Below are 57,411 nucleotides of genomic sequence, written 5' to 3'. Positions count from 1 at the left end.
CGCGACAGCATGCGCGGCTGCGTGCTGCTTGATGTGCGCATGAACGGCATGACAGGGCAGGAGTGCCACGACCTTCTGCTGCAGCGTGGCTGCACGATGCCGGTGATTTTCCTCACCGGTCACGGTGACGTGCCGATGGCTGTAGAAGCCCTGCGCGCAGGCGCCAGCCACTTCATCGAGAAACCGCCGCAGGAAGCACAACTGCTCGCCGCCGTGCGCGAAGCCCTGCAGCGCGACGCCGCGCAACAGCGCCTGATTGACGGCCAGCGCGCCATGCAGTCGCGCATCGACCAGCTGAGCCCGCGCGAGCGCGAAGTGATGCAGTTGATCCTCGATGGCCGCCTCAACAAGCAGATCGCCGACGAGCTGGATATCAGCATGCGCACCGTCGAAGTTCACCGTGCCAACATCTTCGACAAGATGGGCGTGCGCTCGGCCGTCGAGCTCGCCGGCATGCTGGCACGCGCACTGCCGGCCTGAGCAGTACAGCCGGCTTGCCGGACAAGGTCGCTACCACTTAGGATGTAGGTCAACCGTCCGGTAGCAGGAGCCACGATGTCCGCGCAGCACCCCATCATCGCTGTCACTGGCTCCTCCGGCTCCGGCACCTCGACGGTCGGAAAATCCTTCGACTGGATTTTCCGCCGCGAGAAGCTCAAAGCGGCCAAGGTTGAAGGCGACGCCTTCCATCGTTACGACCGTGCCGAAATGCGCCGCTTCATCGACGACGCTGAACGTGCGGGGCGCCGCGGCCCCAGCCATTTCGGGCTGGAGGCCAACCACATGGACCGCCTCGAAGCCCTGTTCGCCGGTTACGGCCAGCACGGCACCGGCGCCCGGCGACGCTATCTGCACGACGAAGCCGATGCGCAGAAGGCAGGCTTACCCCCCGGCAGCTTCACGCCTTGGGAGCCACTGCCCGAAGACACCGACCTGTTGTTCTACGAAGGCCTGCACGGTGGCGTGGTGGTGGATGGGATCGACATCGCGCGCCATGTGGATCTGCTGGTGGGTGTAGTGCCCATCATCAACCTCGAATGGATACAGAAGCTGCATCGCGATACGAATGTGCGCGGCTACTCGACGGAAGCCGTACAGGACACCATCCTGCGGCGCATGGATGACTATGTGAAAGTCATCGTGCCGCAGTTCTCGCGAACCCACATCAACTTCCAGCGCGTCCCAGTGGTGGACACATCCAATCCGTTCATCGCACGTGAAGTACCCAGCGCTGACGAGACCATGGTGGTGATCCGATTCCGCGATCCGCGCGGCGTAGATTTCCCGTACCTGCTCAACATGCTGCACGGCTCATTCATGAGTCGCATCAACACGCTGGTAGTTCCCGGCGGAAAACTGGATATCGCGCTACAACTGATCATGACGCCGCACATCCTGCGGCTGACCGGACGCGACTAGAACAAACACAAGGGGCAAACCAAGCCCCGTACCAGGAGGCAACCTTGCAGACGGATTCGTCAGCGGCAGCGCCATCCATCCCGGGCGCCGACCCGGGAGTCATCTTCGTGACGCGCCTCTGGCGCTTCATCCTCTTTGTCGTGGTGCCCGTGACCATCATGGTCTGGCTCTACGCACCGCCCGCATGGCCGCAGCTGTTCGTCCTGCCGGCGCTGGTTGCGACCTCGCTCGGCATGCGCGAAGCCTTGCGTCGCAACCGCTTGCGACTGTCTGTAGGCCTGCTGCAATGGGGCATGCTGGCAACCCTGACCATGCAGTGCTGCCTCGTCAACGGCATACGCACGCCAACCGTCATGGGTTACCCGGTCCTGCTGTCCCTGTCAGGCTGGCTGCTGGACCGGCGCTCGACGATACGCGCCCTGCTGGCAACGCTGGTCATTCTCACCGTGCTGGCCGCGCTCGATGGCACCTTCTGGACCGAGCAGGTGCCACGCCTCGCCGTGCATTACTGGGTGACAGTGGCGCTGATCTGCTGCGTGACGGCCATGCTGACCCTGCACATCTCCGAAAGCCAGCAACAGACGCAGACCATCATCCGCGACAACCGCGATGCCATGGCGCGCCAGATCCGCGACCTGCAACGCACGCGAGACCGGCTGGCCACGCTGTCGAACGTCAATCCCGTACCGGTCAGTGTCACGCTTGTGAGTGACGGCACCTACCTCGAAGCCAACCCCGCCTGGCTACGCCTGTCCGGCTGGTCTCGCGAAGAAATGGTCGGCAGGCGCTCCACCGATCTCAACATCTGGCGATCCCAGGAAGAGCGCGACACCTTTGCCAACCTGATGCGCGCACAAGGCTACGTCAGTAGTCTGCCCGCGACGTTCCGCATGCGTGACGGGCAGGAACGGCACTTCCTGCTGAGCGCCGAACTGGTCGACTACGACGAACAGAAAGCCATCTTCTCTGCTTTCGTCGATGTCACCGTGCTGCGCCACACCGAAGAGGCTCTGGCCACCCTCAACCACGAACTGGAGCAGCGCGTCAGAGAGCGCACGGCCAGCCTCACGCAAGCCATGGACATCCTGCGCCGTGCGCAGGACGAGCTCGTGCAGTCCGACAAGCTGGCTTCGCTGGGCTCGGTAGTCGCCGGCGTGGCGCACGAGCTCAACACGCCGATCGGCAACTCGGTGCTGATCACCTCGACGCTGGCGCAGGGCCTGCGCAGCGTACGCGAGGCCTTCGAACAGGATGCCCTGCGCAAATCAGCCCTCGCCAGTCACCTCGAAGAATCCGCGCGTGCCGTATCCCTGCTGGAGAGCTCACTGAGTCGGGCCAGTCACATGGTGGCGAGCTTCAAGCAGGTTGCCATCGATCAGAGCTCGGAACGCCGCCGCAGCTTCAACCTGCATGAGCTGGTGCGCGACATCTGCGAAACCCTGCGCCCCGGCATGCGCCATCAGGCCTGGCGGCTCGAAGCCGACCTCGTCGAAGGCCTGCAACTCGACAGCTACCCCGGACCGCTGGGGCAGGTCATCAGCAACCTCGTGCAGAACGCTTTCTTCCATGGCCTGCAGGAGAACGCGCCGGGCATGGTGCGCATCAGGATGTGGCGCGACGACGCGGAGCACGTCTCGCTGAGCGTTGAAGACAACGGGCGCGGCATCGACCCCGCCGTGATCGGCCGCATCTTCGACCCCTTCTTCACGACCCGGCTGGGCCAGGGCGGCTCCGGCCTTGGTCTTTCCATCGTTTACAGACTGGTGACCACCGTGCTGGGTGGTCGCATCCAGGTCGAATCCCGCCTCGGCGAAGGCACGTGCTTCACGGTCAGCCTGCCGATCACGGCGCCCTGAGCCGGAGCCCGGCGCCAGCCTTGCGACAGGTCAACGCCGGGCTGGCGGCGCGTGCTAGGGTAAACACTTAGTCAGGCTGATCTGGGCGCAGGCGAGCTCCACAAATTTGCATCTTGCAGATTTCGCAATGCAGCACGCGCGCCCAATGGCCCGGAAATTCGCGGATAATTGCGGGTTCTCAGCCCATCCGGGCCGCCATCCCCCGCAGGCTCCGCGCCGTCACAGCAATGCAGAAGACCCATACCCCGATCGCCTTCAATCCCGTTACCGGCGCCATCCGTGCGCTGGCGATGGATGCCGTCCAGCAAGCCAATTCCGGCCACCCCGGCATGCCCATGGGCATGGCCGAAATCGCCGAAGTCGTGTGGCGCCACAACCTGCGCCACAACCCGGCCAACCCGGCCTGGGCCAATCGCGACCGCTTCGTGGTGTCGAACGGCCACGGTTCCATGCTGCATTACGCCCTGCTGCACCTGACGGGCTATGACCTGCCGATCGACGAACTGAAGAAATTCCGCCAGCTGGGCTCGCTGACCCCGGGGCACCCCGAAGTGCACCACACGCCGGGCGTCGAGACCACCACCGGCCCGCTGGGTCAGGGCATCACCAATGCTGTCGGTTTCGCGCTGGCCGAGAAGATGCTGGCCGCCAACTTCAACCGTCCCGGCCACACCATCGTCGATCACCACACCTACGTCTTCCTCGGTGACGGCTGCCTGATGGAAGGCATCAGCCACGAAGCCGCTTCGCTGGCCGGTACCTGGGGCTTGGGCAAGCTGATCGCCTACTACGACGACAACGGTATCTCCATCGACGGTGAAGTCGAAGGCTGGTTCACCGACGATACGCGTAAGCGTTTTGAGTCTTATGGCTGGCAAGTCATCGGCCAGATCGACGGCCACGATGCTGCCGCACTCGCCAAGGCCACGGCTGAAGCAAAGGCCGACACGCAGCGCCCGACCCTGATCATCTGCCGCACCACCATCGGCGCCGGTTCGCCGAACAAGGCGGGCACGGCGGATTCGCACGGTGCGCCGCTGGGCGCTGCCGAGATCGCGCTGGTACGCGAAGCCATCGGCTGGTCGCACGCGCCCTTCGAAATCCCCGCCGAGGTGTACGCCGCCTGGGACGCCAAGGCCGCTGGCGCCAAGGCTGAAGCCGAGTGGAACGAGCGCTTCGCCGCCTACGCCGCCGCCTTCCCTGAACTGGCCGCCGAGTTCAAGCGTCGCCTCGCGGGCGAGCTGCCAGCCGGCTTCAAGGCTGCTGCCGACGCGCTGATCGAAAAGGTGCAGGCCAAGGCCGAGACCATCGCCACGCGCAAGGCCTCGTTCAACGCCCTCGAAGCGCTGGGCCCCGTGATCCCCGAACTGCTGGGCGGCTCGGCCGACCTGGCGGGTTCCAACCTGACCATCTGGTCGGGCAGCAAGGAACTCCCACCGGGCTCGAACGCTGATGCGGCCGGTGTGAATTACGTGAATTACGGCGTGCGCGAATTCGCCGAAGTGGCGATTGCCAACGGCATTGCGCTCCACGGCGGCTACATCCCCTACACCGCCACCTTCCTCGTCTTCTCGGACTACTGCCGCAGCGCCATTCGCATGGCCGCGCTGATGAAGATCCGTCAGGTCATGGTGTTCACGCACGACTCCATCGGCGTCGGCGAAGACGGCCCGACGCACCAGCCGGTCGAGCACACCGCCTCGCTGCGCCTGATTCCCAACCTCAATGTCTGGCGTCCGGCCGACACGACCGAGACCGCCGTCGCGTGGATCCACGGCATCGAGAACGCCGACGGCCCCACGCTGCTGGCCCTGACGCGCCAGAACCTGCCTTTCACCGCACGCTCGGCGCAACAGATCGCCGACATCCGCAAGGGCGGCTACGTGCTGAGCGATGCCGCGGACGCCAAGGCTGTCCTGATCGCCACCGGCTCCGAAGTCGGCGTAGCGCTGGGCGCGCAGAAGCTGCTCGCCGAGAAGGGTGTGGCAGTGCGCGTGGTGTCGATGCCCTGCAACCGTCTGTTCGACGCGCAGGACAAGGCTTACCGCGACGCCGTGCTCGGCAAGGGGCTGCCCCGCGTGGCCATCGAAGCAGGCGTGTCGGACGGCTGGTACAAGTACGTCGGTCTCGATGGCGCCGTCATCGGACTGGACCGTTTCGGCGAGTCCGCACCCGGCGGCACGCTGTTCAAGCATTTCGGCTTCACCCCCGAGCGCGTGACGGAAACCGTCATGTCCTTGCTGTAATAAACTACGTGGTTCGTCGGGCGCCCCCTATGCCCGGCAGCGATAGCGAGAAACTGGAGAACATCAAATGACGATCAAGGTAGGTATCAACGGTTTTGGCCGCATCGGCCGCATGGTCTTCCGCGCAGCGGTGCAGAACTTCAAGGACATCGAGATCGTGGGTATCAACGACCTGCTCGAACCCGACTACCTCGCCTACATGCTCAAGCACGACTCCGTGCATGGCCACTTCAAGGGCGAAGTCGCCGTCGATGGCAACACCCTGATCGTCAATGGCAAGAAGATCCGCCTCTCCGCCGTCAAGAACCCCGCTGAACTGAAGTGGGACGAAGTCGGCGCTGACGTGGTCGTCGAATCGACCGGTCTGTTCCTCGACAACGCCACCGCCTCGGCTCACCTGACCGCCGGCGCAAAGAAGGTCGTGCTGTCCGCCCCGTCGAAGGACGACACCCCGATGTTCGTGTATGGCGTGAACCACGACAAGTACGCCGGCGAAGCGATCATCTCCAACGCTTCCTGCACCACCAACTGTCTGGCCCCGATCGCCAAGGTGCTCAACGACAACTTCGGCATCAAGCGCGGCCTGATGACCACGGTGCACGCTGCCACCGCCACGCAGAAGACTGTTGATGGCCCGTCGAACAAGGACTGGCGCGGTGGCCGCGGCATTCTCGAAAACATCATCCCGTCCAGCACGGGCGCAGCCAAGGCCGTTGGCAAGGTCATCCCCGAGCTGAACAAGAAGCTCACCGGCATGTCCTTCCGCGTGCCGACCTCTGACGTTTCGGTGGTCGACCTGACTGTCGAGCTGAACAAGGACGCGAGCTACGAAGAAATCTGCGCCGCCATGAAGGCTGCGTCGGAAGGCCCGATGAAGGGCGTGCTCGGCTACACCACCGAGAAGGTCGTCTCGACCGACTTCCGTGGCGAAGCCCGCACCTCGGTGTTCGACGCCGACGCCGGCATCGCACTGGATTCGACCTTCGTGAAGATCGTCTCCTGGTACGACAACGAATGGGGCTACTCCAACAAGGTGCTGGAGATGGTCCAGGTGGTCGCCAGCAAGTAAGACCCCTGAAAGACAGCGCAAGCATGCTTGCGCTGTCTTTCTTTCTGCCCTTGCCTTCCTCCTCCATGCCCCGTTTCCTCTCTTTCTGCCTCCCCGCCTTGCTGGCGGCCGCACTGGCGGCCTGCGCCTCGAAAGGTGACGCCCCGGCCGAAGCAGCCCCTGCACCGGCTACCGCATCCAGCAGCACCGCCTCGACCCGCACCGCCGCGAGCAGCGCCTCGCCCGGCAAGGCAGCGTCGAGCAGCAGCTCCAGCGCGCGCAGTGCGCCCGGAGGCGTACCGCCCGGCATGAATGCGCAGGGCGAGGTTGTCGATTCAAGCAAGGTGGAATCGGGCTACGGCACCAAGGTGAAGGTCGGCGAGGTCGAAGGCGAGATCACTGGCAAACCGGCAAAGACCAGCAAGTTCACGCGCCTCAAGATCGGCATGACGATGAACGAGGTGACCAAGGCCATTGGCCAACCCTCCGATCAGGGCACCTACATCACGGGCAAAGCCTTTGTGCCGTTCTACTTTGGCAGCGACCGCTATCGCTACGAGCTGGTCTACAAAGGTCAGGGGCGACTGATTTTTGCCGGTGAAGGCGGTTTCGGCTGGAGCTGGGGCAATGGCACCCTGATCTGGATCATCCACAACGCGAATGAAGCCGGCAAGCGCTGAGACTTGCAGGAAAATCCAGACCATGAAATTCCGCCAGCTCAGCGAACAGGACCTCCGCGGCAAGCGTGTGTTCATCCGCGCCGACCTGAATGTGCCGCTCACCGAACGCGGCACGATCAGCAGCGATGCGCGTATCAAGAGCGCACTCGCCGCCATCCGCATGGCACTCGACGGCGGTGCGGCCGTGATGGTTACCTCGCATCTTGGCCGTCCCAAAGAGGGCGACCCCTCGCCCGAAGACTCGCTGGCCCCGGTTGCTGCGCGGATGAGCGAACTGCTCGGCCTGAGCGTGCGCCTCGCGACCAACTGGATCGATGGTGGCTTCGAGATCAAACCCGGCGAAGTCGTGCTGCTCGAAAACTGCCGCCTCAACCGTGGCGAGAGCGCCAACAGCGAAGCGCTTGCCGCACGCATCGCTCGCCTGTGCGATGTCTATGTGTATGACGCCTTCTCGACCGCACACCGCAACGAAGCCACCATCCACGCGCTGGCTCTGGCCGCGCCCGCAGCGTGCGCCGGCCCGACCATGGCGGCCGAGATGCAGGCCTTCAACCGCGCACTGGTGGAAGCCGACCGCCCGCTGACCGCCATCGTCGGCGGCGCCAAGGTGTCCACCAAACTGGCCATCCTCAACAACCTCGCCGACAACGTCGACCAGCTCATCGTCGGTGGCGGTATCGCCAATACCTTCCTGCTTGCCGCCGGTTTCCCGGTCGGCAAATCGCTGGTCGAGACGGAAATGGTCGAGGATGTCAAACGCATCATCATCCGCATCGCCACGCGCGGTGCGACCGTGCCTATCCCGACTGACGTGGTGGTCGCCAAATCCTTCTTCGCCTCAGCCGAAGCCGCCGTCAAATCCGTGCGCGACGTGCAGCCCGACGAGATGATCCTCGACATCGGTCCCGCGACTGCCGCGCGCTATGCCGCCCTGCTTGGTCAGGCTCGCAGCATCATCTGGAACGGCCCGCTGGGCGTTTTCGAGTTCGAAACTTTCGCCCACGGTACACGCACAGTCGGCGAAGCCATCGCAGCGGCCCCGGCCTATTCGCTGGCCGGCGGCGACGACACCATCGCAGCGATCTCCCGTTTCGGTCTCGGAGATCGCATCGACCACATTTCCCACGCTGGCGGCGCTTTCCTGGAGTTCCTGGGCGGCAAGAGCCTGCCTGCCATCGACGCGCTCACGCGGCGCGCCGAAATCTGACGCTAAGATTCGCCACCTGAAATCCATCCCATGAAAAAGCCGACCGCGGCAAAAGCCGGAGCCAGACGCAAGATCACGAGCCCCGACACCTCTCCCTCTCTCCCTGCCAACATTACTTCCTATGAAGGGGTAAGCATGCAACGCCATACCAAGATCGTCGCCACCCTCGGCCCGGCATCCAACGACGCCGAAGTGCTCGAACGCCTCATCCGCGCCGGGGTCGACGTCGTGCGCCTGAACTTCTCGCACGGCAAGGCCGAAGACCACATCAACCGCGCCAACATCGTGCGCGAGGCTGCCCGTCGCGTTGGCAAGCCGGTCGCCATTCTCGCCGACCTGCAGGGTCCGAAGATCCGCGTCGGCAAGTTCGCCAACGGCAAGACCTTCCTCGACAAAGGCCAGAAATTCATCCTCGACGCAGCCTGCGAGCTGGGTAACGACGAGCGCGTGGGCCTCGACTACAAGGACCTGCCGAACGACGTGAAGGTCGGCACCATCCTGCTGCTCAACGACGGCGCCATCGTGCTGGAAGTCGAGAAAGTCATCGGCACCGAGATCCACACCGTCGTGCACTACGGCGGCGAGCTGTCGAACAACAAAGGCATCAACCAGAAGGGCGGCGGCCTCACCGCCCCGGCGCTGACTGCCAAGGACATGGAGGACCTCAAGACGGCTGCCCAGATCGGCATCGAGTACGTCGCCGTCTCCTTCCCCAAGAACGCCGCCGACATGTACATGGCGCGTACCCTGCTCAAAGCCGCCGGCAGTAACGCGCTGACGATTGCCAAGATCGAGCGCACCGAAGCCGTCGAACCGAACACCCTGCGCGAGATTCTCGAAGCCTCGGACGGCGTGATGGTCGCCCGCGGCGACCTGGCGGTGGAAGTCGGCGAAGCTGCCGTGCCGGCTCTGCAGAAAAAGATGATCAAGCTGGCACGCGAGATGAACAAACTCGCCATCACCGCGACCCAGATGATGGAGTCGATGATCACCAGCCCCGTGCCGACGCGCGCCGAAGTGTCGGACGTCGCCAACGCCGTGCTGGACGGCACCGACGCCGTGATGCTGTCGGCCGAGACCGCCGCCGGCAAATACCCGGTCGAAGTCGTCGAGACCATGGCGCGCATCTGTGAGGAAGCCGAGAAGTCCTACCCCAATACCTTGGACCAGGACTTCCTCAACCGCACCTTCACGCGCATCGACCAGTCCATCGCCATGGCCGCCCTGTTCTCGGCCCACCATCTCGGCGCCAAGGCCATCGTGGCCCTCACCGAGTCCGGTTCGACCGCCTTGTGGATCAGCCGCCTGCGTTCAGGCATCCCCATCTACGCGCTGACCTCGCAACAGGACACCATCGGCAAGCTCGCGATGTTCCGCGAAGTCTTCCCCATCATCATGCCGCGCATCACGGATAGCCGCGACCACCTGCTGCAAGAGGCCGAACTGACCCTGCTCAAGCACAAGCTGGTGCAGCCGGGCGACATCGTCGTCATCACTGTCGGCGAGCCCCTGGGCCAGTCCGGTGGCACGAATAGCCTCAAGATCGTGCGCATCGGCGGCTGACAGTCGTTACGCTCAATGAAAAAGCCCGCACCTCTTTGTGCGGGCTTTTTTCTTGTGACTCGCGGCGCTGGCAGCGTGGCAGATTGCACGCCCCTGCCCACCGGTAGGTAGCAATATCAATGCCTTGGCAACACGCCCCGCGATACAATCCGGGGTCAAAGAATTCCATCCAATCCCAGCAAACCCCAACGTCTTACGGAGAACCCCATGGCCCTCGTTTCCATGCGCCAGCTGCTCGACCACGCTGCAGAAAACAGCTACGGCCTGCCCGCCTTCAACGTCAACAACCTCGAACAGGTCACGGCCATCATGGAAGCGGCCGCCGAGCTCGACAGCCCGGTGATCATGCAGGCATCGGCTGGCGCGCGTAAGTACGCGGGAGAAGCCTTCCTGCGTCACCTCATCTCCGCCGCCGTCGAGGCCTATCCGAACATCCCCATCGTCATGCACCAGGACCACGGCCAGAGCCCTGCCGTCTGCATGGCCGCGATCAAGAGTGGTTTTTCCTCGGTGATGATGGATGGCTCGCTGATGGAAGACGGCAAGACGCCTTCCTCCTACGAATACAACGTTGCTGTCAGCAGCGAAGTCGTCAAGTTCTCGCACAGCATCGGCGTCACAGTCGAAGCCGAACTCGGCTGCCTCGGCTCGCTGGAAACCGGCATGGCTGGTGAAGAAGACGGTATCGGCGCCGAAGGCAAACTCGATCACAGCGCCATGCTGACTGACCCCGAGCAGGCCGCCGACTTCGTCAAGCGCACGCAATGCGACGCGCTGGCCATCGCCATCGGCACCAGCCACGGCGCCTACAAGTTCACGCGCAAGCCCACGGGCGACATTCTCGCCATCGATCTCATCAAGAAGATCCACGAGCGCCTGCCCAACACCCACCTCGTCATGCACGGCTCAAGCAGCGTGCCGCAAGACCTGCTCGCCATCATTCGCGAGTACGGCGGCGACATCGGCGAAACCTATGGCGTACCCGTCGAAGAAATCGTGCAAGGCATCAAGTACGGCGTGCGCAAGGTCAACATCGACACTGACATCCGCCTTGCCATGACCGCTGCGATCCGCAAGTACATGGCCGAAAACCCCAGCAAGTTCGACCCGCGCGACTACCTCAAGCCCGCGCGCGAAGCCGCCAAGCTCATCGTCAAGGCGCGCTTCGAAGCCTTCGGCTGCGCCGGCCAGGCCAGCAAGATCAAGCCCGTGCCGCTGGAAAAGATTGCCGCGAAGTACAAGAGCGGCGAGCTGGCGCAGAAGGTCAACTGAGCCGTACCGCCCCGCATGAAAGCCCCGCTCAGGCGGGGCTTTCATTTTGGCGCGGCGCCAGACCATCGGCGCGTGTTCTGCCATGTTCCGCTGCAGCCCAAATGCATTCAGGAACGAGGCATGAAAGAGGAAACATCGCACTTTGGAGCGTTTGGCAACAGCAAAATCCGTTGCAGCCTGCCCCGCTTCAACCGCGCCGATCGCTCAACGTAGGGCTGCGCAACCTGCTGGCGGGTACGAATCGGATGACTCCGTTTCCGCCATGCTTCGCCCCCGGGCGTGCGAAGGCTGCATGCACTAGGCTTGGTCCACGGAACTCACTCAGGAGAACATCATGTTGACAGGCAGGAATGCAATCGTGACCGGCTCGACCAGTGGCATCGGGCTGGGCATGGCGGAGGCGCTAGCGGCGCAGGGCGCCAATCTGGTCATCAACGGCTTCGGCGATTCGGGTGAGATTGAAGCCCTGCGCACACGTCTTGCCAGTCAGCATGACGTGAAGGTGGTGTTCAGCCCTGCCGACATGCGCAAACCCGACGACATTGCCGCCATGATCGCGCTGGCGGACAGCGAACTCGGCGGCGTAGACATCCTCGTCAACAACGCCGGCATCCAGCACGTGTCACCCGTCGAAGACTTTCCGGTCGAAAAGTGGAACGACATCATCGCCATCAACCTGACTTCGGCCTTCCACACCACGCGACTTGTCGTACCCCAGCTCAAGCAGAAAGGCTGGGGGCGCATCATCAACCTCGCCTCCGCCCACGCGCTGGTGGCCTCGCCCTTCAAAAGTGCCTACGTCGCCGCCAAGCACGGCATTGCGGGCTTCACCAAGACCATCGCGCTGGAGCTCGCCGAAGTGGGGACAACGGTCAATGCCATCTGCCCCGGATACGTGCAGACGCCGCTGGTGGAAAAGCAGATTCCCGACACCATGAAGGCTCGCAACATGACGCGCGAACAGGTGATCCGCGACGTGCTGCTGCACGCTCAGCCCACCAAACGCTTCGTCACGGTGGAAGAGATCGGGGCGCTGGCGGTGTTCCTTTGCAGCCCCGGCGGTGCATCCATGACCGGAGCGATCCTGCAGATGGACGGGGGCTGGGCGGCGCAGTAAGGCATCCCCAGGGCAGGAACGCACGCCGGGCGCTGGCGGGGTAAAATCACTGCAGCCAGCTTTACCACTTTCAGGATTGTTACCCCATGGCCCGCACCGTTCAATGCATCAAACTCGGCACTGAAGCCGAGGGTCTCGACTTCCCCCCCGTGCCCGGCGAACTGGGCAAGAAGATCTTCGAAAATGTCTCGAAAGAGGCCTGGGCCGGCTGGATCAAGCACCAGACCATGCTGATCAACGAAAATCGTCTCAACATGATGGATCCCAAGGCGCGCAAGTACCTGATGGAACAGATGGATCGTCACTTCTTCGGCGCGGGGGCTGACGCGGCGCAAGGCTACGTGCCGCCCGCCAATTGACGCGTCGCAAGCGTTAGAATTGCCGGCAGGCCGTCCGCGTGACGGCCTCTTCATTTTTCCGGAGTCCCCCATGAGCAAGCCCCTTTTCGAATCGACCATCACCAGCCTGCAACTGCTCGGGCGCGGCAAGGTGCGCGATATCTATGCGATCGACGCGGAAAAGCTGCTCATCGTCACCTCAGACCGCCTCTCGGCCTTCGACGTGATCCTGCCCAACCCCATCCCGCGCAAGGGTGAGGTGCTCACGCAGACCGCCCTGTTCTGGTTCGACAAGCTCGCTCACGTGCTGCCGAACCAGCTCACCGGCATCGCGCCTGAAGACGTGGTGTCGGCCAGCGAGCGCGACCAGGTCGCCGGTCGTGCGCTGGTCGTCAAACGCCTCAAGCCCCTGCCCGTCGAAGCCGTCGTGCGCGGTTACATCATCGGCGGTGGCTGGAAGGACTACCTCGCCACCGGCAAGGTCTGCGGCCACACCCTGCCAGCCGGCCTCAAGCAGGCCGCCAAGCTCGAACAGCCGCTTTTCACGCCCTCGACCAAGGCCGAGATGGGCACCCACGACGAGAACATCGACTTCGCGCAATGCGCCGCCCTGCTTGGTGACGCACGTGCGAAGGAGGTCAGCGACGCCGCCATCCGTCTGTACTCTGAGGCGCGCGACTACGCCGCCACGCGCGGCATCATCATTGCCGACACCAAGTTCGAGTTCGGTCTCGACGCTGCCGGCACCCTGCACATCATCGACGAAGCCCTGACGCCAGACTCATCGCGCTTCTGGCCCGCTGACAGCTACGCCGAAGGCATCTCGCCGCCGTCCTACGACAAGCAGTACGTGCGCGACTACCTTGAGACCCTGGACTGGAACAAGACCGCCCCCGGCCCCGTCCTGCCCGAAGAAGTCGTCGCACGCACCAGCGCCAAGTACGTCGAGGCCTATGAGCGCCTGACCGGCAAGGCTCTCTGAGACAAGACCCGCCATGCCCAGGCACATAGCAGCATTCCTCCTCGCTGGCCTGAGTCTGGGTGGATGTGCCACAAAGCCTCCGCCTGTTATTGAGGGACGCTTCTTCCAGCACAGCTCCACCGATGGACTGATCAGAACCGAGATAGTCTTTCCGCACGTAGGCGGCTGCCGCTATCTGGCCAACGAAATCGCCAGCAACTTTTACAGCGGTACGATCCGCTGCAATGCAACGAGCGCGAGCCTTCCCTACGTCACGAGTCTGACTGCGCCCTACGTCAGCAGCACGGATCGACGCGCGCCAATCCTTGAAGCGTCCTACCTGGAGCGCAAGGATTGCGAGAAAACCACTGCGGAAGAAAACCGCCGTTACCCTTCGCGCCGCGTGCAATGCCTTGCGCGTAAAGACCTTCCCGCAGACACACAATCAGCTCCTTCCCCCAGCGGCTTGTGACGGCTTTATAGCGCCAACTGACTGGCCGCCTTAAAGTCAGCGCTCCAAACTGCCGAAAGTTTCTGATGGGCAGCCGTTCCCGGCTGCCATATCATTGAAAACGAAACCGACAAAAGCCGGGAGCAGAGTTTGGACAGCCCGTGGATCCTTGAATCCGTCAACGCGAACGGTACGCGTACCGAGCACGCTGTCTCACACTGGCCGTTCCGCGTCGGGCGTGATGCCGACAACGACCTGACCGTCGCCTCACCCAGCCTCAGCCGGCACCACGCCACACTGACGGGTGACATCAGCGGGCAGCTGCGCATCACCGACCTCAACAGCACCAACGGCAGCTTCGTCAATCGCACACGTGTCGAAGGCTCCTGTCTGCTCAAGGATGGCGATATCGTGCACTTTGGCACTGCCGAATTCCGCCTGCGCCACCGCACGGCGCAGATCGCCGCAAAGCAGGTGGCCTCCGAACAGCGCACGATGCTGATCCCCATGGACACCGCGCTTTCCGAGCACTTCATCCCCAACGAAACCGAGTTCCTGCAACTGCTCGATGGCCACGGCATGTCCGGCGCCGCGCAGCCCATCGTGCTCGCCGACGGCTACGAAGTCTTCGCATACGAGCTGCTGGGTCGCGCCAATCATCCGCTGTTGCCAGCCTCACCGCTTCGCCTGTTCGAACTGGCCGGCGCCTTGGGACGCGAAACCGAGCTCAGTGCAGCGTTCCGCAAGTTCGGCATCGCCCGCGCTTCGGCCCGCCTGCCCGGCCTGCCCCTGTTCGCCAACACGCACCCCAAGGAAACCTTCAGCAAGGCCTTCTTCGACTCACTGATCAAGCTGCGCCAGGAGCTGCCCGACCTCGACCTGATCATCGAGATCCACGAAACTGCCGTCACAGTGCCCGAACATCTGCGCGAGCTGACGGCACGTCTGCTCGATATCGGCGTGCGCTTCGCCTACGACGATTTCGGCGCCGGGCAGGCCCGTCTGGTCGAGCTCAGCGAGGCCCCGGCCCACTTCGTCAAGTTCGACATGGGCCTGATCCACGACATCGACTGCGCCAGCGAGCGCAAGCGGCGGGTCGTCGGTGACCTTGTCAAACTGGTGCTGGACCTGGGCTCGGCCCCGCTCGCCGAAGGCGTGGAACGCGAAGAGGAAGCCGCCGCCTGCCGCGACCTGGGCTTCCAGCTGATCCAGGGTTACCACACGGGCAAGCCCGTCGCCATCGACAAGCTGTAGGCGTAAGCTCTGCGGGCCAATGGCCTACGGAGCTTCCATCATGTCGCACAGCCTGCGCTGCCTCGTCTGCAGCATCACCCTCTGCCTCGCCAGCACCGCCTGGGCTGCCGGCAGCAATGAGCCCCCCGCCAACTCGACCGATGTGTCGAAAACCGAATTCGCTGCGGGCCGCGCCGCCATCGAGCGCAAGGACTGGGCGAATGCGATCAGCATCTTCAACGGCATCGTGACGCGCGAACCGCGCAATGCCGACGCCTGGAACTGGCTGGGCTACAGCTATAGGCGCAATCGCAAGCTGGACGAAGCCTTCAAGGCCTATGGCACGGCATTGAAGATCAACCCCGCCCACCTCGGTGCGCATGAGTACGTCGGTGAAGCCTGGCTGATGGCCGGCAAACCCGACAAGGCGCGCGAACACCTCGAAGCGCTGGCCTCACTGTGCAAGTCGCGCTGCGAGGAACATGCGACGCTCAAGAAGTCGATTGCCGATTGGCAAGCGGGACGGCAGAACCGGTACTACTGAGAGATTGGTGCATAGGTTGGGCCGACGCAGAAAGCCCAACACTTCCAACGCCACACCTTGGGCTTCGCTTTGCTCAGCCCAAGCTACTCGCTGAGAGATCAGGCCGTCAGCATCGCCAGGGCCTGTGCACGCTGCACTCGGGCTTCGTCGAGCAGGCGATTGACCACGGCGCGGTCGACGTTCTTGAATGCCTCCTGACGCATCACGATCTGCTGCTCCAGCGACAGGATGCTGAAAGGGTTCGGTGTGCCGGCAGCACTGTTGGCGAGGTAGATCACGTCCGAGAGGCGGCTGGGCGGCCACTCACCGCTCGGATTTTCCTGCTCGTCCAGCGCATGCACGATGATCTCCGGGGTGCCGAAAGCGGCCAGCACCTGCTGGCCGACGCGCTGTTGCCAGTGCAGGATGAATTCGGACATCTCGTTCTGCTCTTCAAGCAGCTCCGGGTACGCATGCACGCGCGACAGCAGGTAGAACTGACCGATGTCATGCACCATGCCGGCAAGCAGGGCAGTGTCGGGCGAGACATCGTCGAGCTGCAAGGCAATGGCGTAAGACAGCGCCGCGACGTCCAGCGTATGCCGCCACAGCTGCTCAGCAAGCCGCCAGACCGGTGCGAACTCGGTGGCGGTCGCCATCTGGTCGCCGATGACGGCCAGTGCCATCACGCGGGCATTGCTCATGCCGATGCGCATCAGGGCACGATGCACATCGGTCACCTGGTGGCCATCAGGGTTGTAGAAAGCCGAATTGGCCATACGTAGCATCTTGACCGACAACACCGGCTCCAGCCCTATCGTGCGGGCAACGGTGGCGATGCTGGCATCGTCCTCGTCCAGCGCACGGCGAATCTTCACGGCAGCCTGCATGCTGGTCGGGAAGACCAGCTCGCCACTGGCCAGTTCGCGCTCCAGGTCCGCCGAGAACTGCGCGCGGCGATCGCTTGTCGTAGTCGTGGTTTCCATGTTTCACCCCTCAATGGCTATCGCTTCAATTGGTTGTTTTCGGCAGGCGGGCCGTGTAACTTCAGTCGACACTCCCATCAGACGACGTACGGAAGCAAAAACCCCGATGAGCACCCCCAATCCCCTGCTGCAAACCCATGGCCTGCCGCTGTTCGACGCGGTTTCCCCGGAACATGTCGCCCCCGCCGTCCAGCAGCTGCTGGCCGAAAACCGCGCCCTCGTGGCCAAGCTGGAAAGCGGCACGGAAACGCCGGACTGGGACAGCTTCGTAGCCCCACTGGTCGATGCGGGCGAGCGTTTCTCAAGGGCCTGGGGGGTAGTGGGCCACTTGCACAGCGTGATGGACACGCCCGAATGGCGTGAGGCCTACAACGCCCAGCTGCCCGAGGTATCGCGCTACTACGCCGAGCTGGGCCAGAACCTCAAGCTGTTCTCGCGCTACAAGGCGCTGCGCGACAGCGCCGCCTACGACAGCCTCAGCCCCGTACGCCGTCGCATCATCGACAACGAAGTGCGCGATTTCCGCCTGTCTGGCGCCGAACTGGCTGACGACCAGAAACCGCGCTTCCAGGCCATTGCCGAAGAGCAGGCCAGCCTCGCAGCCAAATTCTCGGAAAACGTGCTCGACGCCACCAACGATTTCAGCTGGCTGGTGACCGACGCCGCGCAGGTCGCCGGCATCCCCGGCGACGCGCTGGCTGCGGCTAAAGCCGCAGCAGACAAGGCCGGCAAGCAGGGCTGGCTGTTTACGCTGCACATGCCGTCCTATCTGCCGGTGCTGCAATACGCTGACGACCGCAGTCTGCGCGAGACCCTTTACCGCGCCTACGCCACGCGGGCTTCGGAATTCGCCTCCGACGGCGTCAGCCCGACAACACACCCCGAGTGGGACAACGCGCCCAACATCGACCGCATCCTCGCCTTGCGCAACGAGGCTGCACAGATGCTTGGCTACCGCAACTACGCAGAAGTCTCGGTGGTCCCCAAAATGGCTGAGTCGCCCGAGCAGGTGCTGGACTTCCTGCGCGACCTCGGCCGTCGCGCCAAGCCCTTTGCCGAGCGCGACATGCGTGAGCTGCGCGACTTTGCGCTGAGTCTGGGTCTTGCCGACCTGCAGCCCTGGGATGCCGCCTGGGTGTCGGAAAAACTGCGTCAGGACCGCTACGCCTTCTCCGAGCACGAAGTAAAGCAGTACTTCCCCGAGCCCTTCGTGCTGCGCGGCCTGTTCGGCGTGATCGAGAATCTCTACGGCGTGAGCATCACGCCCGACGAAGCGCCCAAGTGGCATGAAGACGTGCGCTTCTTCCGTATCGAGCGTGAGGGCCAGCTGGTTGGGCAGTTCTACCTCGACCTCTACGCGCGCGAAAGCAAGCGCGGCGGCGCCTGGATGGATAGCGCCGTCACGCGCCGCCGCATCAGCTCGGGCTTGCAGACACCCGTCGCCTACCTCGTCTGCAACTTCCCCGGTCCGGTCGATGGCAAAGCCCCGACCTTCAGTCACGACGACGTCATCACCCTCTTCCACGAAGCCGGCCACGGCCTGCACCACCTGCTCACACAGGTCGAGGAGTATCCGGTGTCAGGTATCGCAGGCGTCGAGTGGGACGCCGTCGAACTGCCCAGCCAGTTCATGGAGAACTTCTGCTGGGAATGGGATGTGCTGCAAGGCATGACCTCGCATGCCGAAACGGGCGCAAAAATCCCGCGAGCCCTCTACGACAAGATGATCGCAGCGAAGAACTTCCAGAGCGGCATGCAGACCGTGCGCCAGCTGGAGTTCGCGCTGTTCGACATGCGCCTGCACCACGACTACCAGCCCGGTGGCGACAAGCGCATGCTTGACGTGCTGGCCGAAGTGCGTGCCGAAGTGTCGGTCATCATTCCGCCGGCCTGGCATCGCTTCCCCAACAGCTTCAGCCACATCTTCGCGGGTGGCTACAGCGCGGGCTACTACAGCTACAAGTGGGCCGAGGTGTTGTCGGCCGACGCCTTCGCCGCCTTCGAGGAAGCCGCACAGGCCAGCCGTGGCAGCGTCGTTGATCGCGCCACTGGCGAACGCTTCGCCAAGGAAGTGCTAGGCGTTGGTGGCTCGCGCAGTGCGCTGGAGTCGTTCAAAGCCTTCCGCGGCCGCGCGCCTCAAGTCGATGCGCTGCTGCGACATAGCGGGATGGTCACGGCCGAGGGTTGAGCGCTCCAGGACACGGCGGCCGGGTCAAGATCTGGAGGAAACGACCGTAAACCCCGACTGATACCTATCGCCGGGGGCCGCCATGCGCTTTCGCACAAGCATTCTGATCTTTGGGGCCTTTGCTGTCCTGGCCGCAGCTGTCGCTGGCGGTTCGGGCTTTTACGGAGTGCGGCTCCTGCGCGGTGAGCTCGAGAAAAGCCTTGGATCGTCGAGCATTCTGCGTAACCAGATGCAGGCCGACATGATGCACGACGCCCTGCGTGCCGACGCACTGAATGCCGTGCTGTCAGCACGCAATCGCGACGCGGAAGCGCTCAAATCCGTAGCAAGCGACCTCGAAGATCACATCAAGGACTTCAACGAGGCCATCTCGGCCATTGCGGCAGCACCGCTTCCCGCTGACATACGCAAGGTCCTTGATGACCTTGCCCCGGACTTGCGGGACTACCTCGCCAAGGCTCGCAGCATCGTCAAGACAGCGAGTCAATCTGATCGTCTGGCCGAGGCTGAACTCCCTGCATTCATTGCCGCTTTCGAGAAGCTGGAAACCTCGATGGCACAGGCTGGGGACCTGATTCAGGCACGTCAGGAGGCCGACGCCAACGAAGCGCGACAACACGCTGACAGTCTGGACGCCAGCATGGGCGTGCTGCTTTGCGTTGTCGTCATCGCGGTCGTCATTGCCATCATTTTTATCCAGCGCAGGCTGTTTGCCATGTTGGGTGGTGAGCCAGCCTATGCCGCCCGCGTCGCCAGTCGCATCGCACAAGGCCATCTGGACGATCAGATCGTCGAGACGGTGAAGGCGCCGGACAGTGTGCTGGCGACCATGAGACGCATGCAGCAATCCTTGCGTGAACGCCTGGAGGCCGAACGCACGATCGCCGCGGAGAACTTGCGCATCCGTAACGCGCTCGACAATGCCTCGACCAGCATGATGCTGATCAGCCCACAGGGCGACATTGCGTACTGCAACGAAGCTGCACGAAACCTCTTGTCGCAGACCCTCATGCGCGCGCAACAGGGCAGTTCGCCATCCCTGATAGGCCAGCCGCTGGCGGCCCTGATTCCCGATGCCTCGCTGCGCCAAAGCCTGCTTGATGCGCAAACGACGCGCAGTGCTGAGTGGCGCCCAGAAAATCTGGTGCTGAAATTGTCGGCAAGCCCGGTCATGGACGGACAGGGGCAACGTCTGGGGACCACGCTCGAGTGGCTGGACCGCAGCGCAGAGGCACGCAGCGAGGCCGAGTTCGACAGCGTGCTGTCGGCAACATTGCGCGGTGACTTCTCGCAGCGGCTGAATCTGGAAGGCAAGAGTGGATTCTTCCGCGACAACGCCGAGCGGCTCAACGCACTGCTCGACGCCGTGTCGAACGGTCTGCGCGATGTTGCGGGGGTGCTTTCCGCGATGTCACACGGCGATCTGACGCAAACCATCACGCGAGACTACGATGGCCTGCTGGGCGAACTGCGCAACGACACCAATTCCACCGTAGCCCGGTTGCGTGACTTGATCAGCGGGATTCAGGACGCCACGCACCTGGTTAGCCGGGCCGCCAGCGAAATCGCCAGCGGCAACAACAACCTCTCCGCACGCACGGAGGCACAGGCCGCCAGCCTTGAGCAGACCGCCTCGACCATCGAGGAGCTCAATGCCACGGTGAGTCGCAACGCCGAAAATGCGCATCAGGCCAGCACGCTTGCCAATGACAGCAATAGCGTCGCGCATCGGGGCGGCGCCATGGTTGCGCGCGTCGTCAACACCATGCATGCCATCCAGGGGGCCAGCCGCAAGATTGCCGACATCATCTCCATCATCGACAGCATTGCCTTCCAGACCAATATCCTCGCGCTTAACGCAGCTGTCGAGGCAGCACGCGCTGGCGAGCAGGGTCGCGGCTTCGCAGTGGTAGCGTCCGAGGTGCGTAATCTCGCGCAGCGCAGCGCCGCAGCGGCGCAAGAGATCAAGTCATTGATTGCCACCAGCGTGGGAGAGGTGGATGAAGGCGTGGGCCTTGTCAGCGACGCGGGCCAGACCATGACCGAGATCGTCAGCAGCTTCGAAAACGTCTCCAACCTGGTGGCGAACATTTCGTCCTCCAGCCGGGATCAGGCGCGCGGCATTCAGGAGATGGTCAGCACCATTGCTCGCCTCGATGAGACGACGCAGCAGAATGCCGCACTGGTCGAACAAGCCGCAGCAGCCGCGGCAAGCCTGTCCGAGCAAGCACGAGAGCTCGGCGAAACGGTGGCGACATTCCGTCTGCGGAGCTGACGCGGGTCCGTCAGTCCGCGACGGACAGCCCGCCTACCGACAGGCCTGCCGGCAGTGCTAGAGTGCGCTTGGAACGCCTTGTGCCCATCCTCTCGCCCGGCCTGATGGAGACTTCTGCATGAAAGCATTGCTTGCCCTTCTGACCTGCCTGATGGTCGCGCAGACTGCGGTAGCCCAGGTCTATCGCTGGGTCGACAAGGACGGCAAGGTTCACTACGGCGACCAGCCCCCACCCGAGCTCAAAAGCGAGAAACCCAACCTGCCGAGCAATTCCGTAGGTCAGCAGGAAGGCAGCTACGAGGCCAACAAGGCCGCGCAAGCCGCCCCCGTGACGCTCTACACTGCCCCTGACTGCAAGGACCTCTGCGACAAGGCACGCGCTCTGCTCAAGAAGCGCAAGGTACCGTTCAGCGAGAAGTCCGTCACCAGCAAGGAGCAACTGGCCCAGCTCGGCAAACTCACCGGCAGCAAGGAGCCGCAGGCTCCCTCCGTCACGATAGGCAGCAAGGCCATCGAAGGCTTCTCGGAAGGCGGCTGGAACGGCGCGCTCGACACCGCCGGGTACCCCAAGGCGCCCTGACCCGCGTTCAGTCAGTCTGCGCGCGCCTTACGGGAGACGGCCTGTCACGCTGTCCATCACCCACGCCGTGCGTACGCCGCAGTCCCCATCGACGACGCACTGACCGCGACCGAGCAGATGGTCCGTGATTTCCTGAATCAGCCCTTGGTGCACATGTGGTGGATTGGCGATGGTGAACGCCTGCTGCCCCTGCGCATTCTCCAGCAGCACCGGCGCATCGCTGAACATCGCGAATCGCAGCGTGCCTTGTGTGCCGCGCAGCACGACCTCATCAAGGTCCTCCGCGGCGGCAAAGCACCACTGCCCTACCCCCTGCAAGCCCGAAGCAAAGCGGAAGCTCGCGCTGACCGTGTCTTCGGCCGCGTAAAAGCCGCCCTGATTGCTGACCTGGCCTGAAGCCGCTGCAATCGGACCGAACAGAGCATCGAGAAAATCGAACAGATGCGGCGCCAGGTCCCAGAAATGTCCGCCACCGGAGAGTGCCGGATCAAGGCGCCAGACCTGCGCCGGGTCACGGTCCTGCGCTGACGGCGGGCGCAGCATCTGCACACTCACCAGCCGCACGGCGCCGATGGCCCCCGCATCCACCAGCGCCTTGATCTGCTGGTAGCGCGGCATGCAGCGCCGATAGTACGCAATGAACAAGGGTACGTTGGCCAGGCGGCAAGCGTCGGCCATGAAACGCGACTCGGCATGCGACAGGGCCATCGGCTTCTCGACCAGCACCGGCTTGCAGGCGGCGGCGCACTGCAGGACCAGGTCCTTGTGCGAGGACGGCGGCGTAGCGATGTAAACGGCATCGACATCCGGATCGGCGATCAGCTGCGCCGCGTCGTCGTACCAGCGCGGCACAGCGTGGCGTCGCGCATAGTCTTCCGCCAGCGCAGCGTTACGTCGCATCACCGCCACCAGCTGCGAACCCGCAGCCTTCTGGAATCCGGGGCCGCTCTTGACTTCGGTGACTTCACCGCAGCCGATGATGCCCCAGCGTATTGTTGACAGCACTTGAGGGTTCCCTTCAGGATCAATTCTCGAAGCGCATTGCTTCATGATAAGTGCGGGCAGGCGCTTGCTGCTTGCACATTCACACATTCTGTGACGGAGGCGGCGTCGTGATCACCATTCCTCACCCATCCCTGGCATTGAACTCCATCGATTTTGATCCAGCGTTCCACTACGCCCTGCAATATGAGGAGACGATTTATCTCTCACACTCTGTCCGTGCCATCGTCACGATCATTTTAGTCTGCGCCAACAACTCCGCAGACCGCCTGAACGTCGTCATCAACTCTCACGGTTTGCCTGGCGAAATCTACCTGGGCGAAGGGATCGTCGATTGCCAGTGGGCAGCGCTGGAACCCGAATTGATGAGACTCCGGGGGCGCATCAACACACTTTATCTGTGCTGCTGCAAGGTGGCCAGTGGGCCGGTCGGCGCTGCATTCTGTCAGCGGCTCGCCGACCTCATTGACGCCAATGTTATCGCTTCAGAAATGTATCAGCGATCGACAGGCTGGGATCACGAGTTCCTCAGCAACAGAACTCCGCGCGACATGATTGACGACTTCGAGGGCATGACCTGGCGTTTCAGGCCGAATTTGCCGAGAGTCCAGTTCAGCTTCGTCCCGGTGACCGTCTCGTATGAGGGGCGACTTGCGCCGATGACTTGCTCGGCTATCGCCGGCTCCTGACGCGCGCGAAAACCGCGCTCCGCTTGATTGCGGCACCCGCCGGGATGGCGATTTGTCTTCGTGGTCGACGGGCTCGTCACCGATTCAGCTGCGTCAGGGCGAAGCCAGAGGTGCCCTCAATACCCGTTCGGTCGGTGCCGCCAATCGGCTAAAATTGATGCATGAAACTCATCATTCTCGATCGCGACGGCGTCATCAACGAAGATTCCGCGCAGTTCATCAAGTCGCCGGAAGAGTGGCGTCCCATCCCCGGTAGTCTTGAGGCCATCGCCCGCCTTGATCAGGCCGGCTACCGCGTCGTGGTGGCGACCAACCAGAGCGGCGTTGGTCGCGGCCTGTTCGACATGGATACGCTCAATGCCATCAACGACAAGATGGTACGCGCCGTGGCGCAAGCCGGTGGTCGCATCGACGCGATCTTTTTCTGCCCGCACCCGGCCGACTCCACCTGCGATTGCCGCAAGCCCAAGCCCGGCATGTTCCTGCAGATCGCCGAACGCTTTGGTGTCGAGCTGACCGGCATGCCCACCGTGGGCGACAGCCTGCGCGACCTGCAGGCTGGCGTGGCCGTAGGCTGCACCCCCTACCTGGTGCTGAGCGGCAAGGGCACCAAGACCGCCGTGGACCCCGACCTCCCCGCCGGGACCAAGGTCTTTCCTGACCTCGCCCACGTCGTCGACCACCTGCTCGCACGCAAGCCCGCGATTCCCAACTGATTCTCTTGCCGCATGCTCAACCTGATCCGCTCCACCCTGTTCATGATCCTGCTGACCCCTTTCACCATCGTGTACGGGGTCTTCGCGATGTTCACCTTTCCGCTGCCAGCCCATACTCGCTACAGGATCATCACCACCTGGTCGTCCATCGCCATGTGGCTGATCCGCAATGTGCTGGGCATCCGTCACCGCGTCGTCGGGCAAGAACATCTGCCCACCGCGCCGGCCGTCATCCTCTGCAAGCACCAGTCGGCGTGGGAGACGATCTCGCTGCAGACCATCTTTCCGCCAGTCGCCTTCGTACTCAAGCGTGAGCTGTTGCGCATTCCCTTCTTCGGCTGGGGCCTGGCGCAGATGCCCATCATTTCCATCGATCGCAGTGCGGGCAAGGATGCGCTCAAGCAGGTCGTCGATCAGGGACGTGACCGGCTCACTGAGGGCTTCTGGGTTGTCGTCTTCCCCGAAGGCACGCGCGCACCCATCGGCGCGGCCAAGCGCTACAAGATCGGCGGAGCAACCCTGGCAGTCGAGACCGGCTCGTTGGTTGTTCCGGTTGCACACAACGCCGGCGAGTTCTGGCGCCGCAATGCCTTTATCAAGCGACCCGGTGAAGTCGTCGTCAGCATCGGCCCCGCCATCAGTACGGCAGGTCGCAGCGCCGAAGAGGTGAACGCGCAGACCGAGGCGTGGATCGAGGGCGAGATGCGTCGTCTGTTTCCGCATCATTACACCGGCACACCTGCCGCCGCGGTAACGGCCGAGGCCTGAACACATCAGACATGAGTGCAGGGCAAGTGCGTCAGATCGTCCTCAAAGGACGTCTCGTCGACTACACCCTGCACCGCCGCGCCCGCCGCACGCTCGGCATGACCATCGACGACCGCGGCATCACGGTCAGCATCCCGACGCGCGCAAGCATTGCCGAGACGGAGCGCTTCCTGCTCGAACGCAGCAACTGGGTGGTCGAGAAGCTCGCAGAATGGGCTGCACGACCAAAGCCGGCGAGCTTTGAAGTGGCCGATGGCACACGCTTCCCCATGCTGGGCCAGACCTGCACCCTGCATCTGTCACACGGCGCGCCGCATGTCGAATGGGTACAGGGCGTCGGCAAGCGCGAAGTGCATCTGCGTGTCCGTCCCAAGGAAGCCCCGCGCCGCGCCCTGCTGCGTGCCGTGCAGAACTATGCACTGGGATACTTCGGGGGACGCATCGAAGAATATGGCTGGATGCTCCAGCGGTACTCACCGGGCCTCGAACTGCCCGCGCTCCACCTTACCAATGCCCGGACACGCTGGGGCAGTTGTTCGCGCATCAGCGGCATCCGTCTCAACTGGCGCCTCATCCATCTGCCCAATGCACAAGTCGACTACGTCGTCGCTCACGAGCTCGCACACCTCATCGAAATGAACCACTCGCGACGCTTCTGGGAAGTCGTCGAACTGCTGTACCCTGACCACCCCCAAGCACAGGCCGCACTGCGCAACGCGCACAAGATCATCCCGGCCTGGTAAACCAAGGAAAACTCCCATGCGCGTACTGCACACCATGATCCGCGTCGGCAACCTCGACGCCTCGATTGCCTTCTACACCGAAGTGCTGGGCATGCACGTCATCCGCAAGTCTGACTACCCCGAGGGCAAGTTCACCAATGTCTTCGTCGGCTACGGCGATGAATCGGAGCACGCTGTCATCGAACTGACTTACAACTACGGCGTCGAGAGTTACGACATCGGCACCGGTTTCGGCCACGTTGCCATCGCCGTGCCTGATGCTTACAAGGCTTGCGCAGACATCAAGGCACGAGGCGGTGTGGTCACGCGCGAAGCGGGGCCGATGAAGCACGGCACCACGGTCATTGCGTTCGTGCAGGATCCGGACGGTTACAAGATCGAGCTGATCCAGCGCGGCTAAGCTCCCCTCCGCAAGCGCCGGCCTGGCTTGTTGCGACGCAAGACGTCGCCACAAGGTGTACGACATGCAAGCCCGCTGTTACGACAAGAAATGCCGCTCGTCGGAAAGCCGGCATATGCCAAAGGTGCTCACCTGACAGCGGAGACATTCTTCCGCAATGCGGCAATACTTGGAATGTGCGGCCCGTTTGCATTCGCAGCACTCCGTAAAACCATTTGTCATTTCAGCAAATGCCAAATGATTTTTGCGACAAAAGCCTTCCATCGTCCGCAATGCACGAATCTCCGCCACAGCCATCTCCGTGACATGCACGGCAGCTAGGATGGGTGCTCGGCTAGGTTGTTGAAATCAATCAACAAAAACGACAGGGCCGTCAAATTCGCCGCGCCGCGTGCTGGCGAATGACTACGGGGGCGGGCGCACATCAGCGCGCCTGACATTCGTTCATCGATTTTCAGAGAGGGAATGATGTTCAAACGCTATAGCTTTGCCATTCATAAAGCCGCGCTTGCCTTGACCAGCGCAGGTCTGCTCCTGGCTGCCGTCGGCACGCAAGCCGCACCGCTCGCCAGCGGAACCGTGGGCGTCAAGACGGCCAACTACATGATGAACACCTGGCCCAACGTCGACGACTACAGCTGCGGCAACAAATGCTTCAGCCTGCAGTACGCCACGGTACCCGCCACCCCGAACCCCAAGTTCTGGGAGTACACGAACGGGGTGCCTCTGCTGGGTGTCTGGAAGCTCTATGAGCGCACTGGCAACATGGCCTACTTCAACTACGTCAAGAAGTACGTCGACACATACGTTGATGCGAACGGCGTCATCAACTACGGCACGGTCAATGCTGCCACCGGTGCAGTCGGCAAGAATGATCCGACCATCCAGGACGTGATCCAGCCTTCGCAACTGCTGTTCGGTCTGTACGAAAAGACCAAGGACACGCGTTACCTGAACGCCATGATCGCCACCCGCAAGGTGATCGACACGATCAAGAAGAATTCGGCTGGCGCCTTCTGGCACAAGCCGGCTTATGCCAACCAGCAATGGCTGGACGGCATCTACATGACGCAACCGTTCCTCGTCCGCTATGCACGTCAGTATGGCGACAAGGTTCTGCCGGGCGATGCCGCGACTGCGTACAACATCGCGACAAACCAGATCAAGATGCTGCACGAGCACACCTTCAATGCCGCCAAGCTGCTGCACTACCACGGCTGGAATGGCGCTGAAGACGGCATCTGGGCCGGTCTGGACGGCGTGAAGGGCAAGACCGCTCCGTTGCCGACGCTGCAGGTGTCGCCGATTCTCTGGAGCCGCTCGATTGCCTGGTACTTCATCGGCATCGTCGACACGCTGGAGTACCTGCCGAAAGATCACCCGGACTACAAGAAGCTCTACACGATCCTGTCCTACATTGCTGACGGCCTGACGCGCCAACAAGACGCCAGCGGCTTGTGGTGGCAAGTGATCGACGTGCGCAATAACAAGCTGCCGGCCAACGGTGGCTATCCTGGCGAGAACATCGCTGCGCAACCGAACTTCCTGGAAACCTCTGCCAGCGCCTATTTCGCGTACGGCTTCGCCAAGGCAGCGCGCCTCGGCCTGCTGGATGACGGCGCCAAAGCTGTTGCCAAGAAGGCCTGGGCTGGCGTGAAGACGCGCATTGCCATCGACGGCAACAACGTCAACATCAAGGGCACGGTCGTTGGCATGAGCCTCGGTGGCACATTCAACGCCTACACCAACGTGGATTCGCGCACCGATCTGAGCACCGGCCCGCTGCCCGCACCGGCTGACCAATGCACGGCCATCCCGCCGCGCGGCACGTCGGCTCCGCTGGTGTGCAAGTTCGTGTTTGTGCGCGAAAACGTGCCGCAAGGTATCGGTGCCGTGCTGTACGCAGCCAGCGAGCTGGAGTTCTAACTGTGTCGCTGTGACTGGGCCGCTGCGCAGTCACTCGCTACAGACAAAAGAAAAGCCCCTCATGGGGCTTTTCTTTTCTGGGTGTGTCGAGACAGCTACGGACTGTTGCCGGCCTCACCGGCACGCATCACCCGATTGCGCCCGCCACGTTTCGCGGCGTACAGGGCCTCGTCAGCCGCCGCCATCAATTCAGCCATGCTGGGATAGCCGGGATAGCCTGCGACACCCGCGCTGAAGGTCACGCTGAAGTGCCCATCGTCAAAGGCGTGCTGGATGTTCGAGAAGGCCATACGCATCTCGTCGAGCTTGGCCGCCGCCGCCTCCATCTGCGTGTCGAGGAAGATTACGACGAACTCCTCGCCGCCATAACGCCCTACCACGTCAGCGCGACGCACATGCTGCTTGAGGAAGTGAGCAATGGCGCGAATCACCTGATCGCCGACCATGTGACCATAGGTGTCGTTCACCGTCTTGAAGTGATCGATGTCGAGGATGGCGTAAGACAGCGCGCTGTGCTGCCGCTCAGCCATCAGCATGGCCTGCTGCAAGAGCGCCTTGGTGCGCACGTGGTTGTATAGGCCGGTGAGGCTATCTTCCACCATCAAGCGGCGCAGGCCGCGATAACGCTCGGCCTTGGCGATCACCACGTTAGCGAGGTGTGTCTGGCTGATCGGCTTTGTCAGGTAATCATCACCGCCATTGCGCATGGCCTCCAGTTGCACGGCCTCACTGGTCTCGGCGGTCAGGTAGACGATGGGGATCGACTCCCAAACACGGTTCTGGCGGATGATCTTGGCCACTTCCAGCCCGTTGCAGCCTTCCATGTGGAAGTCGAGCAACAACACGTCGGGCGAGAACTCCTCCATCGCGTCCAGCACGCGCGGCGCATGGCGCAAGGTCTCGACATGGATGTTGGAAAACGGAATCAGCGCCTTGCGGATCGATGCCAGCACGGTCGCAGAATCGTCGAGCACCAGCACCCGATAAGGCTCTTCCTTGACGCGGAAGCTCAGTGGGTCGAGCGCATCGGCCACGCCAGCCGGCTGCAGTGGCGCCACAAAAAAGCCTTGCGAGCCATGCCGCACTGCTTCGAGGCGCAACTCGAAGCTCGCCTCGCGTGCTACGGCAAACCATTTGGGTCCGTAACGGTTGAGTTCGCTGATCAGCGACAGTGTGCTGCTATCCCCTTCGGCGCCCAATTCGATAAGCACCGCCGTGGCACGGCGGGTGATGGCGGACTGCATACCGCGTCGGTAGTTGGCGTGCACCTGCACGCGGTACCCGAATGCCGTCATCTGCGTTGCAAAATCACCCCACTCAGCCTCGTTCTGCACCAGCAGCATCACGATCGGCAACCCAGCATCGGGCTGACTGCCTTCCTTCTTCTGCCAACGATCGCTACATGCCTCACGCACTGCAGCAAACACACCCGGTAGCAAGCGGTCGACCGCAGCCTTTTCCTCTTCCCCCGGGCCTTTGACTGCTGGCAGCAGGTCGCACAGCGGCATCAGTTCTTGCTCGATGCGCACCAAACCCTGCTGGCGCGCCAGCACCAGCAGCTTGTCGCACTGCGCAGCAAAGCCTGACCAGGACTGGCCGGCATCGCGTGTCTGCCAGATTTGCTGCCAGGCCTGGACGAGCGCCGTCCAGATAGCGTGAATTTCGATCCGGTTAACCATGTCGTCGCGTCAGTTGCGCGAAGTAGCAAAAATCGGGAAGTGCCCAAGCTTTATCGGCCGCAGCACAGCAACACTGAGGGTTACCACTGACCCGGTATCGGCAATCGCGATCCGCCAAGCTGCCGGGGTACTCGATACGAAGCTCAAGCCACTGAAATGTCTGCACATTTCGCAATCAGCCCAAACCAACGTACGGCACAGATCGCGCAAGATATCAGGAGACAGACGATGCAAAAAGCATTCCGCAACGTTGCGCCTGTGCTAACCATGGCCTCCCTTGGTCTCGGCGGCCAGGCCGTCTTGCGTGACAGCAGCAACAACTTCAGCACACGTCACGCCTACGCCCCCAACAACCGCAGCGAGCGGACTCTGATGCTCAGCAACCTCAAGTCCCAGAGTGGCTGGCCGACGTACCGATTGTGCCAGCGACTCAGGTGCGCAGCCGCACACCGCAAGGGTGCTGTTTTTCTGCAGATGGGGCCGCCACCATACGCAAGTCAGGGAACACACCGCCTGTCTTTCAGCCATAACCTGCTGGTAAATTTATCGTTATTGTTGATCAAAGCTCGCAGAAGCCGCCCATCTTGAGGAGACCACCCTTGTTCCGTCCGCTGCAATTGTTGGCACTGGCAGTCGCCCTGCCACTCCTGCTGGCCTCCTGCGCCAGCCACATGAGCTGGCCGAGCGAGCCAAGAGCCATTCCGCGCCCGGCACGGCTGGCGAGCACGGAGCCCGCGCCGACACCGGCCGAGGCTTCGCGCTTCCTGCAGCAGGCCACTTTCGGCCCGAGCATGGGCGAAATCGAGGCGCTGACGAGGAGCAACTTCAGCAGCTGGGTCGACCAGCAGATGGCAACGAAACAGACGCTGACTGCCCCGCTGATCGAGCCGTACTACAAGGCATTGAAGAAGGGCGAGAACCTCAAGCAGGACCAGTATTTCTCGGCGTTCTGGAAGACCTCGGCCACTGCGCCCGACCAGTTGCGCCAGCGCGTGGCCTTCGCGCTGTCCGAGATCTTCGTGATCTCCATGGACGGCATGCTGGACGTGAAGATGCGCGCCATTGCCAACTATCACGACATGCTCGCGCGCAACGCCTTCGGCGACTTCCGCACGCTGATCGAAGAGGTGTCGCGCCACCCGGCGATGGGCGTGTATCTCTCGCACCTCAGGAACCTGAAGGAAGATCCGGTGAAGGGCCGCGTGCCGGACGAGAACTACGCGCGCGAGGTGATGCAGCTCTTCACCATCGGCCTGCAGGAGCTCAACCCCGACGGTACGCTGAAGCTGCGCAACGGTGAGCCGATCGAGACCTACACGAACGAGGACATCACGGGGCTCGCCAAGGTGTTCACGGGCTTCTCGTACGGCAGTTTCGAGCGCGCGGATCAGGACTTCCATAACGCAGGGCGCAATCCCGACTGGGAGATCCGGCCCATGGTCGGCTACAACCAGTTCCACTCGGGCAGCGAGAAGCGCTTTCTGGGCGTGACGATTCCGGCCAGCCAGTTCCCCAGCGCCGATGACGATCTGAAGATCGCCATGGATCGCCTGTTCAACCACCCCAATGTCGGCCCCTTCTTCGGTCGCCAGCTGATCCAGCGCCTCGTGACGAGCAACCCGAGCCCGGCCTACGTACGCCGCGTGACGGAAGCCTTCAACAACAACGGTGCCGGCGTACGCGGCGACATGCAGGCGGTGATTCGCGCCGTGCTGCTGGACCCTGAGGCGCGCTCGGCGGCCTCGCTGAAAGACGCGGGCTTCGGCAAGGTGCGCGAGCCCATCTTGAGGTTGTCGCAATGGATGCGTGCCTTCAACGCCACGTCGATTGCAGGTAACTTCGACATGTACAACACCGACAACCCCGGCAACGCGCTGGGTCAGAGCCCGATGCGCTCGCCAACGGTGTTCAACTTCTACCGTCCGGGCTATGTGCCGCCGGGCAGCATGGTCGCCAAGCGCAACATGGTGGCACCGGAGATGCAGATCGTCAGCGAGAGCTCGGTGGCGGGCTATGCGAATTTCATCCAGAGCGTGATTGACGGCGGTGTAGGGCGTGCGGCCAACAACAAGCGCGACATCCAGCCTGACTACAGCGCGCAGATGGCGCTGGCCGATTCGACCGACAGACTGGTAGCGCATATCGACCTGTTACTCACCGCCAGCCAGCTTTCGCCCGAATCGCGCCGCCGCATCAGCGAAGCGGTGAATGAGATCCGCATCCCCGCGAACAACCCGACGCAGGCCGAGAACGCCCGACGCAACCGCGTGAAGCTCGCGACCCTGCTGACCATGGTGTCACCCGAGTATCTGGTGCAGAAGTAACGCCGTTCCCCTCTCCCGCGAGCGGGCGAGGGGAGCTGAAACCGACAAGGACGCTGAAACATGAGCCACAACACCCGCCGCGAATTTCTCCGCCACAGCGCCGCCCTCGCCACCTTGCGCGCCGTTTCGCCCTGGGCCCTGCAACTGGCCGGTATCGGTGCTGCCGCAGCCGCGAGCGATCCCAGGGACTACCGCGCCATCGTCTGCCTCTTCATGCGTGGCGCCAACGACTGCCACAACACCGTCGTGCCACTCGATCGCGCGGGTTACGACGGCTACGCCGCTGCGCGGCAGGACATTGCGATTCCTCGTAACGAACTGCTGCCGATCAAACCCGGCAACGCACAGGGCCGCGAGTTCGGCCTGCACCCTTCGCTCGCGCCCGTGCAGGCGCTGTTCGACAAGGGCAATGCCGCCATTCTCGCCAACGTCGGCCCGCTGATCGTACCGATCAAGGATGCCAACACGTTTCGCAGCACCACCATCGCGCGCCCGCCCAAGCTCTTCTCTCACAACGATCAGGAGGCGATCTGGCAGGCCTTCTCGCCCGAGGGCGCCAAGATGGGCTGGGGCGGCAAGATGTGCGACCTGCTCTCCGGCATGAATGGCAAGCACACCTTCACTGCCATCTCGACTGCGGGCAATGCCGTCTTCCTCGCCAGCGAGAAGACTGTGCAGTACCAGATCACCAACAGCGGCGCCGTCGCCTTCAACCGCCTCGCTGCGAAAGACATCTACGGCTCGACCAAGGCGGCCGAGGCGCTGCGCGCGCAGATCCAGTCCGGCGCCAGTGCCATGGGCGGCGAAGTGCTGGCGCAGGAATACGGCAACGTCGTGGGGCGCTCCATCGAAGCGCAAGGCCTCGTCTCCGCCGCACTGGCCAAGCTGCCCGAGAACGACGCACGCATCGCCCTGCCGGCTGATCTCGACAAGGACCGCCTCGCCCAGCAGCTGCGCATCGTCGCGCGCATGATCGGCGTGCGTGAAGACGAGAACATGCAGCAGCGCCGCCAGGTCTTCTACGTCTCGCTGGGCGGCTTCGACACGCACGACAACCAGCTCGCCAAGCAGGCCGAGTTGCTGACCTCGGTCGGCAAGTCCATCGCCTACTTCCAGCAAGCCATGGAAGCACTGGGCGTCGCCGACAAGGTGACGCTGTTCACCGCCTCGGACTTTGGCCGCGCACTGCTCAACAACGGCGACGGCACCGACCACGGCTGGGGCGGTCACCACTTCATCGTCGGCGGCGCAGTCAAGGGCGGGCAGCTCTATGGCCAGTTCCCCGAAGTCGCGCTGCGCACCAGCACCGACGTCGGTAATGGCCGCCTGTTGCCGACGACCTCGGTCGACCAGTACGCCGCCACGCTGGGCAAGTGGATGGGCGTGTCGCGCAGCGATCTGCCTGTCGTGCTGCCCAACCTGGGCAATTTCGCATCGGCCGATCTGGGGTTTCTGGGCTGAGGCCGGCGCCGGGTCGGCCCCTGGGTGGCAGGTATAATCCCGGCCGAACCACGCCACCAGCCCCCAGATGACTCACGCCTCACGCCCCCTGCACATCGTCCACACAGAATCATCCTGCGGCTGGGGCGGGCAGGAAATCCGCATCCTCGAAGAATCGCGCGGGCTCATCGCACGCGGCCACCGCGTCACCATCGTCGCGCCCGAGGTCTCCAACATCTTCAAGCGCGCCAGCGAGTGGGGCGTGCCCGCCGTGGCCCTGCCGCTGCTGAAGAAGCGCCCCGGCCCGCTGCTGGCCCTGCGCCGCTGGCTCAGAGCGAATGCCGGCGACATCGACGTGATCAACACCCACAGCTCGACCGACAGCTGGCTTGCGGCGCTGGCCCGCGTCGGTCTGGGTCTGCCCATCGTGCGCACGCGCCACATCTCGGCGCCCGTCACGGCGAGCCGCGCCAACCGCTGGCTCTACGCCAAAGCCGCTGCGCATGTCGTCACCACCGGCGAACAACTGCGCCGCGAGCTCGTCGACAACCTGGGCGTCAGTGAAGCGCGCTCGACCTCCATCCCCACCGGCATCGACACCACGCGCTTCGTGCCCGGCGACAAGCTCGCCGCACGCGCCGCACTGGAGCTCGACGCCAATGCATTCTGGGTCGGCATTGTCGCCACGCTGCGCAGCTGGAAGGGCCACGCCTACCTGCTCGAAGCACTCGCCAACATCAACGACCCACAGCTCAAGCTCGCCATCGTCGGCGACGGCCCACAGCGCGACAACCTGCGCGCCAAGGTCGCTGAGCTCGGGCTGGAAAGCCGCGTGCACTTCGCCGGCGAACAGAAGAACGTACCGACCTGGCTGCAAGCCTTCGACGCCTTCGCCCTGCCGTCCTATGCCAACGAAGGCGTCTCGCAAGCCGTCATGCAGGCCATGAGCGCCGGCCTGCCGATCATCACGACGGCCGTCGGTAGCATGCGCGACATCATCATCGAAGGGCAGACCGGCATTCTGGTGACGCCCAAGGACAGTACCGCGCTGGCACAAGCCGTTCGCCAGCTGCGCGAACAGCCCGAACTCGCAGCACAACTGGGCGCAGGCGCGCATGCCTTTGCCATCGAGCATTGCGGCCTGCCTCGCATGCTGGATCGCATGGAACGCGTTTTCCTGAATGCCGCAACGACGCCATGAGCCGCCTTCCCTCCCGCCTCCTGCTTGCGCCACTCCTCGCACTGGGCAGCCTGCGCCGCCTGTTCGGCAAGCGCGGCTATCCGGATCACCCGAAACGCATTCTCGTCGCGCATCACCTGCTGCTGGGTGACACGCTGATGCTGGCGGCATTGCTGGCCAAGCTGCGCCATAACCATCCGGATGCCGAGATCGTGATGAGTTGCCCGCGCGCCATCGCGCCGCTGTTCGCCGCGAACCCGTGGGGCGTGCGAGCTGTGCCGTTTGATCCGCGCAAGGTCGGCACGCTGCTGCGCTTTGCGTTGCGGCGCGGCTTTGATCTGGCAATGGTGCCCGGTGACAGCCGTCACAGCCTGCTGGCGCGCGCCGCAGGCACGCGCCACGTGGTCGCACAGGCCGGTGACAAGCCGAAGTACAAGAACTGGTTCGTCAATGATCAACGCGCGTGGCCCGAGACGGCGACCGCACTGCCCGAGATGTTCTCGGCGCTGGCACAGGGCAGCGAGCCGCCGCCTTACTCGCCGGAACAGTGGCCACTGGCGCCGTGCCGCGACTTCGAGCGTCCCAGCGGCCGCTACGCCGTGCTGCACCTGGGCGCGAGCAGCCCGCTCAAACTGTGGCCGGCTGATCGCTGGCATGCGCTGGCCGAGATACTCAAGGCCGATGGCATCACGCCCGTATGGAGTGGTGGCCACAACGAAGCCGCGCTCGTGACCGCTGCGGATCCGGAAGGCCGCCACCGCAGTTACGCGGGTCAGCTCGATCTGCTGCAGCTTGCCCATCTGCTGGCGGGCGCCTGCCTGCTGGTGAGCCCCGACACGGGTGTGGCGCATCTGGGGCGCATCACCGGTACGCCGACGCTGACGCTGTTCGGCCCGGGCTCCGAGTTGCTCTGCGCGCAGTCGCGCTTTTTCGCCAACATGCCTGCGCAATCGCTGTCGGTGTTCATTCCCTGCCGCAACCAGCGCGTGCTGTTTCGCCGCACACTCAAATGGGTGCGACGCTGCGGGCGTGGCTTCGACGCCAGTGGCTGCACGCCGAATGACCCGGTCGCGCCTCACTGCGGCAATGCCCTGTGCATGGTCGCCGTTACGCTGGACGCGGTGCTCGCGGCCTGCGACCAGCTTCTCTCTTCCTCACCTTCCGCCGGAACTGCCTCATGAGCTCTCTCGCCACCAGCCTGCGCGCTGCCGACATCCTCGCCTTCCACGACCAGTGCGTGGCCAATCGCAGCTGGGCCAAGCAGTCGCCCGCGCAGTTCTCTGACGGGCTGTGGCAATTCGTCGAACTCAATCACCGCTTCAACAACCTGCTGTGGGACGAAGAAGACCTGGCGCGCCGCAAGGACGTAGCCGACAGCGAGATTGCCGCCAACAAGCGTGCCATCGATGGCTACAACCAGAAACGCAACGACGCCATTGAGCGCATGGACGAGGTGATCCTGTCGACGCTGGCCAACGTCACGCCGGCCAGCGACGCGCGCCTCAACAGCGAAACCGCCGGCAGCATGATCGACCGCATCTCGATCATGGCGCTGAAGATCTTCCACATGGGCCTGCAGACGCAGCGCAGCGACGCCAGCGCCGAACACATCGCGACCTGTCAGGCCAAGGTGGCGCGGCTGACCGAGCAGCGCAACGACCTCGCGTCGTGCCTCGAAGCCTTGCTGGCTGACTGCGCAGCGGGCAAGGCCTATTACAAGGTCTATCGCCAGTTCAAGATGTACAACGACCCCACGCTGAATCCGTATCTCTACGGCGGGGCGAAATAGGCCTCAGCCGTCGATCAGCGCAGCGAGCTTGCCGAACACGGCCTCGTCGCTGAGTTGCGCAACGGCCTGCCCGGCTTCGAGGTAGTGCGCACGCGGGCCGATCGGCCCCCATTGCGACGGCGAAGGCGACACGTCGGTTTCGGCAAAAAAACCCAACACGCCGCCGGGGCTGGCCGCCGCGAAGTGCATCAGACCGCTGTCGGGGAAGATCGATGTGCGCGCATGCCACACCAGCGCAATCGCTTCGTCGAGCGGGCCACGGAAGGGCACGATATGCGGATTGTTGGCCGCCAGTACGGGCTCGGCCACATCATCGTCACCAGGGTAAAGCGGGTTGTCGCTCTTGCCGGGCGTCCACATGAAAACGGTCTTGAGCCCCCAGCGACGCTGCACTTCGTCGGCCCAGCCGAGCACCTGCTGCGTCGTGGGCTGTTTCTTGGCACGCCGTGCGCCGAGACCCAATACGACATAGCCTCCCGCAGCAAGTCCGTTTCGACCGAGCCATTGGCGCGCAAACGCGGCACTGCGCTCGGGCAAGTGATACAGCGGCGCCGGCAGGGTCTCCGGTACACTGAGCCCGAGGGGGGTGGCCAGCGCAGCGAGGCGGCGGCTCTCGTGCATGTCACGTGGTGCGCTCATGGGGTGCGTGAGGCGCGGCCAGTCCACCGCCGACTTGCAGTAGGCTACGGTGCTACGCCCGCGCAGGGACAGGCCGCGCTCGATGGCGCGTGGCGACTCCTCACCATTGCCGACGAGTACCCAGTCGTACTTTTCGCGACGCATCTGCCACAGCATCTTCGCAGTCTGCAAGGCGGCACCAATGCGCAAACGACCTGCGTGGCGCACGCGCGGCAAGGCCCAAACCCGGTGAGGCTGCGTATTTCCCTCCAGCACCCATGCGTTGTAGTCATTGGCAAGCACGTGGATCTCGGCTTGCGGCAGCCCCTGCCGCAACCAGGCCAGCATGGGAGTGGTGAGCAGCATGTCGCCGAGTTTGTCGCGTTTGACGATGAGGATCTTCATGAGACGGTGCGGGATGTCGCGAATCAGGGAATGAGCTTCAGGTATTCGTTCGCCACGACCGGCGCCTCAAAGCGCGCGAGGCTGGCCACATCGATGACCGGTGGTGTTGCGTAGCAAGCTGCAAGGCGTGCCGCAAAAGCTGTGGCGTCGCCGCTGGGGACAAGCATCTGCGGCATGCTGGCGAGGATTTCGCCGGGCCCGGCCGGGCAGTCGGTCGCCACCACGGGCGTACCGAGCACCAGCGCCTCGACCAGCACATTGCCGAAGCCTTCGTAGGCCGATGACAGGGCCAGCAGGCGTGCGTGGCGGATCCACGGATACGGGTTAGCCTGGAAGCCGGCAAAGATTACGCGCTCAGCCACACCATGCTGCTGGGCCAGCTGACGGATACGCGCTTCGTCGCGCCCCTTGCCGAGCAGCACGAGCGGACAGGTGAGCCCTGACGCCGCATAGGCTTCGATGAGCAGATCCTGGCGCTTCTGTTTGAGCGTGAAGGCGCCGATGTGCAGGATGTAGTCCTGCACCGGGGGTGTAAAGGGCTCAACAGCGCGTACGCGCACAACTTCGAAATCGAAGGGGTTGTAGATCGTGCGCAACGCAGCGGGGCGCACCTTGACGAAGTCAACGAGGTCTTGCCCCACCCCCGCCGACACGCCAATGACCTGGCGCCCGTCGTACATGCGCTTGGCATGCCAGATGCGCGCCAGCTTCTTGCGCCAGCTGTTGTTGCGGATGCCGTTCTGCATCGACAGCGCGTTGTGGATGACGTGGTGGATACGCGGATCACGAATGCGTGAAAGGATGCGGTCGATGCGCGGCAGGGCGGACAGGATCAGGTCGACATGACCCTTGTCCGCTTCGATGCGTGACAGCAGCGCACGGAAACGCCGTACGTTGTCGTTGTCGGTGAGGCGGCTCAACAGGCGGATGCGATGACGCTCGGCCGGGTGCAGGCGATGCACCGTGATGCGCGGGTCGACCGCGAACTCCACGATGTCCTCGTAGATCACGATGCTGACGCGATGACCCAACGCGATCAGGGCCTCACCAAGATTGACGACCACCTTCTCTGCGCCGCGCCCGATGAGGGAGTCGATCGCGAGCAGGATGTGACGGACGGGATGTGAAGACATGAGGGACGTGTCGGGCGGCTGGCTGGCGCGCAAGAAACAAAGGACGTCATTGTAAGCGAGCCAGAACGGGGCAGGCCCTGCGCTATCATGGCGCACCCCGGGCAGCGCCCGACCCCGTTCAGACCGAAGCCAGCCAATGCTCCATACCCCACGCGCCCTGCACAAGGCCGAACTGATCCTGCTGTGCCTGTTCGCCATTGCGCTCCCGCTCGTCGAAGCGCCCAAGAACATATTCCTGCTGAGCTATGTCGCCCTGTGGGTCACACTCAGCGTACGGCAGCGCAACTGGGGCGAGCTGTCTGCGGGCTGGAACGCCACCTTCGCCGGAATCCTCGGTGCCGCCAGCCTGAGCGTGCTGCTGTCTGACCCCTACCCGCACAAGTGGAGCGAGGTGCGCGACATCATGTGCTACCTCGCATTGGGCTGGACGCTCGCGCGCAGCACGCTGTCGGGTCGCGATCGCGTAACCCTGATTGTCACGCTGATCGCCGCCACCCTGGTCGGCGCCGCACAGGGCTACTGGCATCTGGCGATGGGTATCAAGGGCTCTCTGCAGCTGCACTCGGTCGGCCATGTCAATCACTCGGCGCTCTATGCCATGGGTGTCGCAGTACTGGCGATTGCCCTTGCAGCCAACGGCCCGACGCTGATGAAGCCGCTGTGGCGACGCGTCTGTTTTGCGGTTGCGCTCGTGCTGCTGGCCGTCATGATTTCCTTCGCCAGTCGCGGTGCGCTCGTTGCCTACGGCCTCACCGCCGCCGCGCTGCTCGTCTGGCTGGCGCGCCAGCATCGCATCCGCCTGTGGCCCGCCCTGCTGGGCGCCATCATCGTCACAGGCGGCATGCTCAGCGTAGATCGCGCGATGGTCGTCAAAACCACTCAAAACCTTGAGGCCGGCGGCTATACCACGGCCGGCCGCGTCGAAGCCGCGCGCACCGCCATCGAGTACTGGCGTCAGAAGCCCGTCACGGGCATCGGCGCCGCCAACTACGGTGCCGTGTCACCCGCAATGGTCGAGGGCTGGCTCAAGGCGCGCGGCGAAGTCTTCGTCCAGCGCAATTTCCTGTTCTCATCCCACGCACACAGTATCTACTTCAACACCCTGGCCGAACGCGGCGTCATTGGCGTAGTCGCCCTGCTGGCCCTGTTCGGCATGTGGGCAGCGGCCCTCGTGAAGCTTCGCCCCTGCCGCGAGGCCAGCGACGCGCACTGGCTGGGCTGGAGCGCCGGGGTGGCCGGCTTCGGCCTGGTCTTCATCGGCGGCGTGTTCAATACCACCCTGCACCACGAACACGGCATGCTGGGCATGGTCTGTCTGGCCATGTTGCTGGGTTGCAAACGCACATGACCCTGCTGCCCCCCGCGCCGCGCAGTGCTTCACGCACGGAATTCGTGCTGCTGTGCTTGTTCGCCATCGTGCTGCCGCTGGTCGAAGCACCCAAGAACATATCGCTGGGCCTCTTTGTACTCGCCTGGTTCGTGCACAGTGCGCGCCAGCGCCAGTGGGGCGGGGCCATCTCCTTGCTCGACCTGAGTCTGGGAGCCATGCTGGCGTCGGCACTGCTGTCAGGCTTCGCCACCGCGTTCTTCAAACCCATCACCAAGGAGCTGGGGGACATCGTCAGCTACCTTGTGCTCGGCTGGTGCGTATCGCGCACGGCGCTGAGCTCACGCCAGACCTTGACCCTCGCCCTGTGCCTCATCGCCGCAACGCTGGCCGGGCTAGCCGAAGGCTATTGGACCCTGTGGCAAGTCCCCAAACGCATCGCCCTGCAACTCAACTCGGTCGGCCACGTCAATCACTCCGCGCTGTATGCGGTCGGGATCGTCATGGTCGCACTGGCTTGTTATCTGCCGCAACGCAGCGCACTCAGCAAACGACAACAGCTCGGCGCCGCACTGACCGGCCTCGTCTTGCTCGCCAGCATGCTTGCCTTCGGTAGCCGCGGAGCCTTGCTGACCCTGGCCTTCGCTGCGGCGGCTTTCGTCTGGCTGCATCACCGCGTACGCCCACTGCCCTGGCTGCGCCTGCTGCTCGTTGCGGCAATCGTCGGCACACCGGTGCTGTATCTCAAGAGGGACATGCTCGAAAAAACCCTCATCAATTTCAGTGCAGGTGGCAGTGTGACGGCCTATCGCGCCGAAACCGCGCGCACTGCAACCGAAACCTGGCGCCACGCACCGTTGCTGGGCGTCGGCCCCGGCAACCTGCCAATGATCGACCACGCGCAAATTGCCGCATGGCTTGGCGAACGCGGCGAACCGTTCAATCCTGCGCGCTACACCAACCGCCTGCACGCCCACAGCCTCTACTTCAACACCCTCGCCGAGCGCGGTGCCCTGGGGCTGGGAACTCTCATCGCCTTCGGCGCTCTGTGGTCATGCCTGCTGGTCCGTCAGCGGCCGAGCGCTGCCGCAGCGGCGGAGCACTGGCAACGCTGGGGCATCGGTCTGGGTGGTTTTGCCATTGTCTTCATCGGCGGCCTCTTCAACACGACGTTCCACCACGAGCACGGCATGCTCGCCATGCTGTGTCTGGGCATGCAGAAGGACATCCGTACGTGAAAGCCCGCCGCATTCTCGTCATCCGTCGCGACAACATCGGCGATCTTGTCTGCACCCTGCCAATGATCCAGCGCCTGCGGCAGAAACATCCTGACGCCTGGATCGGCGCCCTTGTGACGCGCTACAACGCCGAGGTATTGCGCGGCCACCCCGATCTCGACGCGGTGTACACCTACACCAAGCTCAAGCACCTGCAGCATGGCGAGAGCCGCATCGGCGCTTTCATCGACCGCCTGCGCGTGCTGTGGCGCCTGCGCCACGCCGATCTCGACCTCGTGCTGTTGCCTGCCAGCGGCACACAAGCCAGCGCGCGTCGCATGGCAAGGCTTGTTGGCGCTGCCCGCGTCGTCGCGCAGGACGACGTTCAGCCCGACCCCGCTGCCCTGCACGAAGTCGAACGCACAGCGAACATCCTGCGTGCGCTGGACATCGCACCCAAACCAGGCCCTGCCCGCATGCAGGTCGATGCCAGCCTGCAGGACACACTGCGCACACAACTGCTCGACAATCTGCCCGAGAATGCCCGGGTCATAGGCCTGCACATCAGCTCGCGCAAGCCCTCGCAGCGCTGGCCCGCCGAACGCTTCATCGAACTCGTGCAGCGTCTGCACGACAGCCAGCCGGACACGCGTTTCCTGCTGTTCTGGTCGCCGGGTGACGAAAGTAATCCCTTGCACCCCGGCGACGACGGCAAGGCGCGCGGCATTCTCGACGCTTGCCGCGAGCTCCCCCTCATTGCCTGCCCGACGAAAAGCCTCGCCGAACTCATCGCGGGTCTGTCGCTATGCGACCAGTTCGTCTGCTCGGACGGCGGCCACATGCACCTCGCCGCCGCACTTGGCAAACCCATCGTGTGCCTGTTCGGCAAATCGGACGCCGCGCGCTGGCATCCCTGGGGCGTGCCCTACAAGTTACTCCAGGGCGAAGCAGAAGATGCAAGCCGCATTTCAGTCGACGAAGTTCTGGCGGCCTGCGCATCCGTGCACCAGGCCTGAAATTCCAGCCAGCAAAACGCATGACTCTTGATTCGCGCCCCCTGCCCTTCAGGGCAGGGGGCGCGGCCGTCCAGTGCAGGCCTGCTTTCTGAAGGCGCATGACCTGCGCCAGATCAGGAAATGCAAAATCCTGTTAAGCCGAAGCGTTTCCCCTCTGCTAACCTGCCAGCCGACTGGTGCCCGAGCGCCAGCTGACAAGAATCAGGTACCGGAGGGAAGTCATGGGGAAACACGCGTACGCGCGTCTGACTGTGTTGGCAGTCGTGCTGGGTATCACCGCTTGCGGCGGGGGTGGAGGCGGAGGCGGGAGCAGCGGTGGCACCACCGCCACAGCCAGCGATTCCACAACAATCACTGCCAGCAACCAGGACAGCGTTGCAGCCGTCGGTGTGCAGTCCGCCAGCCTGGGCGCGGGGATTGCGGACAACTACGTGGCTACTGGCGGTGACGCCATCGTTGGCGTTGAAATCAGCGGCGCACAGTCGGACGCTTTGCCGGATCCCTACGCTGCCGCTCGACTGTTCGCGCAGCGCATCAGTACCAACCTGTCCAACCGCGTCGAAAGCGTAACCGGCACAACAAGCACCTCGACCTACACCTGCCCGGGCGGTGGCTACTACACCGAAACGGATACCTACATCAGCAGCCTGGTGCTCAGCGTCGGCGACTCGGCAACCTTCACGCACTTCAACTGCAAGGAGAGTGACGGGACGATCTACAACGGCACAATGTCTGGCGTTGTGACCGCCAAGTCGAGCAGCACCATGGCGGTTAACTACACTTACTCCGCGCTGAAGATGCAGTCGGGTAGCACCACGGTCACCATGTCCGGCAGCTTTTCGCTCGCCACCAACTCGATTGCTGTTACCTATGCGGTTACGAACGGCAACATCAATATCGCGATCAGCACGTCGAGTTTCAACATGGGGCTTGCGTACAGCAATATCAATGTGACCTCACAGGTATCGTCCGATGGCACAACAACGACTTTCACGCCATTGAGCATGGGTGTGTCTGCAACAGTTGGCAGCAACGCTTTCGGCATCAACATCACGGCCGTGACGCCGCTGGTGACCAACAGCGCAAAGATTGTCCAGTCCGGCAAACTCAAGATCACCGGTAAGTCCGGCATCCTGTACATCACCTTCCTGGGTAGCGGCGCCGTCAAGCTGGAGCTGGATGCCAACGGCGATGGCGTCATCGAATCAACAAAGTCCACGACGGTGGCGGCGCTCAAGAGCTGAGTGCTGAACCCAGCGTGGCAACAGAGAAAGGCTCCCGGCAGGGGGCCTTTTTCATGACGGAAGAATCCCATGCGCATTCCATTCATTGCCTCCCTGCTCGGATTATTGCCACTTGCCTGTCACGCCGACGTGGACTTTGGGGGCCACATCAGCCTCGGTCTGCAACGCGAAAACGTGCAGGAGTTCGGTACGCAGGACAACCACCTGCTGACCGAACACGGCCGCCTGCCCCTGATCAATGCCGCGCTTGAATTGACCGCCGAACGCCTGCGCGTGCAGTTCGCGCTGCGCCACGCCCGTGGCGAATTGCATTACGACGGCAAGACTTCTGCCGGCACCTCTGTCAGCTCCGAAACGCGCTATCGCGAGACACGTACAGGCTTCATCGCGGCACTACGCAGCTACGCAGAACTGGAGGCCTTGCTGGGCGTCGAGCAGGAAGATCGCTACCGCGACATCCAGGGGGTGGGCAGTGTGCGCGGACTGACCGAGCGATACCGCTTCCGCTGGTTGGCGGCTGGTCTGGGCTGGCGTCACGATGGGAAGCGTGGGCCATGGCAGGTATCCGCATTGTGGCTGCGCAGCTTCAGCAGCCGGCAGAGCGTCGAGTCGGCCGGATACATCGACTACAACAGCTTTGAAGGCGGCCGACTGCGCGGTTACCGCTTCGAAGCCCTGCTGCCCGTTACACGGGCCGGCAAGGTCTCGTTCGCGTTGCAACCGGGCTTCGAGTATTTCGACATCGCGCGCAGCGCCGACGTCCCCTGGTACCGCAATGGCGTGCTCAACGGCAGCATCGCCCAACCCGAAACGCACCGCTGGACCGCCAGCCTGATGCTCGCGGCAAGTTGGTGATCAACCGATCTGACAGGCCAGACCCTTGAGGTACTCCCCCTCAGGTACAGCCAGACCAATCGGGTGATCGGCCGCAGCGCTGAGGCGGTGGATGATGCGTGCATCGACACCCGCATCGCTCGCCGCACCAGCAACGATGCTCTGGAACAATTCGCCGCCAATGCCGCCGCTGCACGAATAGGTCATCAGCAAGCCACCCGGGTTGAGCAGGCGCAGGCCTTGCAGGTTGATGTCCTTGTAGGCGCGCGACGCACGCTGGGCATGTGCGGCCGAGGGTGCGAACTTGGGCGGGTCGAGGATGATGAGGTCGAACTTGCGGCCAGCCGTACGCAGCTCGCGCAGCGCGTCGAACACGTCAGCCTGCATCCATTCCGCGCGACTCGCGTCGAGTTGCGGATTGAGCGCGAGATTGCGGCGCGCGGTATCGAGCGCCGGCCCGGACGAATCAATCGACAGGGTGCTGGCTGCGCCGCCAGCCAGCGCCTGCAGCGAAAAGCCACCGGTGTAGCAGAAGCAGTTGAGCACGCTGCGACCGGCCGCGAGGGTGCGCGTGAGCAGACGATTGTCGCGCTGGTCGAGGTAAAAACCGGTCTTGTGGCCGCCGACGTAATCGACTTCCATGCGTATGCCGTTCTCATCGATGGTGAGCGGGCCTGCGGGCAGCGCGCCGTGGGCAAGACCGGTCTGCGGCTCAAGGCCTTCCATGCCGCGCACGTCGGAGTCCGAGCGCTCGTAGACGGCCTTGCAGCCTGTGGCGAGCGCCAGTGCCCCAACGATGGCGTCACGCCACTTGTCTGCACCGGCACTGGTGAGCTGCACGACAACGACGTCACCGAAGCGGTCAGCAATGACGCCCGGCAGGCCATCCGATTCACCGTGGATCAGGCGCACGCCATCCTGCCCGGCGAGCAGGGGATGCGCCTTGCGACGGGCGACGCTGGCCGCGACGCGGCGTTTGAAGAATCCGTGGTCAATGCTCTCGGCGGGGTCGAAATTCCACATGCGCGCACGGATCGACGAGTCTGGCGAATACGCCGCCCTTCCCAGCCAACCGCCACCTGCAGTGAGCACTTCGACGGTATCGCCGCGACGCGCACGCCCTTCGAGGCGATCGACCGAGCCCGCGAATATCCACGGATGACGGCGCATGACGGAGCGCTCCTTGCCGTCTTTGAGTATCAACTGGGCCATTGCTGCACCGCACTTCGGACAAATCGGGCGGCCATCGTAGCGGAAAACCCTCTCAATCCACAGCGGGGATAAAGCTCATATGGGGCTCATATGGAGAAAGCCCTCAATGCTGCAACGCGTTGCGCCGTAGAATCGGTCAATGAGCCCCCCCGCCATCATCGACATCGAAGCCTCCGGTTTCGGCAAAGGCAGCTACCCGATCGAGGTGGGCTTCGTGCTGCCTGATGGGCGCAGCGAATGCATGCTGATCCGCCCCGTCGAGCGATGGACGCATTGGGACAGCCGAGCGGAGGGCGTGCATGGCATCACCCGTGACACCCTGCTGCTGCACGGCAAACCCATCGTCGATGTGGCTACCGCGCTGAATCAGGCGCTGCGCGGCTTGACGGTGTATTCGGATGCCTGGTCACACGACTACACCTGGATGTCCGTGCTCTACGACGAGGCCGGAATGGTACCGAGCTTCCGCCTCGAACACCTCGTCACCCTGATGACCGAGCACGATGCCGATCAGTGGAATGCCACGCGTGCCATTGTCGAACGCGAATTGCAGCTCAACCGTCACCGAGCCAGCAGCGACGCACGCGTGCTACAGGCCACCTGGCTGCGCCTCAACCGCCAGCAAGCCGCCTGAGCCAAACCCCTGCGCTCAGGGCGCCGCAATCCGCAGTTCCGGCAAGCTCACATGCACCGCGAAGCCGCCTTCGCGCAGGTTCTCTGCCCACACCTTGCCGCCATGCATGGCAATGATGCGCTGCGTGATGGCCAGCCCCAGCCCGTGACCATCACCGCCTTGTGCCCCGCTGCGGAAGAAAGGCTTGAAGATCGCGGTGAGCGCTTCGGGCGGCACGCCCCGTCCCTGATCGGTCACCGTCACGTCGACCCAGCCCGCGGCACCGAACTGCAGATCGATGCGCACGACGCTGCCCTGCGGTGCATGCTTCACGGCATTGCGGACAATGTTCTCCATCGCGCTGCGCAACAGCTCTGCATCGCCCTGCACCTGCACCGGCACGCCAGGCTCCATACTCACTCGGCATGATCGCGCCGCAGCCTCCAGCTGCGCGTCCTCTACCAGATCGGTCAGCAACTCGATCAGCACGACCGGAGAACCTTGCAGCGTCTGCCCACCAGCTTCGAGCCGGGCCAATGTCAGCAGCTCGGCAATCAGCTTGTCCATGCGCACCGATTCGCGCTCGATGCGCTGCAGCGTCTGCTCGGCGCGTTCGGGCTGCTGGCGCGCCAGGCCAATGGCCGCCTGAATGCGCGCCAGCGGCGAACGCAATTCGTGCGAGATGTCGTGAAACAGCCGCCGCTGACCATCCACCAAAGCCTGCAGCTGCGCGGCCATGCTGTCGAAGTCGCGGCTCAGCAAAGCCAGCTCATCGCGCCCTCGTCCCATGCCCTCACCAAGACGCACCGACAGGTCGCCGTGCGACAAGGCTGCAAACGCCTGCTGCATGCGACGCACTGGCTTGGCGATGTACCAGGCCAGCAAGGCGGCGAAGAGAAAGCTCACCACAACACCAGACAACACCGGGACGAAGGGGATCCTGGGGAGGAAGCTGAAGCCCGGCTCATCGGATGGGCCACCCGGCGGGCCCGCATCGTGCGGGGGCCGACCGGGCGCTCCCGGTGGCGGGCCGCGAAACACGGGCCGACCATCGTTGTCGAACATCGGCGGCGGCATGCCCGGCAACGACAAGATGCCACGCTGGAAGTCTTCGCGCTTGTGACTCTGCAAGCTGAACATAAAGCTCACGCCAAGTACTGCGAGGAGCTGGGCGGCGAGCAGGATCAGGAACAGTCGTACAAACAGCAGACCGAGAGTGGAGCGACGCAAGGGAAGAGACGGCTCGCTCATCGGATCAGCTGGTAGCCCTTGCGGTAGACGGTCTGGATGCACGAGCGCCCATCAGGCAACAAACCGATCTTGTGGCGGATGCTGCTCATGTGCACGTCGATGCTGCGATCAAAACGTGCCAGCGGACGCCCCAATGCCTTCTGCGAGAGGTCGGCCTTGCTCACCGGCTGCCCGGCGTTGCGTGCCAGTACTTCGAGCAGGTTGAACTCGGTACTGGTGAGCTCCAGGCTACGCCCGCTCCACTCCGCGCGGCGCTGCTCGGGCCACACGCTGAGCTCGCCGACCACGATGGGGCCGTTAGACAGCTGTTGCGCACCGACACCGACGCGCCGCAGGATGGCGCGGATGCGCGCCGACAGTTCGCGCGGCGTACAGGGCTTGGGCACATAATCGTCTGCCCCCAGCTCCAGGCCCACCACCTTGTCAGTGTCGTCACCACGTGCGGTAAGCATCAGTACGGGCATCGCGCTGCCGGCACGGATGCGTGTCAGCGCTTCGATGCCACTCATGCCCGGCATCATCACGTCGAGCACCGCCAGAACGTAGCGGCCGGTGAGTGCGGCCTGCACGCCCTGCTCGCCATCGGGCGCCACATCGACTTCAAAGCCATCGCCTTCAAGATATTCTTTCAGCATGCCAACGAGATCGGCATCATCATCAATCAACAGCACACGAGGAAACATGGTTCTCGAACTGGAAGCAACAGGAGGAGCCATGGTAGCGAGCGCGCTTTCGGAGCCTGGAAAAGTCGCTCTGTTTTACGGCCATTTACGCTTCTTTACAAGCCGGGCGTAACCGCTCTTTACCCTGCTTGCACGCCCTTTACCACGCCAGCTCGCACACTGCGCTCCACATTGAACGAAGGAGCGCACATGAACCACCAGACCACAAGCACCACCCTCAAGGGCCGCGCTGCAACGCCCCTCTGCAGCTTCCTGCTGGGCGCATTGCTGCTTGGCAGCGTAAACGCCCAGGCCGCACAGCGTCCGCTGCCGCCACACGGCAAGCCCGCGCCGGCCCACGCCATGCTACCGCCCCCGCCGATGTTCATGCCCGAGAGCATGTCACCCGGCCTGCCACCGGAGCTGATGCGTCTACAGCTCAGTGCCGAACAGGAAGATCGTATCTTCACCCTGCTGCACGAACAGGCTCCGCTGCGCCGCCAGCGCGAGAAGGCGCTGCACGCCCTGCGCCAAGAGATGATGCAGCTTGGCCGTGCCGATACCCTTGATGCCACCCGCCTGCGCAAGCTGGCGGACGAGGCCGCCATGCAGCAGGCGGAGCTGGATGTACTACGCGTAGGCACCGCAGTACGCGTGCGTGCCTTGCTGAGCGCCGAACAGCGCAAGGCACTCGACGAAGCTCTCGTACCGCCACCCATGCCGGCAGCGCCACACGCGCATGAGCCTGCAGGACGAGCCTGCCAGCCCCCGCGGGGAGAACGGGCAGGCCTGCCGAGAGAGTGAGCGCGGCTCAGGCCGTGACAGACAAGGCGGAAGCCGTGCTGCTGTTGCCGGATTCCGGCTGGCCATAGGCCTGCATCAGCTGCATCAGCTGCCTGAACATGCGGGCCTGCGACTCGGTGCTGCTGGCAGCCGTGCTGGCCGTGTCCGTCACTTCGCTGTTTGCATTGCCGCTCGTGCTAGCGCTTGTCGCGCTGCTGGCCTGCTGGCTCTGTTCCCAGGCCATGGCTTCCTTCGCCGTGACCTTGCCGTCACCGTCCGCATCCGCTTCATCGAAGTTGTCGGCGATCTTCTGCATGAACTCCGAACGTTTGCTGTCCGTAGATGACACTTCGCTCGCCATGCTGGTGAGCTCGTCCTTGCTGAAGCCCTTGTCATCACCCGGCGGGGGTGGGGGCGGCATGCCCCCCTGCTGCATGCGCATACCCATGGCCTGGCTATCGAGCGCCTGCGAGAGCGACTCGAAGGCGCTCTGCATCTCGCTCTGCGTGACCTTGCCGTCGCTGTCGCCATCGAGCTGCGAGAACAGCTCATCCACACTGCTGCTGTCGCCCGTGCCGTCTACCGCGCTCTGCAGATCGGCTTTCTCGATATAACCCTGACCCTTGGTGTCGATCTGCGAGAACAGATCTTCCGCCATCTTTGCCGCGTCGGGACGCTGCCCACCACGTGGCGGAGGCGGCGGCATCATGCCGCTGCTACCCACACTGCTGACATTCATTTTGCATCTCCTGAGTGAGCGGCAGCACCCCATGCACCGCCGCGCAGTCCTGTCAGCAAGTCATCGGCCAGCGCGCCGCCCGTTCGAGCCCCCTTACGGTAAAGCCGGGTAAATGTCTGTGAAGCAGATGCAGCCGGATGCTCGCCTCAGCCCTCACAACAACGCTCCCGGAGGCCACAGGGTGGCTCGCACGGCAGCCCGTCGCCGCTGACGGCAATTCCCGCCGCCCCGCCAGACCCGCGCCAATGCTGGCGAACAAGGCCAGAGCCGGCAGTTTTCGCCAGCCCCCCCGCATCCACTCAAGCAAAAACGGCGAAATGCCGAAAACAGGATCTGAAGCCCTCGCCGGATACCCCCATGAAACTGCCCCCCACCCTGCTGATACTGCTCGCCCTGTCGCCCGCTGCGCCGGCGGCCGACTGGCTCACAGTCACCAAGGACCGCATCCGCAGCGTTGAACTGGACCGTGCCAGCATCACCGCGGCGGAGGCCGGCAGCAAGGTCGCCTGGGGCCGCATCGTGCTGTCCGACGAACAGGCCAAGGCCTATGGCTACCGCAGCGTGCGCGCCCTCAACCGCTACGATTGCCGCAGCCACAGCTTCATCATCGTCAAGCGCGTCTATGTCGACGATCAGGAGCGCATCCTGCGCGAAGACCGCGTCGACGCCACGGCACCGGTAATCGTGCAACGCGGCACGGTGGACGACCGCTTCTTCAGCGAAGTCTGCAAGCCGCCAACCATGGCCAACCTGCGAGACGCTGCGCGCGATGTCGCCGACAAGCTGGCCCGCAACCAGGACGAATCCGCCCGCGAGCAGCCGCGCGAACAGGCACGCGTACGCCGCGCCGACCTGCAGCTGGCGCGCGACGACACACCATCCGAAAGCCCGTCGGGCGGACGTGCTGAGCGCGACGCGACGCCCAAATCCGACGTGCCGGCGTCAGCCGCCTCAGCCCGCAGCAGCGCAGCCTCACGCCGTCCGGCCTCGTCAGCCTCCTCTACCGGCAGTGCTGCCGCCACCAGCATGGCCAGCCCGACTACAACCGTCCCGGCCAGTCATGCACGCGAAGCCGCCGCAGCCGGCTTGCGCGTCGCCGTGCCCCCGCCCGCACGCCCGGCCGCCACCACGGCCAGCAGTGCTGCGCGCAGCAGCGCAGCAGCCATCGACCCGCATACGCTGGAGTGGAGCTACGAAGGCCCCGGTGGCCCCGAGAACTGGGGCAAGCTCGACCCGGGTTTCGCCACCTGCGAGAAAGGCGAGCGGCAATCACCCATCGACATCCGCGACGGCATCCGCGTCGACCAGGAAGCCATCGCCTTCAACTACAAGCCGTCCTACTTCCGCATCGTCGACAACGGCCACACCATCCAGGTGCGCTACGGCGTTGGCTCGACGATCAAGGTCATGAACCGCACCTACGAGCTGCAGCAATTCCACTTCCACCTGCCCGCCGAAGAGCGCGTCAATGGACGCGGCTTCGCGATGGTGGCGCACCTCGTGCACAAGGACATCGAAGGCAAGCTCGCCGTGCTGGCGATCCTGATCGAACCCGGCGAAGCCAATCCCCTGGTGCAGACCTTGTGGAACAACCTGCCGCTGGAGAAGAAGGAGGAGTACGAGCCCGACCTGACGATCAAGGTCGCTGACCTGCTGCCACAGCGCCGCGACTACTTCAGCTACATCGGCTCGCTGACCACGCCGCCCTGTACCGAAGGCGTGCTGTGGCTGGTACTCAAGGAGCCGATGACCCTGTCCCCTGACCAGATCGAAGTGTTCCGCCGCTTCTATGCCAACAACGCGCGGCCCGTGCAACCCACAGCGGGGCGAGTCATCAAGGAGTCGCGCTGAGGCGAGAATACAAAAGGGGCCCAGCGGGGCCCCTTTTCGTTACAGCGAGCCTGATGCTCAGTAACCCATGCAGCTCGCGTAGTAGCTCACCGTCGCCGGCCAGTCAGAGAACAGGCCGATGATCTTCACGTCACGCGCCAGCACGTGCAGCGCCTTGTACATGTCGCTGTCTTTCTTCAAGGCCTTGCCCGTCGGATCAAAGCCGTAGTAGTAGCCGGCCTTGGCCGCACCGGCGCGCAGGTCAGCACGCTCGAATGACCAGGTGATGATGTCGAGACCCGCAGCGCGGATGTCCTTGGCGTACTGCGAGGGCACGATCTCGCCGGCGTCCGTCACCGCAAGCAGGGTGGGGATGGGTGGCGCGAAGATGCGCACGCCATCGCGGCGCAGCTGCTTGAGTTCCTCCAGCGTCTTGCGCGCGGGCTTGGCGAAGTCGAAGTCCTCCAGATACACGGCCTGACGACCGAACTTCGGCTCGTTCCTGATCCAGTAGGCGATGTCGGCAGGATCGAAGGACTGCGCCCACACATCGCGCGGATCCACGCCCTCGTCCTTGAGGATGTCGATCATCTTCTGCGCGTAAGCGGCCTGGCTGCCGAAGATGGCCTTGATGCGATCCGGGTTACCGCTCTTGAGCTCCGGCGTGTGCTTCACACCCAGCTCCTTGTTGAGACGGATGCTTTCACGCAGGGTCAGCAGCGTGCCGCGCCCCGTGTAGAGGTCGGTGCGCCAGTTCGCCGTGCCGCCGAGGTAGCCGGCGGGCGTCGACGCCGACGGTACGCTCGCATCCATCTTGCCCATCAGCGTCTTGTACTCGGCCGAGGTGATGTCGCTGGTGCAGCACTTGGGGCTGGAGCCAGCGCCGCTCCAGGGCACGCTGCACTTGGCGTTGAGCGGGGTGTTCACGATATTGGTGGTGGTGTGCAGGTCGCACTCGGAGTGACGACAGACCAGCTCGCCATCACTCGTGAAGCTCACATCGCACTCGACAATGCCGGCACCCATCTTCGCGCCGGCTTCGTACGACTCCCTGGTGTGCTCGGGGAACTGCAGCGGCGCGCCACGGTGGGCGATGGAGAAATCGCTGCGGTAGAACGGGCCGTTCTCGCAGGACTTCAGGCGCTCCTTGAGCTTGCCCTCTTCCATGCCTTCGATGAGGTAAGCCGGGCGCGGGCCGAGCTGGATGGACGGGTCGTTCTTCTTGTCTGCGTGGCGATTGTCGCCATAGCGATGATCATCACCAGCGTGTGCCAGGGATGCCGACAGTACGGCAACCGCAAGCGTCAGCAACAGCGTGCTCGACATGCGCATGAGAGTCTCCTTGGGGTCAGTGGATCGGATGCAATCCGGACACCACGCTACGCGCCAAAAGTGACAACAAGACGACCGACGGGGGCCGCTCTCTAATCCGAACGGAGGGTAGCGAGAGCGAAGAAGTGACTCAACACGCAGCGACCGCCCTTTGCTGCTGGTAGGCCGCAACGGAGGTAATGCGTCGTTGCTGCTTGTCCCACAGGATGCAGCGCAACGCCGCCGGCACATCACTTAGCCGAATACGCGGCACGCCCGCGAACAACGCCTCGTATTCACCGTGGCACGCGGCCAGACAGTAGTTTGGAATGCGCGCCGACATGTGGTGGATGTGGTGGTAAGCGATATTGGCCGTAAACCAGTTCAACCAGCCCGGCAGCAAAAGGAAGCTGGTGCCTTCAAGTGCAGCCTGATCGTAGTCCCATCCCTCGTCGCCCGTGGCGTAGGCATGCTCGAAATTGTGCTGCACGGTGAACAGCATGATGCCGATCCCCCCGGCCATCGAGATGCTCAATACGGCGCAAACGAGGAACAGGGCCGGCCCGACCAGCCAGGCCATCGCCAGCCACAACGCCAGCCAGGCGAGGTTGTTGGCCAGCATGTGGCGGAACTCCTGCGCTGAAGCACCACATGGCATGCTGAAGCCTTCGCCCGAAGCCGACCAGGACAGGTCGGGCTGCTCGATGCGGCGACTGCGTGCATGACGGAACAAGGCCAGGATGCCGCGCAGGCAGCTGCGACGCGGATTCACCAGCAAATAGATGAAGCCGGCCAGCGGTGCCAGCCAGACACTCCGCGCACGACAATATTGGCGCTGCTGAGTGGGCGACATGGCCGCAAACTCGTCGGTCGAGATGATGGCGAGAGGACCGGTGTAACGCTCCCAATTGCCATTGTTGGCGTGGTGGTACTGGTGATGCTGGCTCCACACGAACTGCGGCATGCCGGTGACCACACCGAACACGAAGCCGACAGCCCGGTTAAGCCGCGCACCGCGAAACAGGCTGCCATGGCCGCATTCATGCATCAGCACGAAGGAGCGCAGCATGAACAGGATCAGCAGAATCACGAGCCCTGCGGTCAACCAGTACGAGACGCTGGCGCTCTGCGCGATACCCCACCACAACACAGCGAGGGGCAGCAGGGTCGTGCAGATCTGGACAAAAGCCTTTCGATTATCTGGCCGGACGTGGCTGGCGATGATTTCGCGCTTGTTCGCTTTCAGACTGGCAGTGGTAGGCAAGGCGGCTCACGCAGGACGGGTGGTAGAGCGCAAGCAACACGCCACGTGCCTGTATACCCGAACAATCCCGCCGCATCTAGGGCGTGTTCACATTCACCCACCCTCCGGGCGGGCGCTGAATCCGGCACAGAACAAGGTGCAGCGCGCGCAAAGCCAGCGCACGGCTCAAACAGGTTTCGCAGCATTGCTCAGGGCAGAATCAAGGAAGCGCTGGAAGCGCACATCATTGGCGTAAGCGACATTGATGCGCACGAAGGGCGAAGGCTGCATCTGCGGCCGGAACACCTTGCCCGGTGCGAGCAGGATCTTCGCCTGTTCGGCCAGCTCGGCCAGCGGCGTGGCGTCGTTCATGCCCGGCACGCTGGCCCAGATGAACACGCCACCGGCCGGATGACGAAACTGCAGGCCTGCCGTCTCCAGCATGCGTGACACACGCGTTGCGTTCTGCGCCAGGCGTGCCTGCAAGCGCTCGACGTGTTTGCGATAGTGCCCCTCGGTGAGCATGCGATGGATGATCTGCTCACTGAACTCCGAGCTGCTCACCGAAGTCAGTAGTTTCACGTCGGCCAGCTCACGCGCGAGGTCGGGGTGACACGCAAAGTAGCCCACGCGCGCGTTGGCCGACAGGGTCTTGGTGAAACTGCTGATGTAGATGACGCGCTGCAGCTGGTCCAGCTCGGCCAGGCGTGTCGCGGCCGTGGTACTGAAGTCGCCATAGGTATCGTCCTCGACGACCATGAACTCGTGCTTCTCCGCCACCTGCAACAAGCGGTAAGCCACGGCCGGGCTAAGGCTTGAGCCGGTCGGGTTGTGCAGGACCGAATGGGTGATGAACAGACGCGGTTTGTGTTGCGCCGCCAGTGCATCGAGCGCGGCCGTGTCCGGCCCGTCGTCATTGCGTGGCACGCCAATCAGGTTCGCTCCGAGCAGACGCAACGCGCCGAACAGGTTGAAGTAACCGGGGTCATCGACCAGCACGGTGTCGCCGGGGCGCACGAAATGCCGTGCGACGATGTCCAGCGCCTGGGTAGCACCGAAGGTCAGCACGATCTGGTCGGGATGCACCTCCACGCCCAGCGCCCCCAGCATCACGCGCAACTGCTCGCGCAGCGGGCGGTAGCCATTCGGCTCGCCATAGCAGCCGAAGCGCACGCCATGATCGTCGCCGCGCACCAACTGGCGCACCACGCGCGCCATGCCCTCGCTGTCCATCCAGGTCGGCGGCAGCCAGCCTGCGCTGGCCTTGAGCACGCCGGGCGTGTCTGACAGCACCCCGCGCATCAGCCAGGCCACATCGATGGCACGCTGGCGCTGCGCCTCGGGCAGTGCGGCAGGGGCGGCCGCCTCGCGCGGCGCAACGAAGAAGCCCGCGCCACGCTTCGATTGCAGGTAGCCCAGGGCGACAAGCCGGTCGTAGGCCTCGACCACAGTGAAACGGCTGATGCCGTGCTGCTCGGCCATCTGGCGGATCGCCGGCAGGCGCGCGCCGGGGCGCAGCAGACGGTCATCGATATGCGACCGCACGGCGCAGACGATCTGCTCCACCAAGGGCTGGCTACCGAGAGGGGTGAGGGCGAACTGCAGATTCATGGAGCCTCCGTGATGACTTCGCTGACCTGTACTGGTCAGACCGCCGGTACAGCGCCTGATTGTGCACGTCGATCTGTACCGGTCAATCACCAAAAGTGTCCGCTATTGTCCGCTCCATCACAAGCCCCAAAAAGGAGACGGCCATGCCCTCCCTGTCAGTTCTTGCCCTGTCCAGCCGGTCGCGCCATGCCAACCGGGCAGCGGCCTGGCCCGGCTTCCGCGCCGCTCGCCCGGCAGCACAGCCCGGCGTCTGCCCCGCCGTTCCCATTCGCAGTGCCCCGGCTGTCCGCCCCACACCGTCGCGCCGGGGCTGGAAGCTGCTCAGCCTGCTCGCCGGCATGCTGCTGATGGCGCTCGCCACGCTGGCCGGCCACGCGCTGCGCCCCTTGGGCAGCGAATCCCAGCGCCACTCTGCAAACTCGCTGCAGCTCGAAGTCGTCGACACGGCCGGTGCACGCGCCTTCCGCATCCAGCCCGAGCAAGCGCTGCTGGTGTCACTCAACCTGCGTCATGGCTTGTCGGAACTCGCCCGCATCCACGACGAAGCCCTGCGTGAAGCGCAAGGCCTGCGCTTTGACGCCGCCACGCAGCAACTGCACGTGCTGACACCCAACGGCTGGCGGCGTTACGACGCGCGACGGCTGCAACGCGTCGCCGACAGCGCGCCAGGCACGTCGCTCGGCGACGCGGCCGACGTGAGCAATGTCACGCGCAAGCCGCTAATCCCCTGAGCACCTGCCACAAAGCGTGACGTAAGCCATTCCACTCCGCGAGGTACGGGCCTAGGCTCACAGCAAGCCGATGCCGGTCGCCATCAGGTGCGACGCATACGGATGACACCCCGGAGAGGAGTGGAGAGATGGAATTCATCAAGGCCCCCGTGAGGGCCGCCATGCTTGCTGGCCTGCTGCTGTGCGCCGCGCTGATCAGCCCCGGCGCACAGGCACTCGCGCAGACTTCTGCACAGGAGCGCCGCGAGATCGAAGAAACCGTACGCAGCTGGGCACTGGCCTGGGAGCGCAGCGACGTGCAGCGCTACCTTGCCTACTACGCCGCCGACTTTGTACCGCCGCGCGGCCTCAGCCTTGAGGCCTGGCGCGCTCAGCGCGTCAGCCGCGTGCGAGAGGGGCAGCGCGTCATCATGCTGCGCGACCTGTCCATCATCAGCGCTGGCACGGCTGCCGAAGCGCGCTTCACGCAGCACTATGTCGGCAAGCAACTGCTGGGGACTTCGCAGAAGCGTCTGCTGCTCGTGAAACGCGGCGGCGAATGGAAGATCCGTGAAGAGCAGGTCGATGAAGAACGCCAGATTGCGCGTATCTGACCTGTACTCTCAAACGGCGATGCCGACCTGCAAGCTCGCCGTATAACCCGCTGCCACGCTGCCACTCATGCTCGCCAGCTGCGTCGAATAGCCATCGCTGAAGATGTTGTCGGTCGCGAAACTGATCTGCGCGAGGTTACTCGCACTACCGCTGTAAGCGCTCTGCGCATAAACAGTGTTCATCACCGAAGTCGGGAACGCGATCTGCGAGGTGCGGATCTTGTTCGACGAGCCGGTCGCCGTCGCCAGGCTGGGATACACCTCGAAGTGCATGTGCGGCATGCGCCCCGAATAGCAACCCGGCACGATGGTCGTAAAGCTCACGAAGCCGCTGGCGTCCGTCACCTGCACACCGCGCAGGTAGTTCTCGCTGGTCACACCGGTGGAATACAGGGAGTAGCGACCCGCCGCGTCGCAGTGCCACAGGTAGATTGCATAA

The 57,411-nt window shown here is 63.7% G+C and carries 51 protein-coding genes (2 of these 51 running past the window's edge); 38 read left to right on the top strand and 13 right to left on the bottom strand.

Going from position 1 to position 57,411, the window contains the following annotated elements:
• The 14 genes from ABEA02_RS13030 to ABEA02_RS12965 form a co-directional block, all read left to right on the top strand.
• A protein-coding gene (locus ABEA02_RS13030; protein ID WP_345533423.1) for a response regulator transcription factor crosses the window boundary here: on the top strand, positions 1–480 show its 3' portion. It extends 159 nt beyond the left edge of the window; only the last 480 of its 639 coding nucleotides appear in the window; its start codon lies off the left edge, out of view; the stop codon is at positions 478–480.
• A gap of 75 nt (positions 481–555) precedes the next feature.
• Positions 556–1,419, top strand: coding sequence for a phosphoribulokinase (locus ABEA02_RS13025; RefSeq protein ID WP_345533421.1), 864 nt, complete (start codon positions 556–558; stop codon positions 1,417–1,419).
• 44 nt (positions 1,420–1,463) lie between these two features.
• Positions 1,464–3,275 carry a sensor histidine kinase gene (locus ABEA02_RS13020; RefSeq protein WP_345533420.1) on the top strand — a complete coding sequence of 604 codons (1,812 nt, stop codon included), beginning with the start codon at positions 1,464–1,466 and terminating at the stop codon, positions 3,273–3,275.
• A gap of 227 nt (positions 3,276–3,502) precedes the next feature.
• Positions 3,503–5,521 carry a transketolase gene (gene tkt / locus ABEA02_RS13015; RefSeq protein WP_345533419.1) on the top strand — a complete coding sequence of 673 codons (2,019 nt, stop codon included), beginning with the start codon at positions 3,503–3,505 and terminating at the stop codon, positions 5,519–5,521.
• Between the two features lie 67 nt (positions 5,522–5,588).
• Positions 5,589–6,590 carry a type I glyceraldehyde-3-phosphate dehydrogenase gene (gap, locus tag ABEA02_RS13010; RefSeq protein WP_345533418.1) on the top strand — a complete coding sequence of 334 codons (1,002 nt, stop codon included), beginning with the start codon at positions 5,589–5,591 and terminating at the stop codon, positions 6,588–6,590.
• A gap of 23 nt (positions 6,591–6,613) precedes the next feature.
• Positions 6,614–7,249, top strand: a complete 636-nt coding sequence (locus ABEA02_RS13005) for a hypothetical protein (RefSeq protein WP_345533417.1) — start codon at positions 6,614–6,616, stop codon at positions 7,247–7,249.
• 22 nt (positions 7,250–7,271) lie between these two features.
• Positions 7,272–8,456, top strand: a complete 1,185-nt coding sequence (locus tag ABEA02_RS13000) for a phosphoglycerate kinase (protein WP_345533416.1) — start codon at positions 7,272–7,274, stop codon at positions 8,454–8,456.
• 135 nt (positions 8,457–8,591) lie between these two features.
• Complete coding sequence (pyk, locus tag ABEA02_RS12995; RefSeq protein ID WP_345533414.1) at positions 8,592–10,019, top strand: pyruvate kinase; 1,428 nt, start codon at positions 8,592–8,594, stop codon at positions 10,017–10,019.
• Between the two features lie 207 nt (positions 10,020–10,226).
• Entirely contained in the window at positions 10,227–11,291 is a 1,065-nt protein-coding gene (fba, locus tag ABEA02_RS12990; RefSeq protein WP_345533413.1) for a class II fructose-bisphosphate aldolase, read from the top strand.
• Between the two features lie 334 nt (positions 11,292–11,625).
• A complete protein-coding gene (locus ABEA02_RS12985; RefSeq protein ID WP_345533411.1) occupies positions 11,626–12,408 on the top strand; it encodes a 3-hydroxybutyrate dehydrogenase in 783 nt (260 codons plus the stop codon).
• 86 nt (positions 12,409–12,494) lie between these two features.
• Positions 12,495–12,767 carry an oxidative damage protection protein gene (locus ABEA02_RS12980; protein WP_345533410.1) on the top strand — a complete coding sequence of 91 codons (273 nt, stop codon included), beginning with the start codon at positions 12,495–12,497 and terminating at the stop codon, positions 12,765–12,767.
• Positions 12,768–12,837: 70 nt separating this feature from the next.
• Positions 12,838–13,728, top strand: a complete 891-nt coding sequence (locus ABEA02_RS12975) for a phosphoribosylaminoimidazolesuccinocarboxamide synthase (RefSeq protein WP_345533408.1) — start codon at positions 12,838–12,840, stop codon at positions 13,726–13,728.
• Between the two features lie 580 nt (positions 13,729–14,308).
• Positions 14,309–15,412, top strand: coding sequence for an EAL domain-containing protein (locus tag ABEA02_RS12970; protein WP_345533407.1), 1,104 nt, complete (start codon positions 14,309–14,311; stop codon positions 15,410–15,412).
• Positions 15,413–15,452: 40 nt separating this feature from the next.
• Complete coding sequence (locus ABEA02_RS12965) at positions 15,453–15,935, top strand: tetratricopeptide repeat protein (RefSeq protein WP_345533406.1); 483 nt, start codon at positions 15,453–15,455, stop codon at positions 15,933–15,935.
• Positions 15,936–16,033: 98 nt separating this feature from the next.
• Here ABEA02_RS12965 and ABEA02_RS12960 read toward each other — a convergent pair whose 3' ends face one another.
• Positions 16,034–16,900 (bottom strand): HDOD domain-containing protein, encoded by an 867-nt coding sequence (locus tag ABEA02_RS12960; protein ID WP_345533405.1) that lies wholly within the window; start codon positions 16,898–16,900, stop codon positions 16,034–16,036.
• Positions 16,901–17,006: 106 nt separating this feature from the next.
• Between ABEA02_RS12960 and ABEA02_RS12955 the strand changes: the two genes are divergently transcribed.
• From ABEA02_RS12955 to ABEA02_RS12945, 3 genes are all read left to right on the top strand, one after another.
• Positions 17,007–19,088 carry a M3 family metallopeptidase gene (locus tag ABEA02_RS12955; RefSeq protein ID WP_345533404.1) on the top strand — a complete coding sequence of 694 codons (2,082 nt, stop codon included), beginning with the start codon at positions 17,007–17,009 and terminating at the stop codon, positions 19,086–19,088.
• A gap of 82 nt (positions 19,089–19,170) precedes the next feature.
• Positions 19,171–21,363, top strand: a complete 2,193-nt coding sequence (locus ABEA02_RS12950) for a methyl-accepting chemotaxis protein (RefSeq protein ID WP_345533403.1) — start codon at positions 19,171–19,173, stop codon at positions 21,361–21,363.
• A gap of 118 nt (positions 21,364–21,481) precedes the next feature.
• Positions 21,482–21,943: a glutaredoxin family protein gene (locus ABEA02_RS12945; RefSeq protein WP_345533401.1), complete on the top strand. Its 462-nt coding sequence runs from the start codon at positions 21,482–21,484 to the stop codon at positions 21,941–21,943.
• Between the two features lie 27 nt (positions 21,944–21,970).
• Here the strand turns inward: ABEA02_RS12945 and ABEA02_RS12940 are convergent, their stop codons facing one another.
• Positions 21,971–22,948, bottom strand: a complete 978-nt coding sequence (locus tag ABEA02_RS12940; protein ID WP_345533399.1) for a Gfo/Idh/MocA family protein — start codon at positions 22,946–22,948, stop codon at positions 21,971–21,973.
• A 107-nt stretch (positions 22,949–23,055) separates the two neighbouring features.
• Between ABEA02_RS12940 and ABEA02_RS12935 the strand changes: the two genes are divergently transcribed.
• The 6 genes from ABEA02_RS12935 to ABEA02_RS12910 all read left to right on the top strand — a co-directional run bounded on the left by ABEA02_RS12935 (position 23,056) and on the right by ABEA02_RS12910 (position 28,187).
• A complete protein-coding gene (locus ABEA02_RS12935) occupies positions 23,056–23,634 on the top strand; it encodes a DUF4347 domain-containing protein (protein WP_345533398.1) in 579 nt (192 codons plus the stop codon).
• A gap of 161 nt (positions 23,635–23,795) precedes the next feature.
• Entirely contained in the window at positions 23,796–24,350 is a 555-nt protein-coding gene (gene gmhB / locus ABEA02_RS12930; protein ID WP_345533396.1) for a D-glycero-beta-D-manno-heptose 1,7-bisphosphate 7-phosphatase, read from the top strand.
• A 12-nt stretch (positions 24,351–24,362) separates the two neighbouring features.
• Entirely contained in the window at positions 24,363–25,118 is a 756-nt protein-coding gene (locus ABEA02_RS12925; protein ID WP_345533395.1) for a lysophospholipid acyltransferase family protein, read from the top strand.
• A gap of 11 nt (positions 25,119–25,129) precedes the next feature.
• Complete coding sequence (locus ABEA02_RS12920) at positions 25,130–25,861, top strand: M48 family metallopeptidase (RefSeq protein WP_345533394.1); 732 nt, start codon at positions 25,130–25,132, stop codon at positions 25,859–25,861.
• Between the two features lie 16 nt (positions 25,862–25,877).
• A complete protein-coding gene (gene gloA, locus ABEA02_RS12915; RefSeq protein ID WP_345533393.1) occupies positions 25,878–26,261 on the top strand; it encodes a lactoylglutathione lyase in 384 nt (127 codons plus the stop codon).
• Between the two features lie 468 nt (positions 26,262–26,729).
• On the top strand, positions 26,730–28,187 hold the full coding sequence (locus ABEA02_RS12910) for a glycoside hydrolase family 88/105 protein (protein ID WP_345533392.1): 1,458 nt from the start codon (positions 26,730–26,732) through the stop codon (positions 28,185–28,187).
• Between the two features lie 95 nt (positions 28,188–28,282).
• Here ABEA02_RS12910 and ABEA02_RS12905 read toward each other — a convergent pair whose 3' ends face one another.
• Positions 28,283–29,866 carry a GGDEF domain-containing protein gene (locus tag ABEA02_RS12905; RefSeq protein ID WP_345533391.1) on the bottom strand — a complete coding sequence of 528 codons (1,584 nt, stop codon included), beginning with the start codon at positions 29,864–29,866 and terminating at the stop codon, positions 28,283–28,285.
• Between the two features lie 599 nt (positions 29,867–30,465).
• Between ABEA02_RS12905 and ABEA02_RS12900 the strand changes: the two genes are divergently transcribed.
• The 5 genes from ABEA02_RS12900 (at position 30,466) to ABEA02_RS12880 (ending at position 36,599) form a co-directional block, all read left to right on the top strand.
• Positions 30,466–32,190: a DUF1800 domain-containing protein gene (locus ABEA02_RS12900; RefSeq protein WP_345533390.1), complete on the top strand. Its 1,725-nt coding sequence runs from the start codon at positions 30,466–30,468 to the stop codon at positions 32,188–32,190.
• A 60-nt stretch (positions 32,191–32,250) separates the two neighbouring features.
• Positions 32,251–33,651, top strand: coding sequence for a DUF1501 domain-containing protein (locus ABEA02_RS12895; protein ID WP_345533389.1), 1,401 nt, complete (start codon positions 32,251–32,253; stop codon positions 33,649–33,651).
• A gap of 67 nt (positions 33,652–33,718) precedes the next feature.
• Positions 33,719–34,831, top strand: a complete 1,113-nt coding sequence (locus tag ABEA02_RS12890; RefSeq protein ID WP_345533388.1) for a glycosyltransferase family 4 protein — start codon at positions 33,719–33,721, stop codon at positions 34,829–34,831.
• Positions 34,828–35,991: a glycosyltransferase family 9 protein gene (locus ABEA02_RS12885; RefSeq protein WP_345533387.1), complete on the top strand. Its 1,164-nt coding sequence runs from the start codon at positions 34,828–34,830 to the stop codon at positions 35,989–35,991. The genes ABEA02_RS12890 and ABEA02_RS12885 overlap by 4 nt, the downstream gene beginning before the upstream one ends.
• The gene (locus ABEA02_RS12880; protein ID WP_345533386.1) at positions 35,988–36,599 is read left to right on the top strand and encodes a DUF4254 domain-containing protein; all 612 of its coding nucleotides are present in this window, start codon (positions 35,988–35,990) and stop codon (positions 36,597–36,599) included. The genes ABEA02_RS12885 and ABEA02_RS12880 overlap by 4 nt, the downstream gene beginning before the upstream one ends.
• A 3-nt stretch (positions 36,600–36,602) precedes the next feature.
• Here ABEA02_RS12880 and ABEA02_RS12875 read toward each other — a convergent pair whose 3' ends face one another.
• Both ABEA02_RS12875 and ABEA02_RS12870 read right to left on the bottom strand, forming a co-directional pair.
• Positions 36,603–37,622 carry a glycosyltransferase family 9 protein gene (locus tag ABEA02_RS12875; RefSeq protein WP_345533385.1) on the bottom strand — a complete coding sequence of 340 codons (1,020 nt, stop codon included), beginning with the start codon at positions 37,620–37,622 and terminating at the stop codon, positions 36,603–36,605.
• A gap of 23 nt (positions 37,623–37,645) precedes the next feature.
• Positions 37,646–38,755: a glycosyltransferase gene (locus ABEA02_RS12870; RefSeq protein WP_345533384.1), complete on the bottom strand. Its 1,110-nt coding sequence runs from the start codon at positions 38,753–38,755 to the stop codon at positions 37,646–37,648.
• A gap of 136 nt (positions 38,756–38,891) precedes the next feature.
• Between ABEA02_RS12870 and ABEA02_RS12865 the strand changes: the two genes are divergently transcribed.
• The 5 genes from ABEA02_RS12865 (at position 38,892) to ABEA02_RS12845 (ending at position 44,414) form a co-directional block, all read left to right on the top strand.
• Positions 38,892–40,103 (top strand): O-antigen ligase family protein, encoded by a 1,212-nt coding sequence (locus ABEA02_RS12865; protein WP_345533383.1) that lies wholly within the window; start codon positions 38,892–38,894, stop codon positions 40,101–40,103.
• Entirely contained in the window at positions 40,100–41,320 is a 1,221-nt protein-coding gene (locus ABEA02_RS12860) for an O-antigen ligase family protein (protein ID WP_345533382.1), read from the top strand. The genes ABEA02_RS12865 and ABEA02_RS12860 overlap by 4 nt, the downstream gene beginning before the upstream one ends.
• Positions 41,317–42,315, top strand: a complete 999-nt coding sequence (locus tag ABEA02_RS12855) for a glycosyltransferase family 9 protein (RefSeq protein WP_345533381.1) — start codon at positions 41,317–41,319, stop codon at positions 42,313–42,315. The genes ABEA02_RS12860 and ABEA02_RS12855 overlap by 4 nt, the downstream gene beginning before the upstream one ends.
• A 221-nt stretch (positions 42,316–42,536) precedes the next feature.
• On the top strand, positions 42,537–43,559 hold the full coding sequence (locus ABEA02_RS12850; RefSeq protein WP_345533380.1) for a hypothetical protein: 1,023 nt from the start codon (positions 42,537–42,539) through the stop codon (positions 43,557–43,559).
• A 69-nt stretch (positions 43,560–43,628) separates the two neighbouring features.
• Positions 43,629–44,414: a hypothetical protein gene (locus ABEA02_RS12845; RefSeq protein ID WP_345533379.1), complete on the top strand. Its 786-nt coding sequence runs from the start codon at positions 43,629–43,631 to the stop codon at positions 44,412–44,414.
• Here ABEA02_RS12845 and ABEA02_RS12840 read toward each other — a convergent pair whose 3' ends face one another.
• Positions 44,415–45,605 (bottom strand): class I SAM-dependent rRNA methyltransferase, encoded by a 1,191-nt coding sequence (locus ABEA02_RS12840; RefSeq protein WP_345533378.1) that lies wholly within the window; start codon positions 45,603–45,605, stop codon positions 44,415–44,417.
• A 139-nt stretch (positions 45,606–45,744) separates the two neighbouring features.
• Here ABEA02_RS12840 and ABEA02_RS12835 point away from each other — a divergent pair, with 139 nt between their 5' ends.
• On the top strand, positions 45,745–46,239 hold the full coding sequence (locus ABEA02_RS12835) for a 3'-5' exonuclease (RefSeq protein WP_345533377.1): 495 nt from the start codon (positions 45,745–45,747) through the stop codon (positions 46,237–46,239).
• Positions 46,240–46,254: 15 nt separating this feature from the next.
• Here ABEA02_RS12835 and ABEA02_RS12830 read toward each other — a convergent pair whose 3' ends face one another.
• Together ABEA02_RS12830 and ABEA02_RS12825 are read right to left on the bottom strand one after the other, a co-directional pair.
• The gene (locus ABEA02_RS12830) at positions 46,255–47,469 is read right to left on the bottom strand and encodes a sensor histidine kinase (protein ID WP_345533376.1); all 1,215 of its coding nucleotides are present in this window, start codon (positions 47,467–47,469) and stop codon (positions 46,255–46,257) included.
• Positions 47,466–48,152: a response regulator transcription factor gene (locus ABEA02_RS12825; protein ID WP_345533375.1), complete on the bottom strand. Its 687-nt coding sequence runs from the start codon at positions 48,150–48,152 to the stop codon at positions 47,466–47,468. Before ABEA02_RS12825 ends, ABEA02_RS12830 begins: the two co-directional genes overlap by 4 nt.
• 189 nt (positions 48,153–48,341) lie before the next feature.
• On the opposite strand from ABEA02_RS12825, the gene ABEA02_RS12820 reads away from it, so the two are divergent.
• A complete protein-coding gene (locus ABEA02_RS12820; RefSeq protein ID WP_345533374.1) occupies positions 48,342–48,935 on the top strand; it encodes a Spy/CpxP family protein refolding chaperone in 594 nt (197 codons plus the stop codon).
• Between the two features lie 7 nt (positions 48,936–48,942).
• On the opposite strand, the gene ABEA02_RS12815 is transcribed toward ABEA02_RS12820, so the two are convergent.
• Positions 48,943–49,653 carry an EF-hand domain-containing protein gene (locus tag ABEA02_RS12815; RefSeq protein WP_345533373.1) on the bottom strand — a complete coding sequence of 237 codons (711 nt, stop codon included), beginning with the start codon at positions 49,651–49,653 and terminating at the stop codon, positions 48,943–48,945.
• Between the two features lie 357 nt (positions 49,654–50,010).
• On the opposite strand from ABEA02_RS12815, the gene ABEA02_RS12810 reads away from it, so the two are divergent.
• Positions 50,011–51,504: a carbonic anhydrase gene (locus ABEA02_RS12810; protein ID WP_345533372.1), complete on the top strand. Its 1,494-nt coding sequence runs from the start codon at positions 50,011–50,013 to the stop codon at positions 51,502–51,504.
• A gap of 57 nt (positions 51,505–51,561) precedes the next feature.
• Here the strand turns inward: ABEA02_RS12810 and ABEA02_RS12805 are convergent, their stop codons facing one another.
• The 3 genes from ABEA02_RS12805 to ABEA02_RS12795 form a co-directional block, all read right to left on the bottom strand.
• Positions 51,562–52,815: a glycerophosphodiester phosphodiesterase family protein gene (locus tag ABEA02_RS12805; protein WP_345533371.1), complete on the bottom strand. Its 1,254-nt coding sequence runs from the start codon at positions 52,813–52,815 to the stop codon at positions 51,562–51,564.
• Between the two features lie 130 nt (positions 52,816–52,945).
• Positions 52,946–54,058 carry a fatty acid desaturase gene (locus ABEA02_RS12800; protein WP_345533370.1) on the bottom strand — a complete coding sequence of 371 codons (1,113 nt, stop codon included), beginning with the start codon at positions 54,056–54,058 and terminating at the stop codon, positions 52,946–52,948.
• A gap of 165 nt (positions 54,059–54,223) precedes the next feature.
• Positions 54,224–55,648: an aminotransferase-like domain-containing protein gene (locus tag ABEA02_RS12795; RefSeq protein WP_345533369.1), complete on the bottom strand. Its 1,425-nt coding sequence runs from the start codon at positions 55,646–55,648 to the stop codon at positions 54,224–54,226.
• Positions 55,649–55,791: 143 nt separating this feature from the next.
• Here ABEA02_RS12795 and ABEA02_RS12790 point away from each other — a divergent pair, with 143 nt between their 5' ends.
• Both ABEA02_RS12790 and ABEA02_RS12785 read left to right on the top strand, forming a co-directional pair.
• A complete protein-coding gene (locus ABEA02_RS12790; protein ID WP_345533368.1) occupies positions 55,792–56,379 on the top strand; it encodes a hypothetical protein in 588 nt (195 codons plus the stop codon).
• A gap of 128 nt (positions 56,380–56,507) precedes the next feature.
• Positions 56,508–56,972: a YybH family protein gene (locus ABEA02_RS12785; protein WP_345533367.1), complete on the top strand. Its 465-nt coding sequence runs from the start codon at positions 56,508–56,510 to the stop codon at positions 56,970–56,972.
• A gap of 9 nt (positions 56,973–56,981) precedes the next feature.
• Here the strand turns inward: ABEA02_RS12785 and ABEA02_RS12780 are convergent, their stop codons facing one another.
• On the bottom strand, positions 56,982–57,411 hold the 3' end of the coding sequence (locus tag ABEA02_RS12780; RefSeq protein ID WP_345533366.1) for a dioxygenase family protein. 509 nt of this gene lie beyond the right edge of the window; 430 of the gene's 939 nt are visible here — the last part of the coding sequence; the start codon falls outside the window, past its right edge — the gene reads right to left on this strand; its stop codon occupies positions 56,982–56,984.

Origin of the sequence: Viridibacterium curvum, from assembly GCF_039544165.1 — a bacterium.
GTDB lineage: Bacteria > Pseudomonadota > Gammaproteobacteria > Burkholderiales > Rhodocyclaceae > Viridibacterium > Viridibacterium curvum.
Note: the sequence above shows the minus strand (reverse complement) of the source record. Positions and strands in the feature narration are given on the sequence as shown.

Excerpts from the sequence above, each read along its gene's own strand:
- ABEA02_RS13025 (WP_345533421.1), top strand. The coding sequence starts at position 556 with ATGTCCGCGCAGCACCCCATCATCGCTGTCACTGGCTCCTCCGGCTCC.
- tkt (WP_345533419.1), top strand. The coding sequence starts at position 3,503 with ATGCAGAAGACCCATACCCCGATCGCCTTCAATCCCGTTACCGGCGCC.
- gap (WP_345533418.1), top strand. The coding sequence starts at position 5,589 with ATGACGATCAAGGTAGGTATCAACGGTTTTGGCCGCATCGGCCGCATG.
- ABEA02_RS13005 (WP_345533417.1), top strand. The coding sequence starts at position 6,614 with ATGCTTGCGCTGTCTTTCTTTCTGCCCTTGCCTTCCTCCTCCATGCCC.
- ABEA02_RS13000 (WP_345533416.1), top strand. The coding sequence starts at position 7,272 with ATGAAATTCCGCCAGCTCAGCGAACAGGACCTCCGCGGCAAGCGTGTG.
- pyk (WP_345533414.1), top strand. The coding sequence starts at position 8,592 with ATGCAACGCCATACCAAGATCGTCGCCACCCTCGGCCCGGCATCCAAC.
- fba (WP_345533413.1), top strand. The coding sequence starts at position 10,227 with ATGGCCCTCGTTTCCATGCGCCAGCTGCTCGACCACGCTGCAGAAAAC.
- ABEA02_RS12985 (WP_345533411.1), top strand. The coding sequence starts at position 11,626 with ATGTTGACAGGCAGGAATGCAATCGTGACCGGCTCGACCAGTGGCATC.
- ABEA02_RS12980 (WP_345533410.1), top strand. The coding sequence starts at position 12,495 with ATGGCCCGCACCGTTCAATGCATCAAACTCGGCACTGAAGCCGAGGGT.
- ABEA02_RS12975 (WP_345533408.1), top strand. The coding sequence starts at position 12,838 with ATGAGCAAGCCCCTTTTCGAATCGACCATCACCAGCCTGCAACTGCTC.
- ABEA02_RS12965 (WP_345533406.1), top strand. The coding sequence starts at position 15,453 with ATGTCGCACAGCCTGCGCTGCCTCGTCTGCAGCATCACCCTCTGCCTC.
- ABEA02_RS12960 (WP_345533405.1), bottom strand. The coding sequence starts at position 16,900 with ATGGAAACCACGACTACGACAAGCGATCGCCGCGCGCAGTTCTCGGCG.
- ABEA02_RS12955 (WP_345533404.1), top strand. The coding sequence starts at position 17,007 with ATGAGCACCCCCAATCCCCTGCTGCAAACCCATGGCCTGCCGCTGTTC.
- ABEA02_RS12950 (WP_345533403.1), top strand. The coding sequence starts at position 19,171 with ATGCGCTTTCGCACAAGCATTCTGATCTTTGGGGCCTTTGCTGTCCTG.
- ABEA02_RS12945 (WP_345533401.1), top strand. The coding sequence starts at position 21,482 with ATGAAAGCATTGCTTGCCCTTCTGACCTGCCTGATGGTCGCGCAGACT.
- gmhB (WP_345533396.1), top strand. The coding sequence starts at position 23,796 with ATGAAACTCATCATTCTCGATCGCGACGGCGTCATCAACGAAGATTCC.
- ABEA02_RS12925 (WP_345533395.1), top strand. The coding sequence starts at position 24,363 with ATGCTCAACCTGATCCGCTCCACCCTGTTCATGATCCTGCTGACCCCT.
- ABEA02_RS12920 (WP_345533394.1), top strand. The coding sequence starts at position 25,130 with ATGAGTGCAGGGCAAGTGCGTCAGATCGTCCTCAAAGGACGTCTCGTC.
- gloA (WP_345533393.1), top strand. The coding sequence starts at position 25,878 with ATGCGCGTACTGCACACCATGATCCGCGTCGGCAACCTCGACGCCTCG.
- ABEA02_RS12910 (WP_345533392.1), top strand. The coding sequence starts at position 26,730 with ATGTTCAAACGCTATAGCTTTGCCATTCATAAAGCCGCGCTTGCCTTG.
- ABEA02_RS12905 (WP_345533391.1), bottom strand. The coding sequence starts at position 29,866 with ATGGTTAACCGGATCGAAATTCACGCTATCTGGACGGCGCTCGTCCAG.
- ABEA02_RS12895 (WP_345533389.1), top strand. The coding sequence starts at position 32,251 with ATGAGCCACAACACCCGCCGCGAATTTCTCCGCCACAGCGCCGCCCTC.
- ABEA02_RS12890 (WP_345533388.1), top strand. The coding sequence starts at position 33,719 with ATGACTCACGCCTCACGCCCCCTGCACATCGTCCACACAGAATCATCC.
- ABEA02_RS12885 (WP_345533387.1), top strand. The coding sequence starts at position 34,828 with ATGAGCCGCCTTCCCTCCCGCCTCCTGCTTGCGCCACTCCTCGCACTG.
- ABEA02_RS12880 (WP_345533386.1), top strand. The coding sequence starts at position 35,988 with ATGAGCTCTCTCGCCACCAGCCTGCGCGCTGCCGACATCCTCGCCTTC.
- ABEA02_RS12875 (WP_345533385.1), bottom strand. The coding sequence starts at position 37,622 with ATGAAGATCCTCATCGTCAAACGCGACAAACTCGGCGACATGCTGCTC.
- ABEA02_RS12870 (WP_345533384.1), bottom strand. The coding sequence starts at position 38,755 with ATGTCTTCACATCCCGTCCGTCACATCCTGCTCGCGATCGACTCCCTC.
- ABEA02_RS12865 (WP_345533383.1), top strand. The coding sequence starts at position 38,892 with ATGCTCCATACCCCACGCGCCCTGCACAAGGCCGAACTGATCCTGCTG.
- ABEA02_RS12860 (WP_345533382.1), top strand. The coding sequence starts at position 40,100 with ATGACCCTGCTGCCCCCCGCGCCGCGCAGTGCTTCACGCACGGAATTC.
- ABEA02_RS12850 (WP_345533380.1), top strand. The coding sequence starts at position 42,537 with ATGGGGAAACACGCGTACGCGCGTCTGACTGTGTTGGCAGTCGTGCTG.
- ABEA02_RS12845 (WP_345533379.1), top strand. The coding sequence starts at position 43,629 with ATGCGCATTCCATTCATTGCCTCCCTGCTCGGATTATTGCCACTTGCC.
- ABEA02_RS12840 (WP_345533378.1), bottom strand. The coding sequence starts at position 45,605 with ATGGCCCAGTTGATACTCAAAGACGGCAAGGAGCGCTCCGTCATGCGC.
- ABEA02_RS12835 (WP_345533377.1), top strand. The coding sequence starts at position 45,745 with ATGAGCCCCCCCGCCATCATCGACATCGAAGCCTCCGGTTTCGGCAAA.
- ABEA02_RS12830 (WP_345533376.1), bottom strand. The coding sequence starts at position 47,469 with ATGAGCGAGCCGTCTCTTCCCTTGCGTCGCTCCACTCTCGGTCTGCTG.
- ABEA02_RS12825 (WP_345533375.1), bottom strand. The coding sequence starts at position 48,152 with ATGTTTCCTCGTGTGCTGTTGATTGATGATGATGCCGATCTCGTTGGC.
- ABEA02_RS12820 (WP_345533374.1), top strand. The coding sequence starts at position 48,342 with ATGAACCACCAGACCACAAGCACCACCCTCAAGGGCCGCGCTGCAACG.
- ABEA02_RS12815 (WP_345533373.1), bottom strand. The coding sequence starts at position 49,653 with ATGAATGTCAGCAGTGTGGGTAGCAGCGGCATGATGCCGCCGCCTCCG.
- ABEA02_RS12810 (WP_345533372.1), top strand. The coding sequence starts at position 50,011 with ATGAAACTGCCCCCCACCCTGCTGATACTGCTCGCCCTGTCGCCCGCT.
- ABEA02_RS12805 (WP_345533371.1), bottom strand. The coding sequence starts at position 52,815 with ATGCGCATGTCGAGCACGCTGTTGCTGACGCTTGCGGTTGCCGTACTG.
- ABEA02_RS12795 (WP_345533369.1), bottom strand. The coding sequence starts at position 55,648 with ATGAATCTGCAGTTCGCCCTCACCCCTCTCGGTAGCCAGCCCTTGGTG.
- ABEA02_RS12790 (WP_345533368.1), top strand. The coding sequence starts at position 55,792 with ATGCCCTCCCTGTCAGTTCTTGCCCTGTCCAGCCGGTCGCGCCATGCC.
- ABEA02_RS12785 (WP_345533367.1), top strand. The coding sequence starts at position 56,508 with ATGGAATTCATCAAGGCCCCCGTGAGGGCCGCCATGCTTGCTGGCCTG.